Below are 57,671 nucleotides of genomic sequence, written 5' to 3' on the forward strand. Positions count from 1 at the left end.
CTAAAGACGAAGGTGGCCGTCATACTCCATTCCTTAACGGTTACCGTCCACAGTTCTACTTCCGTACAACTGACGTAACTGGTGCGATCTCGCTTAAAGAAGGCGTTGAAATGGTTATGCCTGGTGATAACGTAGAAATGTCAGTAGAATTAATCCACCCAATCGCAATGGATGCTGGCTTACGCTTCGCGATCCGTGAAGGTGGCCGTACAGTTGGTGCGGGTGTTGTTTCTAAAGTAACTGCATAATATAATACAGTTATCTTTGTACAGATCGAGAGTTTCGACTCTCGATTTGCTCTGCAGGTCAGTAGTTCAATTGGTAGAGCGTCGGTCTCCAAAACCGAATGTTGGGGGTTCGAGTCCCTCCTGGCCTGCCAAATTTTTTTAAAAAGAAGCTTGATGCTGGCTCAACTGGTCATATAATAAGTCGCGAATCCTACGACGAGTACAAAAATGTCGAATGATAAATCGCGTGACGCATTAAGCGACGCGCCAATTCCTCAAAGAAATAATCCTGCTGAAGTTGTTAATTCTGGTTCCCCTTTAGACTATGTTCTGTGGGTTATCGCGTTGATTTTACTCGGTAGTTCTATGATGGTGAATCAACATTTGCCAGCATACTGGGCACTAGCGAATGATGTTTGGGTCCGTGTTGGGGTAATTTTGGCTTGTATCATCGTGGCTTTAGGTTTATTATACGCCACCCATCAAGGCAAAGGCTTTGTTCGATTGTTGAAAGATGCTCGAATTGAGTTGCGTCGAGTGACTTGGCCAACCAAGCAAGAGACCATGACCACATCTTGGCAGGTACTTGCGGTAGTCTTAGTGGCATCTATTTTATTATGGTGCTTTGACTATGCTTTGAGCTGGTTAATGAAGTTTATTATCGGGTAAGAGAGCTATGAAACGTTGGTACATTATTCATGCCTATTCTGGTTATGAAAAACAAGTGTTACGCTCACTTAATGATCGAATCCAGCGTAGCGCTGTAGCCGATAGCTTTGGTGAAGTCCTTGTCCCTACTGAAGAGGTAGTGGAAATGAAGGATGGTAAGAAACGTAAATCTGAGCGTAAATTCTTTCCCGGCTATGTGTTAGTCGAGATGGAAATGAATGATGAAACTTGGCACATTGTTAAAGAATGTCCAAAAGTATTAGGTTTCATCGGTGGTACTGCAGAAAAGCCTGCACCAATTACGCAAAAAGAAGCTGATGCGATTCTTGCACGTGTACGCAATACTGGCGAAGCACCTCGTCCTAAGACGATGTTTGAACCAGGTGAAGAATTACTCGTAATTGACGGTCCATTCACCGATTTTAAAGGCGTGGTGGAAGAAGTTCTATACGATAAGTCACGTTTGACGTTGACGATTAATGTATTTAATCGACCAACTCAGGTTGAGCTGGAATTTCGCCAAGTCGAAAAATCGGTTTAATTTAACTTGGTTGATAAACGCCCGATTTATGATGAGTCGGGCATTGTTGTTGTAACGGTATCGTTACTTATATGTATGGGGAGCCTAGCGGCGTTAGTACCCAGAGGTAATTGAAATGGCTAAGAAGATTGACGGCTATATCAAGCTGCAAGTTCCAGCTGGTAAAGCAAATCCATCTCCACCGATTGGTCCTGCACTAGGTCAACGTGGTGTTAACATCATGGCATTCTGTAAAGAATTCAATGCTGCGACACAAAAAGTTGAAGCTGGTCTTCCAATTCCAGTAGTGATCACTGTGTACAACGACAAGTCGTTCACATTCATCATGAAAACTCCTCCTGCTGCGATTCTTCTTAAGAAAGCTGCGGGCATCCAAAAGGGTTCAGCTGTACCTAACAAAACTAAAGTTGGTAAGTTGACTCGCGCTCAATTAGAAGAAATTGCGACTACTAAAGAACCAGATCTTACTGGTGCTGATTTAGACGCACGTGTACGTACCATTGCTGGTTCTGCGCGTTCTATGGGCTTGGAAGTGGAGCTATAAGACATGGCTAAATTAACTAAACGTCAAAAAGCCATTGTTGCTGCTGTTGAAGCTAACAAAGTTTACACTTTGGAAGAAGCAGTTGCAGTTCTTAACGGCCTTCCAGCAGTAAAATTCAAAGAATCTTTGGATGTTGCTGTAAACCTAGGTGTTGATCCTCGTAAATCTGACCAAGTTGTTCGTGGCGCGACTACACTTCCTGCAGGTACTGGTAAAACTGTACGTGTAGCTGTGTTTGCTCAAGGCGCTGCTGCTGAAGCTGCTAAAGCTGAAGGTGCGGACGTTGTTGGTTTTGATGATCTTGCTGAAAGCATCCAAGCGGGTAACCTTGACTTTGACGTAGTAATTGCAGCTCCGGATGCAATGCGCGTTGTTGGTAAGTTAGGTACGATTCTTGGTCCACGTGGCTTAATGCCAAACCCTAAAGTGGGTACTGTAACTCCTGACGTAGCTTCTGCTGTTAAAAATGCGAAAGCTGGTCAAGCACGTTACCGTGTAGACAAAGCGGGTATCATCCACGCTGCGATCGGTCAAGTAGGTTTCACTGCTGAAGCTGTTCGTTCAAACGTTGAAGCTCTTGTAGCTGACCTTAAGAAAGCAAAACCTGCTACTTCTAAAGGTGTTTACATCCAAAAGATCACTCTAAGCTCTACTATGGGTCCTGGTCTTGTTGTTGATGTGGCAAACGTTTCTAAATAAGTTTCGACTTATTACAGAATTTTAAAGCCCTGAGTAATATTTGAAGCACCGCTTTAAATATTACGCAAGAAACGCTCCGTCGTATATTGCGTGATTCAGGCAAACTTTGAATTGATAAATTTAGATTTATCAGCGTCAAAGACCTCAGGCGAGGGGAGTTTTATGCTTTCTTCTTAATAGCCCAGCCTGAGTAGACGCGGTGGTGTGATTTGTTCCTCCTCCGCGTGTTGGTTCAGTGATGAGCTAACGAATTGGGAGTGCATCTGTATAGGTGCATAAATCACCGTTAGGAGGTTTTACAATGGCTCTTCTTATCGAAGGCAAAAAACAGATCGTAGCTGAAGTAACTGAAGTTGCCTCTACTGCGTATGCTGCTGTTGTTGCTGACTATCAAGGTTTAACTGTTGAGCAATTAACTGCTCTACGTGTTGAAGCTCGTAAACTAGGTGTTGCTACTCGTGTAGTTCGTAACACTTTGGCTAAACGTGCTCTTCAAGATACTCAATTCAATATCTTGAGCGACAACCTTGTTGGCCCAACAATCTTAGCTTTCTCAACTTCTGAAGACGACATGGGCGCAGCTGCTCGTTTGTTCGAAGAATTTGCTAAAACTAATAAAGCATTTGAACTTAAAGCTGCTGCATTTGACGGTAAGGTTTATCAAGGTGCTGAAGTTAGCGTTATCGCGAACCTTCCAAACCAAGAGAAAGCGCTTACTATGCTTGCAAACGTTCTTCAAGCTCCTATTTCGAAATTGGGTCGCCTTATTACTGCGCTCAAAGAGAAAAACGAGTCAGAAGCTGCTTAAGCTTAAATCAATTTACACACCATTCAATACCCATTTGGAGTTACTCTCATGGCTTTAACAAACGAAGAAATCTTAAACGCAGTTGCTGAAAAAACTGTTCTTGAACTTGTTGAACTTATTTCTGCTTTCGAAGAAAAATTCAACGTATCTGCTGCTGCTGTAGCAGTTGCTGCTGCTCCTGGCGCTGCTGGTGCTGCTGCTGAAGAACAATCAGAATTCAACGTTGAGTTGACTTCTTTCGGTGCTAACAAAGTTGCTGTAATTAAAGCAGTTCGTGAAGCTACTGGCCTTGGTCTTAAAGAAGCTAAAGATCTTGTTGAAAGCGCTCCTTCAGTTCTTAAAGAAGGCGTTTCTAAAGAAGAAGGCGAAGAACTTAAGAAAAAACTTGAAGAAGCTGGTGCTACAGTTACACTTAAGTAATCTTAAGGGGAGTCGATTTTTTTATAATCGGCTCCAAAAAATGGCTGGTGGCCCTTGGGTCATCAGCCTTTTTGCGTTACAATAATCGGCTCGATTTTTGTTTGCATGATATAAAAATCATACAAATTAAAAATAATTGATAAAACCAAACGCTTACCAATATTTTTCAGTAAAAAAATATTGTTAAGCGTTTTAATACCACTAAAAATTGCAGCATTTGTGAAAGTGGTGGCCATATCGGCCTGCGTAATTCCTTCTAAGTTCGTTCTGCAGGCGGACTTAGTTTACTTTCCGAGGACTCCAGATGGCATACTCATATACCGAAAAGAAACGGATCCGTAAGAATTTTGGTAAATTGCCCAAGGTAATGGATGTTCCGTACTTGCTCGCGATTCAAGTCGACTCGTACCGAACTTTCCTTCAAGACGGCAAAACTCCAAAAAACCGCGAAGATATCGGTCTCCAAGCCGCATTTCGTTCAGTTTTTCCTATTGAAAGTTATTCTGGCAATGCTGCTTTAGAATTTGTTGAGTATAGTCTTGGTAAGCCTGAATTTGATGTGCGCGAATGTATTCTTCGTGGCTCAACTTATGCGGCGCCAATGCGTGTAAAAATTCGTCTGATCATTAAAGATCGCGAAACTAAAACAATCAAAGATGTGCGTGAGCAAGAAGTCTACATGGGTGAAATGCCACTTATGACAGACAACGGTACCTTTGTGATCAATGGTACTGAGCGTGTAATCGTATCTCAATTACACCGTTCACCAGGTGTATTCTTTGACCACGATAAAGGCAAAACTCACTCTAGCGGTAAAGTTCTTTACTCTGCTCGTATCATTCCTTACCGTGGTTCATGGTTAGACTTTGAATTCGATGCAAAAGATCTTGTATATGTTCGTATTGACCGTCGTCGTAAATTACTTGCGACTGTTGTGCTTCGTGCCTTGGGTTATAACAACGAACAAATCCTAGACATGTTCTACGAAAAAGTACCTGTATATCTTGATATGGGTAGCTATCAAATTGACTTGGTTCCAGAACGTCTACGTGGCGAAATGGCACAGTTTGATATCGTGGGTACAGACGGTAAAACAATTGTTGAACAAGGTAAACGTATTAACGCGCGCCATGTTCGTCAAATGGAAGCAGCAGGTCTTGAAAAACTTTCTGTTCCTGATGAATACCTATATGAACGTATTGTTGCTGAAGATGTAACGTTACGTGATGGCGAAGTAATTGCTGCAAATACAGTACTAAGCCATGAAATTATGGTGAAATTGGCTGAAGGCGGCGTTAAACAATTCAACGTACTTTATACCAATGACATCGACCGTGGCCCATTCATTGCGGACTCTTTACGTGCAGATACTACAACTGGTCGTGAAGAAGCACTTGTAGAAATCTACAAAGTGATGCGTCCGGGTGAGCCACCAACAAAAGAAGCTGCTGAAAACTTATTCAACAATTTATTCTTCTCTTCTGAACGTTATGACTTATCACCAGTAGGTCGTATGAAGTTCAACCGTCGTTTGGGTCGTCCTTACGAAGTGGGTACGGATCAGAAGTCTCGTGAAGTTGAAGGTATTCTTTCGAACGAAGACATCACTGATGTATTGAAAACATTAGTTGAAATCCGTAACGGTAAAGGTGAAGTCGATGATATCGATCACTTGGGTAACCGTCGTGTTCGTTCTGTTGGTGAAATGACAGAAAACCAATTCCGTGTTGGTCTAGTTCGTGTTGAACGTGCTGTTAAAGAACGTTTATCTCAAGCTGAAACTGATAACTTGTCTCCGCAAGATTTAATCAATGCGAAACCAGTTGCTGCTGCAATCAAAGAATTCTTTGGTTCAAGCCAGTTGTCTCAGTTCATGGATCAAAACAACCCGTTGTCTGAGATTACACACAAACGTCGTGTATCAGCATTGGGCCCAGGTGGTTTGACTCGTGAGCGTGCGGGCTTTGAAGTACGTGACGTACATCAAACTCATTATGGTCGTGTATGTCCAATTGAGACTCCTGAGGGTCCAAACATTGGTTTGATCAACTCACTTTCTGTTTATGCGAAAGCGAATGATTTTGGTTTCTTAGAAACGCCTTACCGTAAAGTTGTTGATGGTCGTGTAACGGATGACGTTGAATACCTTTCTGCGATTGAAGAAGTAGGTACTGTGATTGCACAGGCCGATTCAGGTGTAGATAAAGACGGTAATTTAACAGAAGAATTTGTTTCTGTACGTCACCAAGGTGATTTCGTACGTATGCCTCCTGAAAAAGTGACGCATATGGACGTATCTGCACAGCAGGTTGTATCTGTTGCTGCATCACTTATTCCATTCCTTGAACACGATGATGCCAACCGTGCATTGATGGGTTCAAACATGCAACGTCAGGCAGTACCTACGTTGATCGCTGACAAGCCGCTTGTTGGTACAGGTATGGAAGCAAACGTAGCGCACGACTCAGGTGTATGTGTTCTTGCGAAACGTGGTGGTCGTATTGAATTCGTCGACGCGTCTCGTGTTGTTATTCGTGTAAACGAAGACGAAATGATCGCGGGTGAAGCAGGTGTAGATATCTACAACCTGATCAAATATACACGTTCTAACCAAAACACTTGTATTAACCAAAAAGTGCTTGTAAGCCTTGGTGATCAAGTGGGTCGTGGTGACGTATTAGCTGATGGTCCATCTACAGATGGCGGTGAATTGGCATTGGGTCAAAACATGCGCGTAGCATTCATGACTTGGAACGGTTACAACTATGAAGACTCGATCTTATTATCTGAGCGTGTGCTTCAAGAAGATCGTTTAACATCAATCCACATTCAAGAATTGTCATGTGTAGCACGTGATACTAAATTGGGTGCGGAAGAAATTACTGCCGATATCCCAAACGTGGGTGAAGCAGCACTTTCTAAACTTGATGAGTCAGGTATTGTTTACATCGGTGCAGAAGTAACAGCGGGCGATATCCTTGTAGGTAAAGTAACACCTAAGGGTGAAACTCAACTTACTCCGGAAGAAAAACTTCTTCGTGCAATCTTCGGCGAAAAAGCGGCTGACGTTAAAGATTCATCTTTACGTGTATCTTCTGGTGTTAAAGGTACTGTTATTGACGTTCAAGTGTTTACACGTGATGGTCTTGAAAAAGACGAACGTGCTCAAGCAATTGAAAAAGCTCAATTAGATGCTTACCGTAAAGATTTGAAAGAAGAATTCAAAATCTTTGAAGAAGCAGCTCGTGAACGTATTGTTCGTTTGTTGAAAGGTCAAGAATCGAATGGTGGCGGTACAACTAAACGCGGTGACAAATTAACTGAAGAGTTATTGTCTGGTCTTGAGTTGGTTGATCTTATTGAAATCCAACCAGTTGACGAAGCGATTGCTGAACGTTTAACTCAAATTCAAGTGTTCTTGAAAGAGAAGAGCCTTGAAATTGACGAGAAATTTGCAGAGAAAAAACGTAAATTGTCTACAGGCGATGAACTGACAACTGGCGTATTGAAAGTTGTTAAAGTTTACTTGGCTGTAAAACGTCGCATCCAACCGGGTGATAAAATGGCGGGTCGTCACGGTAACAAAGGTGTTGTATCAAACATCCTACCTGTAGAAGACATGCCACACGATGCAAACGGTGTTCCAGTTGATGTTGTACTTAACCCACTGGGTGTACCATCACGTATGAACGTGGGTCAGATTCTTGAAACTCACTTAGGTATGGCGGCTAAAGGTCTTGGCGATCAAATCGACAAGATGATGAAAGAGCAACGTACTGTACTTGAGCTTCGTGATTTCTTAGACAAGATTTACAATAAAGTTGGTGGCGAGCAAGAAGATCTTGATAGCTTGACTGATGAAGAAATCTTGGTGCTTTCAGGTAACTTGCGTAAAGGTGTTCCTTTAGCAACACCGGTATTTGATGGTGCTGAAGAATCACAAATCAAAGAATTGTTAGAACTTGGTGGCATTTCACGTACTGGTCAAACAGTATTGTATGATGGTCGTACAGGTGAACGTTTTGACCGTCCAGTAACTGTGGGTTACATGTACATGTTGAAACTGAACCACTTGGTTGACGACAAGATGCATGCGCGTTCTACTGGTTCTTACTCTCTAGTAACTCAACAGCCGCTTGGTGGTAAAGCACAATTCGGTGGTCAGCGTTTCGGTGAGATGGAAGTATGGGCACTCGAAGCTTACGGTGCAGCATACACACTTCAAGAAATGCTTACTGTGAAGTCGGATGACGTTGAAGGTCGTACCCGTATCTATAAGAACATTGTAGATGGTAACCATTACATGGACCCAGGTATGCCTGAATCGTTCAACGTATTGACCAAAGAGATCCGTTCTTTAGGTATCAACATTGAACTGAAAAATGGTGACTAATTAGCTCCATTGAATCTCCCTTGTGAAGCAGTGCTTCTCACCTCTTTAATCAAGAGGGGCAAGGGGGATTTCTCAGTTAAAAAAACAATATTTGTGACCCAGTTGTGAAGTGAAAATCTCCACAACACACGGAGAAAAAAATTGAAAGACTTGCTCGATATCATGCGCAAAAAGACGGATTCAGACGGTCATGCTCCTGTAGAGTTTGATCGCATCCGTATTGGTCTTGCGTCACCAGAAATGATTAAGTCGTGGTCTCATGGTGAAGTTAAAAAGCCTGAAACCATTAACTACCGTACGTTCAAACCTGAACGTGATGGTTTATTCTGTGCCAAAATCTTTGGTCCAGTAAAAGATTACGAATGCTTGTGTGGTAAATACAAGCGTATGAAATACAAAGGCGTCATTTGTGAAAAATGTGGCGTTGAAGTAACAACTGCAAAAGTACGTCGTGAGCGTATGGGTCATATTGACCTTGCTTCTCCAGTTGCACATATTTGGTTCTTAAAATCACTTCCTAGCCGTATCGGTCTGCTTTTAGACATGACTTTACGTGATATCGAACGTGTATTGTATTTCGAATCATACGTTGTAACTGACCCAGGTATGACTCCACTTGAGAAATACCAACTTCTAAACGATGAAGAATACTTCACTGCTTTAGAAGAACACGGTGATGAATTCACTGCGAAAATGGGTGCAGAAGCAGTTCAAGATTTGTTGAAAGACATCGATCTTGAAGCTGAAATTTCACGTCTTCGTGAAGAAATTCCAAATACAACTTCAGAAACGAAGCTTAAAAAAGCTTCTAAACGTCTGAAATTGATGGAAGCGTTCAAAGAGTCGAACAACAAACCAGAATGGATGGTGATGAATGTACTTCCAGTACTTCCACCTGATCTTCGTCCGTTGGTTCCTCTAGAAGGTGGTCGTTTTGCGACTTCTGACTTAAACGATCTTTACCGTCGTGTAATTAACCGTAACAACCGTTTAAAACGTCTACTAGACCTTGCAGCACCAGACATTATCGTACGTAACGAAAAACGTATGTTACAAGAGTCTGTTGATGCATTGCTTGATAACGGTCGTCGTGGTCGTGCAATTACTGGTTCGAATAAACGTCCTCTTAAATCTTTGGCAGACATGATCAAAGGTAAACAAGGTCGTTTCCGTCAAAACTTATTGGGTAAACGTGTCGATTACTCTGGTCGTTCGGTAATTACCGTAGGTCCGACTTTACGTCTTCACCAATGTGGTCTTCCGAAAAAAATGGCGCTTGAATTATTCAAACCATTCATTTTTGCGAAACTACAAGCATCTGGCCAAGCGACAACCATTAAAGCTGCGAAGAAAATGGTTGAGCGTGAAACTCCAGAAGTTTGGGACGTACTTGCTCACGTAATTCGTCAACATCCAGTGATGTTGAACCGTGCGCCTACACTTCACCGTTTGGGTCTTCAAGCATTTGAACCAACCCTGATTGAAGGTAAAGCGATCCGTCTTCACCCGTTAGTTTGTGCGGCATTTAACGCCGACTTCGACGGTGACCAAATGGCGGTACACGTACCATTAACACTTGAAGCTCAGTTAGAAGCTCGTGCGTTAATGATGTCAACAAACAACATTCTTTCTCCTGCGAACGGTGAGCCAATCATCGTACCTTCTCAGGACGTTGTCTTAGGCTTGTACTACATCACTCGTGATGCGATCAATGCCAAAGGTGAAGGCATGGTGTTTGCGGATACTGACGAAGTAAACCGTGCACTTGCAACAGGTCAAGTTGATTTACACGCTCGCGTAAAAGCACGTGTACACCAAACTGTCATTGACGAAAATGGTAACCGTGAACAACAAACCATTGTTGTAGACACAACTCCAGGTCGTTGTTTACTTTGGGAAGTTGTACCTGAAGGTATGGATTTCCAACAAATCAACGTTGAGATGACTAAAAAGAACATCTCTAAATTGATCAACTCTTGCTACCGTAAATTAGGTCTTAAAGATACTGTTATCTTCGCTGACCAATTGATGTATTTGGGCTTCCGTCAAGCGACTCACTCAGGTGTGTCTGTTGGTATGGAAGACATGTTAATTCCGCCACAAAAACAAGCAATTATCGAAAAAGCTGAAGTTGAAGTTCGTGAAATTGAACAACAATTCGAGCAAGGTTTCGTAACTGCCGGCGAACGTTATAACAAAGTTGTCGATATTTGGGCGCGTACAAACGACCAAGTAGCGAAAGCGATGATGGACAACTTGTCTTTCACAACTGTTAAAAACAAACAGGGTGAAGACGAGAAACAAAAATCATTCAACTCGATCTACATGATGTCTGACTCAGGTGCCCGTGGTTCGGCAGCTCAGATTCGTCAGTTAGCGGGTATGCGTGGTTTGATGGCGAAACCAGATGGTTCGATCATTGAAACACCAATTAAAGCGAACTTCCGTGAAGGTTTGACCGTACTTCAGTACTTCATTTCAACACACGGTGCACGTAAAGGTTTGGCCGATACTGCATTGAAAACTGCGAACTCAGGTTACTTGACTCGTCGTTTGGTTGACGTTGCACAAGACTTGGTAATTACTGAGCCAGATTGTGGTACTTTCGACGGTCTTGTAATGACTCCGTTCATTCAAGGTGGCGATGTCATCGAGAACTTAGGTACTCGAGTATTGGGTCGTGTACTTGCTGAAGATGCGAAGAAACCAGGTTCGGATGATGTGATTCTTCCACGTAATACTTTAATCGACGAAAAACTTGCAAACTACTTAGAAGAGCAAGGTGTCGATGAAGTGAAAGTACGTTCAGTTGTAAACTGTGAATCTACTTTCGGTGTATGTGCGAAATGTTACGGTCGTGACCTTGCTCGCGGTCACTTGGTGAATCCAGGTGAATCTGTGGGTGTAATGGCTGCTCAATCAATTGGTGAGCCAGGTACACAGTTAACAATGCGTACGTTCCACGTAGGTGGTGCTGCGAGCCGAACTTCTGCTGCTAACAGCGTACAAGTTCGTAACAAAGGTACAGTACGTTTCCACAATGTGAAAACAGTACAACACGCTAAAGGTCACTTGGTATCAACTTCACGTTCAGGTGAAATCGGTATCGCAGATGACATCGGTCGTGAACGCGAACGTTACAAAATTCCATACGGTGCTTCAATCATCATTAAAGATGGAGAAGCTGTGGAAGCTGGCGGTATCGTAGCGACTTGGGATCCGCATACACATCCATTGGTTACCGAAGTTGCAGGTAAAGTGCGTTTCAGCCAAATCGCTGATGGCGTAACTGTGACATCGAAAACTGATGATGCAACAGGTATGACGACTATTGAGGTACTTCCAGTAACTTCACGTCCAGCATCTGGTAAAGATATGCGTCCAGCTGTTGTATTGGATACAACAGATGGCGGCGAACAGTTCTACTTCCTACCACAAAACACGATTCTGACTGTGCGCGACGGCGAAACAATTGGTGTCGGTGACGTTATTGGTCGTGTACCACAAGAATCTTCACGTACACGTGATATTACCGGTGGTCTACCGCGTGTAGCTGACTTGTTCGAAGCACGTAAACCGAAAGAACATGCGATCCTTGCTGAAATTTCAGGTATCGTAAGCTTCGGTAAAGAGACCAAAGGTAAGAACCGTCTTGTGATTACTCCGGATGATGGCTCTGAGATTTACGAAGAGCTAATTCCGAAATGGCGTACGATTAACGTGTTCGAAGGCGAGCATGTGAACCGTGGTGAAACCATTTCTGATGGTCCGCAAAACCCACACGACATCTTACGTTTGAAAGGCGAAGTTGCACTGACAAACTACATCGTGAACGAAGTTCAGGACGTATACCGTCTGCAAGGTGTAAAAATTAACGACAAGCACATTGAAGTGATCGTACGTCAAATGCTTCGTAAAGTTGAAATCACTGACGGTGGTGATACAAGCTTCATCAAAGGCGAGCAAGTGGAATACATCCGCGTTGTTCAAGAAAACCAAGCTGTGGCAGCTCAGAACAAGTTCCCAGCGAAGTTTGAACGTCAATTGATGGGTATTACCAAAGCGTCGCTTTCTACTGACTCGTTCATTTCTGCTGCATCGTTCCAGGAAACAACTCGTGTGTTAACTGAGGCTGCTGTAACAGGTAAAGAAGATGAATTACGTGGTCTGAAAGAAAACGTAGTTGTAGGTCGTCTGATCCCAGCGGGTACAGGTTTGGCTTACCACTTAGAACGTCGTCGTCAAGAGTCTGAAGCTGCAGAGCTTGAGCTTCACAATGACTTCTCTGATGTTGATCAAGCATTAAGCCAAGCATTTAGCGATGAATTTAACGGTCTTTAATTAGCCCTTAAATCATTCAAAAAAGCCACCTTTGGGTGGCTTTTTTTATGCGGACGAATTGAAAATTAAAGCTTTCCTAATGTTGATTTATTTCCTATAGTAAAAATAGAACATAACAAATCTCTTGATTTTTAAACTTAAACATAACGGGGTCTTTTTGATGAAATTCACACAGCAAGTATTCGCAGTTTCTGCATTATTCAGCTCATTGACAGCGATTGCTGCACCTATGCCCAATTCAATTGTGGTAAAAGATAAAGCTGTAGTTCCGGTATTAAAAACAGAAGTGATTCGCCGTGTTGCAGGTCAAGAACCTGTACGTCAAGTGACTGCAACAGTGTTAGAAATGACCAATAAAGGTCAGGATGTCGTGGCACGTGAAATTGAACTTTCAGACAACCAAAGTGACTTTTCTGAAAAGAAATTATCGATTCCTGTACTACAGCGTGGTGGTGTCATCGTCCCGACTTCTAAAATTGAAACCAAGACTACGGTGAAGCAGGACGGTCAGATTATTCGTCAAAACACCAATATTGATGCAGAAGGCGTAGAGTTTAAGAAAGGGCAAGACCCGATTAAACGCACGCTAAAACTAGATCAGGCAACTGATCCAGATACCAAAGCCAAACTCTCTCATGCTGTGCTGACTGAAAATGGTGAAACCACAAAAGATTTGATGATTTTGGATGAAAACCCTGAGTGATTCGTGAGCGATTAGGTGTCGTTTTTTACAAAATGCAGCATTTATGCTCCAAGCCGTAACAAGCTATGTTTAATTGTTTCATACAATGGTTTTAGAATCATAGGTATTGAAGAAGACAAGGAACATCACAATGAAAAAAGTAATGAGCGTATGCGCAGTCGCGATGATGTCGACCCTAATGCTTGCTGGTTGTGAAAGCATGTCGCCAAATGAACAACGTATTGGTGCTGCAGCTTTAGGTGGTGCCATAGGTGGTGGTGTGGGTAATAATGTCGGTGGTGGTGTAGGTGCAGCCGTTGGTGGTGGTGCTGGTGCAGCTGTCGGTAGTAAAACTCAAAACGGTTCAAACCGAAATGCCACATATAGTGGTGTAGGTGGTGCGATTGGTTCTGCAGTCGGTAAAAGTATCTTTGGTGGTAACACTGGTGCTGCGATTGGTGGTGCAATCGGTGGTGGCGCAGGTGCTGCAATTGAGCAAAATCGCTAATCCAATCCGATAAATTTGAATGAAAAGGCGCTTAAAGATAAGCGCCTTTTTTATTTGCGTGGACGGGGTTGCTTGCGACGAATGTATAGGGTTTTTTGAACTTCAGCGATACGTAAGCCTGCTTCATCAAAAATATTTAAGCTATAGTTCCGTAGTACAGGTGCGTGGTTATCTGCTAAGTTTTTAATATGATTGATTTCATTTGGGTCGAGCTGGATGTCAGCGTATACCGTTCCACGCCCGGGGGATAAAAATTGGATATTTGCAGCTTTGTCCCACACGATATAACGTGAGCCAAGGTGATGCATCAAAATCAACATATAAAATGGGTCAACCATTGAATAAAGACTACCGCCAAAATGTACACCGACGATATTTTGATTTTTACGAGTTAATGGCATTTTGACGCGAATGTGATAATTGGCGAGATCAATTTTATCAATCGAAATGCCAGCACCTTTATAAGGGGCATAATGATTGAGTAAGAATTTAGAGACAATAGGCATTGTCATTATTTTCTGGATTATGCTCATACTGGGTCAATTTTTTTTTATGCTGAACTTTGCATACTAAATGAGTTTCCAAACTGTGGCATTGATCACATTGCCCATGTTCACAAATAAAACGTCAATTCGATGGAATCGATAAAAGGACAAGAAGAATGCAACCACTAAATACGCAATGGGTGAATACCACAGATCAACAACGGCTCTATGTGAAGACATGGGGTGATGAAACAAAGCCAGCATTGGTTTTGGTTCATGGTTATCCTGATAATCAGGAAGTATGGGAACCGGTTATTGAACATCTTGGTTCTAAATTTTATATTGTGAGCTATGACGTGCGAGGTGCAGGGCAGTCATCTGTGCCCCGTAAAGTACGAGATTATCGTTTGGAGCAATTATCACTTGATTTGGATAGTGTAACGCAAGCGGTATTAGGCGAACGTAGTTTTCATTTGGCCGCGCATGATTGGGGCTCTATCCAATCTTGGGAATCGGTGACTGAGCCAAAATTTCGCTCACGTATTTTGTCTTATTCAACTATTTCTGGGCCATGTTTGGATCATGCGGCATTTTTGCTCAGAAATAGCTTTAAGCATCAGCAGAAAAAATTACTCAAATTATTAAGTAAGTCATGGTACATCGGGGTATTCCAATTACCATTTTTGGCACCGACCGCGTGGCATTTTTTGAATGCTGAACGTTGGGGAAAAATTGTGAATGATTTAGAACGTACTCAAGAATTGCCTTTGAATCATAATATTCAGCATGATGGTAAACACGGTATTGCGCTTTACCGTGCTAATTTTATTACCCGCTTAACTCAGCCTAGACAACGTCATGCCGTCTGTCCTGTACAAGCGATTGTGTTGAAACATGATAATTTTGTCAGTCCAGATTACATTAAAGAATTACCTAATTGGGTTGAAGATTTATCTGTAGTTGAAGTCAATGCCAATCATTGGGCTGTGCTGAGCCAACCCGAAAAAATTGCAGGTTACATCGCTCAATTTGCGCAATCACAGCAGCTTTAAGTAAATCTTTCAATAGTGTCAGTTTCATCGATAGGGGGCTAAATAGCGAGCAAATTCTGATAAAATATGGTTTTTTGTCAGACTCCCTTTTTTCTTATGTTTGCTATTCTTGCCGCAATTACAGTCATGTTTGGACTGTCGCTGGCACGCGTGCCTGTTGTATTTGCACTGATCATTGGTGCAGTAACAGGTGGCTTGTTAGCTGGCCTTGGTATTCATGGCACCATCGAAGCGTTTAATAGTGGCTTAGGCAACGGTGCTCAAATCGCACTTGCTTATGGCGTGTTGGGGGCATTTGCTTTGGCACTTGCGCGTTCAGGTTTGCCAGATTTACTGGCTTATCAACTCATTACTAAACTCAAAGGTAACAGTAATGTGAAAGCCCAGAATCGCGTGAAATACGTAATTTTCGCTACTATCGCTTTAGCCGCCGTATGTTCACAAAACGTGATTCCAGTGCACATTGCGTTTATTCCAGTATTAATTCCACCATTACTCAGCGTATTTAATCATTTAAAACTTGACCGTCGTTTGATTGCTTGTGTTCTGACTTTTGGTCTTGTGGCGACTTATATGCTGGTACCTTTTGGTTTTGGTGCTATTTTCCTTAATGATATTTTAGGTCAAAACATCAATACCTTTGGTAAGCCATACGGTTTCAACATCAGCTATGATCAAATTCCAACTGCTATGGCAATTCCAGTATTTGGGATGTTTGTTGGCTTATTAATTGCTGTTTTTTATAGCTACCGTAAACCACGAGAGTATGCTGACGTTCAGGTTAAGGAATCACAGCACACCATCTCATCTGATGTAAAAGCAGATGAAAATGGTAAACCACAAGTCGCTAAATTTACTTTGATTATGGCTGCGGTTGCAGTGGTTGCTACGCTTTCTGTTCAAGTCATATCTGAGTCGATGATTTTGGCCGGTCTCGTTGGTGTTGCGATCTTAAGCTGTGCAGGTATCTTTAAGTGGAAAGAAGCCGACGATGTCATTATCAGTGGTATGCGCATGATGGCACTGGTGGGTTTCATTATGATTTCTGCGCAAGGCTTTGCATCTGTGATTGAGGCTACGAATCAAGTACCAACACTGGTACAAGCTTCAGTTGAATGGATTGGAAACAGCCAAGGTTTAGCGGCATTTTGGATGTTATTAATTGGGTTATTAATTACCTTAGGTATTGGTTCTTCATTCTCAACAATCCCAATTTTGGCCATTATTTATGTACCACTGTGTATTCAATTTGGTTTTAGCCCAGCGGCAACGATTGCCATTATTGGTACAGCAGCAGCTTTGGGAGATGCAGGTTCTCCAGCATCAGACTCAACTTTAGGGCCAACATCAGGTCTTAATATGGATGGTCAGCATGACCACATGAAAGATAGTGTGGTACCGACCTTCATTCACTACAATATTCCATTAATGATCTTTGGTTGGATTGCCGCAATGGTACTCTAAAAAATTTTCAAAGATAAATAAAAAGGCGATTATATAATCGCCTTTTTTATTATTTAAACCTGATGAATTTAGTTGGTTTAAAATCATTAATTTGATTAATTCTGATTAAAATGGTTGGTATATTTTAAATAATAAGTTAATTATAATGGTTGATAAATAAAACCAACCTTTGTACTATGATTAAAATAAATATAGTTAATTAATAATAACTTATATAATAGTGTAATAAATTATTAAATAATGTTATTGCATAATTTTAATACTAATGTTTAATATTAATTATTCATTCTAGAAGGTTGCTTAAAAATGTTAAAACAAGCTGCTCTTATTGCATTATTGGGTATGTCTGCTTCAGCGATGGCTGGTCAATGGCAGGTTAAAGTTGGTGGTTCTGTAATTTCTCCAACAGGTGACACTGAAACCGCATTAGGTACAGTAAAAGCGGATGATGAGTTAGCATTTACACCATCGGTTGAATATTTCTTTAATGACAACATTTCAGCTGAATTACTTTTAGCTACTCCAATTGGTCATGATGTACTTTTGGATGGTGATAAAGCTGCTAAAATTAAGCATCTTCCACCGACAATTACTGCAAAATATAACTTTAAAAATTCAACACGCTTTACACCATATATTGGTGTAGGTGGTACAGCATTTGTTGCTTGGGATGAATCTGGCGCGGCTAAAAATGTAAAAGAAGATTTTGGTTTTGCAGGTCAAGTCGGCTTTAATTACCAACCAGCTGATGCGAAAAACTGGGGTGTATACTTCGATGCTCGCTATGCTCAATTAAGCCCTGAAGTGACTTTAATTGATGAATTAGGTGGCGGTAAATTCGATTTAGATATCGATCCTATGGTGTATACAATTGGTTATAGCTACAAATTCTAAGCTTTAACTGATCTTAAAACCCTGCCATTAGGCAGGGTTTTTTTTATGCAGCATATTCCATTCATCAGTTGATCGAATTGAACAAATAGGCAATAGAAAATTTAGGTGGAACTGTTAGAGTCGAAATAAATCAGCAAGTTGGAAGAAGAGAAAAGACGATGAAAAAAATTATTCAGGGTATGCTGGTCTTGGGCAGTGCTTATTTTATTTCGACAAGTTATGCCGCAAGTTTTGATTGTAAAAAGGCGAAAACCATTACCGAACATGCGGTTTGTGATAACCGGAGTATTAATGATGCCGATGTCAAAATGGCCACGACCTATACGATTATTCGTCATTTAGTTCCCATGGGGACACGTGGTGCAATTCAAGATCAACAAATAAAATGGCTACAACTACGCGATCAGTGCCGTGACAATGTCAGTTGTTTAAGTGATGTATATAAAATGCGGCAGCAAAAACTGGATCTCTACATGGACCGCGTTTATAAACAAGGACCTTTTTAAACCTTAAAATTTAGTGCGACAGAATAAAAATTTTCCATTCACACTATTGAAAAATAGTGAAGTCCCTCCATTCATATAGGCAATTGATAATTTTACTCAGTATGAACGGAGAGACTGATGAGCGAACAACAATCTCAAAAACACAGCTTCCAAGCGGAAGTGGCTCAGTTACTGCATTTAGTAACACATTCTTTATATTCAAATCCTGAAATTTTCCTTCGTGAGTTAGTATCAAACGCATCTGATGCCTGCGATAAATTACGTTTTGAAGGCATTAACCATCCTGAATATTATGAAAATGATCCAGATTTACATGTGCGTATTCATTTAAATAAAGAGCAGAAGACAATTACCATTTCGGATAATGGTATTGGTATGACACAACAAGAAGCGATTGATCATTTGGGTACGATTGCTAAGTCTGGCACTAAAGATTTTATGTCGAAGCTTACGGGTGATCAAAAGTCAGATGCACAATTGATTGGTCAATTTGGTGTGGGCTTCTATTCAGGTTTTATTGTTGCTGAAAAAATTACAGTGGAATCACGTCGTGCTGGGGTAAATGCCGCTGAAGGGGTACGTTGGGTTAGTAATGGTACAGGTGAGTTTGATGTAGAGCCAATTAATAAGGCTTCACGTGGAACCGACATCATTTTGCATTTACGCGAGGATGCTTTAGATTATTTAGATCGTTACAAAGTTAAGCAGATTATTAATAAATACTCTGATCATATTAGTTTGCCAATTGAGATGCAGAAAGAAGTTTGGCAACAAGAGGAAGCTGCCGAAGGCGAAGAAGCAAAACCTGGTCAATATGTACTGACGGATGAGTGGGAAGCGATTAACTCAGCAAGTGCATTATGGACGCGTAATAAAAATGAGATCAGTGAAGAACAATATACTGAGTTTTATAAAAACCTGAGCCATGATTTTGAAGCCCCGCTTGCGTGGACACATAACCGTGTAGAGGGAAGTACGGAATATACACAGTTACTTTATATTCCATCTCGCGCACCAAGCAATATTTTCACACGTGAAGCTAAAGCAGGAATTAAGCTGTATGTGAAACGTGTATTTATCATGGATGATGCGGATAATTTGATTCCAAATTATTTACGTTTTGTTCAAGGTGTGGTGGATAGCGCAGACTTACCACTTAATGTAAGCCGTGAATTATTACAAGAAAGTCGCGACGTTAAAACGATTCGTGAAGGTAACGCCCGCCGTATTTTAACGGTGCTAGATGGTTTGGCGAAATCTGAAGATGTTGCTGATCAAGAGAAGTTTGCAAAATTCTACGCTGAGTTTGGTTCAGTCTTAAAAGAAGGCTTAGGCGAAGACATGGCGAATCGTGAGCGTATTCTAAAATTATTACGCTTTGCTTCGTCAAATAATGATGAAGTGAAAACATCATTTGCAGACTATAAAGCCAATATGAAAGAAGGCCAAAAGGCAATTTACTATGTGACTGCTGATAGTTTAAATGCTGCGAAAAACTCACCACAACTTGAATTGTTCAAGAAAAAAGGTATCGAAGTGCTGCTCATGACTGAACGAGTGGATGAGTGGGCGATGGAATTTGTTTTTGAGTTTGATGGAACACCATTACAGAATGTATCAAAAGGTGCAGTTGATTTGGGTGATCTACAAGATGCTGAAGAGAAGAAAGCACTTGAGGAAGCTGCTGAGCAGTTTAAACCTGTTGTTGAAAAACTGTCGGATGCGTTAAAAGATAAGACCTCTGAAGTGCGTGTAACAACACGTTTAGTGGACTCTCCTGCGTGTTTGGTGGTGGCTGAGGGTGAGTTATCACCGCAACTGGTCCGTATGCTAAAACAAGCAGGACAAGCGGTTCCCGAGTCAAAACCAGTCTTGGAAATCAATCCATCCCATCCGTTGGTACAAAAATTAGAAGGTTCAGCGCAATTTGATGATTTGGCGAATGTGATCTTCGATCAAGCGTTGATTGCTGAAGGCGGTTTACCCGAAGATCCTGCCCAATACATCAAACGGATTAACAGCTTATTGCTGAAGTAACGGTAGATATGAAATGAACCTCCTTCGGGAGGTTTTTTATTTGGTTTTTCGATAGAGCACATGAATAAAAACGTCCATGTTTTAATCTTTAAAACAAATTAAAAATAAATAATTAATCTGTAATAGCGATCGTTAAGTATTGGGAATCTTAAGATGAAAATTTTAGTGATCGCTGTAATGGGCTCGCTGCTCTCTATGGGCCTCATGCAATCTGCTCAGGCAGACAGCGCTAAGCAAAAAATGGTGCGTAATGACCGTGTGCAGGTTTCAAAGCAGATCGCACAATACGATATCAACCCTTTTGTTGATAGTCGCCGTGTGATGCGAAATGATCGTGTTCAGTATAGTTTTCCTAAAGTGAAAAAAGTCGCTGAAAAACAGCCAAGTATTGTACGTAATGATCGTGTACGTGTGATTAAGAAAAATTGAAGCTGAGTTATTTAAAAAAAGCCCATCCTGTTGAAATGGGCTTTTTATTCGCTGTGAAATAGCGGGTTCTAGAACAAGGCTTCAAGGCGCACTAAAGCGCCCACAAAGTGGCTTTTATCGTCACGATGGTTGTTGAGGTAGTTGAGATCACCTTGGATATAAAACCATTCGCGCAGAAAGGGCTGTCGCCATGATACATAGGGTCCCCAACTGTTTAAACGCAGTTGATCGTTATTGTAAAAACCACCTGTATATAGGCCGTAGTTGAATCGGTTACCTTTAAAAAATTGGTGTTGGCGGTAACTGAAGTTATCCCATTTCAGATCATCATCCTGTGCATCTGCATAGGTCAGGTTGAATTGGTTTGAGATAAAGGGTTGGCCTGGACGAGCATGGGTTAATTCTAAATTGGTTCTTAGATAATTTTCACTATCGATACCATAACGATAAATTTGTTCGGCTAAAAAACTGTAATCATTGTCGAGTTGCCATTTTTTAGCTGCTTTTAAGCGGACATATAGGTCATCACCAGAACGTAAACCTAGATCAACGTCAGTTTCGAAGGGCAGTCGATCTGAAATTTCTGACCAACGTAACGCGAGCGAACTGTTATCTTCACGGGTTTGCTTATTGTCATAATTTTTATCACTACGCCCCGCAGGGTTTTCATTGGTAATTGCAGCATTATTTTCTAATTCATTATCAAGTGAGTCATCACCAAAGACCACACTCAATTTTTTTTCTAAAGTGGGAAGCTTAATTTTACCGCGAATACGTGGCTTAATTTCGTATTCATCGTGCTTATTCCAACTGTTGTCTAAAATCACCCTAAGGGTAGCATTGGCTGGTTTATCAGGCTCACTTTGCCCAAACCAGTTATCCATGCGAACGGCCGTTCGATCTGCCCAATTTCGGACTTTCTTCTGTTGTCGATCGGTCCAGCTATTATTTTCCGTTTGTTCTGTTGTCGGAACAATGGGGTGATCTGATTGTTCAGGTAAGAAGGTCGGTGTTGCATCAATCCAACGTGGAATTTGATCTAAAAAATCATAGGTCTTTGGCATGATATACGGTGAACTTTGCTCGGTTGCAGGCACATCCTGCGAATGTTCACCCTCAGTTTCATTGACGACAGCATCAGTTTCATTGGCCCAAGCAACTTGATACATCAAGCTCATTGATGCGGAAAAAAGCAAAGTCCGAATAAAGTACTGTTGTTTTTTATGCATATGTTTTGGCTCTATTTAATTATCATCTGAGTATCCTGCATCTGTAGTTTTGTTATTTTTATCGGATAAATGCAAGCCAAACTACAAAATAAATGCAATTAATCTTCGGTCATTTGCTTAAGTGCTTGATAAAGCGAAATCACATCAATGGGTTGAGGCAATTGTTGGATCACATTTTGGATACTTTGCCAATTTAAACCTTGCTGTCGATGGAGGATCAAATAGGGAAGGGCTTGTTCGGTACGCAAGAGTGCCATGCGTTTTTGACCGTGGATTAACCGTATTTTTTGACGTTCTTGTAATAATAACAACGGGGTATGTAGTGTCGGTTCAGGTTCATCAAAATGAATGAATTTTTGCGTATGAATTAACTGTGCCGGAATAAATGGATAATAGTCGTTTTGCGACCATATCATTTCAGCCTGCTGAGACTGTTGATAGAGCTGATCAGGTGCAGCACAGAGTTGCTCTAGATTGTCCCATGATAAGACTTTAATCGCAGCAAGTTCATGTTGATGTTGTTGGCAAAACAGCTGAGAGAGTCGAATGGCTTCCATTTGCGTTTGAGCACCAAACAACAAGAGATATTTGATGAAGCGACCTTCGGTATTGATTTGCTCTGCTAAATACAGTGGCTGGTTTTTCCAATCTGTACCATCTGTCGTATGCAATAGAACATCAAGTTGCGTTGTGAGTTCAGGCTGATCTATAAACTGCAATTCATACAAGGCCAATTGTGCATCGATGTTTTGCAGCTTTTGAATGCGAGCAGTGTATTGAGCGATTTGAACCTGTTCAGGAAGTTCAACGCTTGCCATTGTCGAGTTGAGATGTTCCTCTGATGGCGCATGTGTTGGCTGCTCAATTAGAACAAGAGGAGCGGTATCAGGTGAAGAAGGCTCCGGCTTATCCGTATTTGAGTTATCAAGCAACAGATCCACTTCATTGATTTGCTTATCGCGATGATCTAGATCGACAGATCCGTCTTTATTTATCGCTTCAATTGGCAGTAGGACATCCACACTTGCTGCAACACAGCTTGGTGCTGTGCTGACTTCGTCCTTTAGGCGTACGGCATGTAGACGTAGATCGATATCACTGATTAAACATTTATATAGCTGTTGTTGCTCAATTAACCAATCATAGCATTCACTGAAATTGCCCCATTCACTGAGTAACGCCGTGCGCTGTTTGGCTGGAATCATCCAAACTTGCCAACCTAACTCATGGTCATGCAGCAAGGCCCAACCCATCTCTGGATATTGATATAAAGCACTTTCGAGTGCAGCGTCATGGTTAAAATAGCCACGAAATAACCATGAATATGGCGTTTGTTTGGCAAATTCAGTGGCAGCCATCTGTGGTTCAGTTAATGCGCGATAACTTAATATTTGCTTTTGAAAAATTGGTTCATCGCATAAGGCAAAAATTTCATGAATCCGACGTTTAGAAAGCGCCGTTTCATAAAAACTTAAAGCACGATGTTCAAGTTGATGGGTGAGTACATGGATTTCTTTTATTAATTGTACTTTCTCTTGTAAATTCATTTGTCCGCTTCCTAAAGGACTTTTTGTGCTTTTTCTAAATATTTAGCCAATACAATATTGGTTGCAAGTTCTACTAATTTATATTCAGCCGAATTCGGGTTTCGATATGTATTGGCCAATTCAATCAGGCGTTCAATATCGATAACCTGCGGTGAAATTTTTCCTTGTATCAGTGCCTGAAGTTCTTGCATAGGACAATGTAAATTTAAAAATAAAGAAGTCGATTAGTTCATTTGATTATAGAGATTTCATTAAAAAAAACATGGAAATAAATGTCAGCTTCTACAAATTAAGCGTTAAATATGACAATTAATGCGCATTTTGTTTAAAAATAATACCAAATCATTAGCTTAAAGATAGGTTTTGCAAAAGATATAGCGGTATGGTTTGATCAATTTTTTTGAAGTCATCATCAGCGATCGAGCGCTTTTAGATGTTCATTTTTAATGTTAAGTAAAGAATAAAGCCCAAAGTAAAGGCACATAAAATAAAAAACCGATGGTGGGAGCCATCGGTTTTTTTTTGGAAAAATCAGCTAAAAATTAAGCTTTTTTTTCTGTGTTTGTTATAACTTCAGTTGTATCAGCAGCTGGAGCTTGGCTCTCTGCATTGGCAGTTTCAGCAGTCACAGCTTTTTTTACTGGAAAATCTGGTACATAAACGATTTGTGCAGAAACAGTTGCAGAAAGCGCCATCACAGCAACAGCCATAGCATATTTGATTGCGTTCATTTGTGTATTCCTATCAATCATTAGTGACTCAAAATTGAGTCAGGGAGAAAATTAATCACTTGAATTTATGTGAAAATAATATCAAAAAATAATCAATTAAAAATGATCGATTCGGCAACGCAAGATAAACGGTATGAATTTTTATTTATATAAAACAGTCTATTAGAGTTATTGCTCTAGAGCTTTTAGGGGCTGAGTGACAGCGTTGTATCACTCAGATATAGATGAAAAATCTATGAATGTTTGGCACATTTCTTTTCATAGACTTTGCCTGCGATACCCCCAATAATGGCACCGCTAATCGTACCAAAAACAGGCAAAATACTGCCTGCAACAGCACCGATCGCAGCACCTTTGACGGTCGGAGAAAAACGTGAGAGAAAGCTATTCTTCCCTGTTTGGGACTTGTTGGTGGTTGTTTGAGGGGTTGTATTGGTAGATAGTTCGGTTTCAGCAGAAGTTGCTTGAGGTTCAATAGTCATGACATTACTCCCGAGCATGATCGTTAGAAGAATGAAGCTTTTAGCCTAATCGGTAGTGGCCTTGGCTTACACAGAAAGCATGTAATAAATGATGGTCAGTTTGTAATCCACCGAAGTGGAATTCACTCCTGTGTAAGACATGTAATATTTTGCTGTTTTGATGTTTAAAAAAAAACCAAAATAAGTGACTTAATCATATGATGAAGATTCAAAATCATAACAATGAGGATAAATACAATGTCTGTTGCTAAAGTCGTTGAAGTAAATGCAAGTAGCACAAAAAGTTTTGAAGATGCGATCCAAACGGGAATTAATAAAGTCACTGAAACCGTAAAGAACGTTCAGGGTGCATGGATTAATGAACAAAAAGTTGTGGTGAAAGACAATAAAATTGCGGAATATCGAGTGAACTTAAAAATCAGCTTCTTGGTTGAATAAGTTTAGTTTTATTGAAGTTAAAAACTGATCAAAAAAATCCCCGAAGTTCGGGGATTTTTGTTTGAATACGCTGAATTATTTTTCATGCGTTTCACAGCTTTCATCATTACACACAGGTGTAGGAGCAAGCTCAGGAAGTTCCGCAGCTTTGTCCATCACTTGTTTAAACACGTCTTTCGGTTGAGCGCCTGCTAAAGCAATGCGTTGCTCAAATACAAAGAACGGTACACCCGTAACTTTAAGTTGATCGCGTGCTACTTCTTCGTCGTATTTGACGAAATCAGCAAATTCATCTGAGTCTAATAAGTCATCGACTTCAACAGGGTTTAGACCAATACGAGATGCAACGTCTTCTAAGGTTTCACGTTCACCAATGGCCAAGCCTTGCGTCATATAGCTATAGAAGAAAGCTTCTTTGGCTTCACTGCCGAGACCTTTGCTTTGTGCAAGATGAATCAAGCGGTGCGCGTTGAAAGTATTGCCTGAATTGGCTTTTTGCCAGTTAAATTCAATACCTTCAGCTTTCGCCATTTCGGCAATATTGCGCTGCATTTCTTCAACTTCTTCAATAGTGCGGCCATATTTTTGAGCTAGACGTTCAGTATTAGAAATTTCTAGACGAGCGGGCGCATCTGCATCAAGTTGATAGCTATGCCAAAACACTTCAAGCTCTACACCCGATTCTTCGGCAGCAGCTTCAAGGCGTTTTTTCGCAATATAACAAAATGGGCAAACCACGTCTGACCAGATATCTACACGCATGGGAAATCTCTTTTCTATGTTCTGGGAAAATGATGGGGGCAAATCCTAAAATTTAAAGCCAAGCAATGCAATCCATTTTTGTTTCGATGGCGCAATGTCGGTTTTTTTTGATTTTGTTACAAGGATTGAATGAAGATTTGTCGAACGATTAATCCGTGATTAAACGTTTACCCAAACAAATCACTTCAACCTCTTCATAGCCCAATTGTTCATAAAAATTTTGTACGTCAATGTTGTCTTGGCGAATCAGTAATTGAAGTTTTGGGCAGCCTAAAGCAATTAAGCGTTTTTCTAATTGCTGAATGAGGGCAGTAGCAACACCATTACGTTGAAAATGTGGATGCACGGCAAGATAATTGACCCAGCCTCGGTGTCCATCATAACCACCCATCACAGTTGCAATCAGTTGATCATCTTTGACTGCCAACAAGAACAATTGGTCGCGTTGCGCTAGTTTTCGAAATATATCAATTTCAGGATTATTCCATGGACGGGTCAGATCACACAGTTCCCAAAGTGCAATCACATCGTCTAAATCAGATTCGAGATAGGGGCGGATAATAAACATAATTTTTGTTTTAGCATGTAATTTGACCAATTTAGATTAGTCGAGTTTTGCAGACTTGATAAGTCATATTAAAAAATAAAAGCCATAAAAAAACGCTCCGAAGAGCGTTTTTTTAGTTCACTGTCAATTAAGCAGTTTTCACTTCAGGCTGAGCAGCTAACATATGGCCGTTCTCTTCGAAGTTGATGTGCCAAGACAATGCTTCACGTAGAAGGTGAGGTGTTTGACCACCTTTCGCACAAGCACGGTCGAAGTAATCATTTAATGCTGCACGGTAGCTTGGGTGTGCACAGTTGTCGATTACAGCACGAGCACGTTCACGTGGAGCAAGACCACGTAAGTCAGCAAGACCTTGTTCAGTAACCAAGATGTCAACGTCGTGTTCTGCATGGTCAACGTGAGAAGCAAATGGAACAACAGAAGAAATGTCGCCACCTTTTGCAATTGATTTAGTCACGAAGATCGCCAAGTGCGCATTACGTGCGAAGTCACCTGAACCACCAATACCGTTCATCATTTTTGTACCGCAAACGTGAGTTGAGTTCACATTACCGTAAATGTCAAACTCAAGTGCTGTGTTGATACCGATGATACCTAAACGACGTACAAGTTCTGGGTGGTTAGAAATTTCTTGTGGACGTAATACAAGTTTGTCTTTGTATTGTTCAAGGTTATTAAATACTTTTTCGCCATATTTCGCAGAAAGCGTAATAGAAGAACCTGAAGCAAATTTCATTTTGCCTGCGTCGATCAATTCAAATGTACAGTCTTGAAGTACTTCAGAGTACATGATCAAGTCTTCAAAGTTTGAATCTTTAAGACCAGTCAATACTGCGTTTGCAATTGAACCAATACCTGCTTGTAATGGACCTAGGTTTTTCGGTAAACGACCTTCAGCGACTTCTTTTTCAAAGAAAGCGATAAGGTGGTTTGCAATACCTTGAGTTTCATCATCAGGGGCAGTCACTGTAGATGGAGAGTCATGCAATTCGTTGTTAAATACGATACCTACGATTTTTGAAGGATCGATGTTGATTGCATGTGTACCAATACGTTCGTCAACATGAGTCAATGGAATAGCTTGACGTGTTGGACGATATGTTGGGATATAAATATCGTGTAAGCCTTCAAATGCTGGGCTTAAGTTGGTGTTGATTTCAACAATTACTTTTTCAGCAAAAATTGCGAAGCTTGCAGAGTTACCTACAGAAGTTGTAGGGATGATGCCACCATCTTCAGTGATCGCAACAGCTTCAATGATTGCTACATCAGGCTTTTTAAGCTGAAGGTTACGCATTTGTTCAACTGTTTCAGACAAATGCTGATCGATGAACATTACTTCGCCTTTGTTGATCGCTTTACGTAATGTATTGTCTACTTGGAACGGTAAACGACGAGCAAGAACACCTGCTTCAGTCAATTTTTTGTCCAAATCGTTACCCAAGCTCGCGCCAGTAATTAGGGTAATTTTAAGAGGATTAGCATGAGCCTGTTGAACCAACGCTAAAGGTACAGCTTTCGCTTCACCTGCGCGTGTGAAACCACTCATACCTACCGTCATACCATCCTGAATGAATTCAGCAGCTTTTTCTGCGCTGATAACTTTGTCGTGAAGGGCAGCTAAACGGATGCGATCTAAAGACATCATATACTCTCGTGAAATTCTCAAAACTGATACGGATTGTACCGATCAAAAAAGCCATTTTGCATCCCTGTTAGGCTAAGGTCTAATTTTTTGAAAAAATGTGGGTATAAGATTTTATTATGATTTCTAAGTTGATGAATAATAAAGTTAAAAATACCAATGATTAAGGATTGAACAAAACTGTTCGTTGCTTTTTTGAACGCTTGTTAAAAGCGTTCAGTTAAACTTTGCTTAATTTTTTCCAATGGGCTGTTGTTTAATATTTCATCATTTTCGAGTTTTTGCAGTGGTAAAGAAATGATCGCTTCGAGTCCACCTTCTGCTCGATTGTGAATTGAAAGTTGACCTTCGTGAATATCCACAATACGTTTTACAATGGCTAAACCGAGTCCACTGCCTTGAATGGTACGTGCATCATTACCACGTACAAAAGGTTGCATCAGGTCTTCAATTTGGTCTTCAGGAATCCCTTCGCCATTATCGGCAACGCGAATTTGAATATGGTCACCTTCATATTCGGTAGACAGTTCAATCGGCTCGGCACCATAGCGTTTTGAGTTATTGATTAAGTTGCCTATTAGTCGTTTTAAGGACAGGCTACGTGCTTGAATAATCGGTAAGTCTTGAGGTTCAAAGCGAATATCTAAAGGTTTAAATTGAATCACTAATTCCTGCAATAGCGCATTTAAATCAGTATCTTGCGGAACTTCATCAGAGCCATCTCGCATATACGAAATGAACTGATTCAGAATCGCATCCATATCTTCAACATCGTAAATCAGACCTTCTTTTAGGAAGTCATCATCAGGCATCATTTCTGCGCTGAGTCGAATACGGGTCAGCGGAGTACGCAAATCGTGGGAAATACCGGCCAACATGATGCGACGATCACGTTCAGTTTGTTCCAGCGTGTAGACCATGTGGTTAAAGGCTTGGTTTACTTCACGGATTTCTTGTGGCCCATGGTTGGTTTCTAAATAAGGAGCAGTGCCTTGTTTACTATAGTTGTTTGCCGCATCTTGTAAACGTTTTAGTGGACGGTTGAGCTGACGAACCAAGGTTAAGATAATGATGCCAGCAATCAGCGGAATACCCAATAACCAACCTAAAATCAGCTCTGCGCTATAGTTGGCATAGGTTTTTAAAGGCTCGCGAACCCAGTTGCCATTCATTTCTGGAGTTTGAATCCAGATGCGTGGGTCAGGTTTAAATTGGAAATACACGGTCGCATTATCAATGCGCATTTCTTTGGCCAGTTTCTTTTCAATTTGATTGGTAAAGAACTCTGCAATGACTTTGTCTTTGACATTGGGGAATTCTTTCGGATCGGTCACATATTCGATCCCGACACGGTTGCGCATCCAGTCGTCGACATCTACTTCGGCATTGTTATGAAAAATCCGTAAATCAGGATTGTTAATGATTTCAAGTTCGACCGCGAGGTAACGAGCATGTTGTTGAATTTCGGGTAAATAGAGTGTGCGCCAAAAGAACCATAAGGACATAAACAGGCTAAAAAACACCACAAATAAGACCAATACGGTGGTCCGCATGGCTGCAGAGCGGGGTTTGATTTTATCGAGGAAGCGTTCCCAAGGTGTCCGTTTTTTTTCGGAGTAGGTAACGTAGTCGGTAAATTCCTGTGGATCGATGGGTTCGAGTTTCACGCAGAATCCTTTAAGCAAATTTTTTGAAAGGCAGTTTTTATTCTTTGCGATGGAATCTTACTGCTGGAACGTTCTTCGGGAGGAGTTCGTTATGTTACTTTTTAAAAAAGTAACCAAAATTTTTGCCATTCGCTGAACTCGCGCACATTACTTTTATTCATTCAATTTCAAGTGGCTCGGACAGCAGCGAATGGCATTTCCGGACATGAGGTACGGTGACTCGATTCTCAGGTCTTATTTTATGACTTATTCAGCACCATCTGGAACAAAGACATAACCTACGCCCCAAACGGTTTGAATATAGCGCGCACGTGCCGGGTTTTCTTCAACCAAACGACGTAGGCGAGAAACTTGAACGTCAATTGAACGCTCCATAGCACCCCATTCACGACCACGAGCAAGATTCATTAACTTGTCGCGTGTCAGTGGTTCACGAGGGTGTTGAACTAATGCTTTGAGTACGGCAAATTCACCCGTTGTTAATGTGACGACTTGACCTTCACGGGTTAATGTACGAGTAGACAGGTCGAGTGACCACGGACCAAAAGACACCACTTCCATTTGTTGGCTTGGTGCGCCCGGAACTTCACGCACTTGGCGACGTAGGACCGCACGAATACGAGCTAATAGCTCATTCGGGTTAAATGGTTTTGGTAAATAGTCATCTGCACCGGCTTCAAGTCCTGCAATACGGTCTGAATCGCTACCACGAGCGGTCAGCATAATGATCGGGGTATCGATGCTAGATTGGCGCAGACGGCGGCAAATACTCAAGCCATCTTCAACAGGCAACATAAAGTCGAGCACAATCAGGGAAAAGAGTTCCCGCTGCAACAGACGATCCATCTGAGTCGCATCATGTGCGGTTTTGACCACAAAACCTTTATCTTCTAGGAAGCGTTGTAAGAGGGTGCGTAGACGCACATCATCATCGACAACCAGAATGCGTTCGACTCGGTCGGTTTCGGCTTGTACGGCATCTGTTTTTTCAGCTGGTACAACTAAACTCATGACGTGCTCCTTATTCTTTATTGTCATCGTAAACAAAAAGTCGATTTCACTTGAGTATACGATTCATTTATATAAATTTACTATGCTCTAAAGCAACAAATATTGCAGTTAAAATCAAGACATAGATACCAAATGTATACATGTTGTTCGAATCAGTTTGCTTGTCTAAGTCTCGCTAATTTGCTGTTTCATAGTCAGTTTCGTAAAAAAATGTGTATTTGAGATGAATTGGCATTAAAAACCACGAATAAATTTATAAAAACAATTGTGGATTTTATGGTCTTGGTCTTTATAATCATGGCTTTTAGAACTTATCCTTGCAGGGATCTAATACGATGACTGACTTAGTTCAGCAGTTGGCAAAAGAAATTGCCGTACGTCCAAATCAAATTGAAGCTGCCATCAAGCTCATTGATGAAGGTGCCAGTGTTCCATTTATCGCACGTTACCGTAAAGAAGTGACGCAAGGTCTGGACGATACTCAATTACGTCAGCTCGATACACGTCTGACTTACCTGCGTGATTTATTTGAGCGCCGTGAAAAGGTAATCGAATCTCTAAAAGAACAAAACAAGTTATCTGATGACTTACTTGCTCGCGTGAATGCAGCAGAAACTAAAAATGCTTTAGAAGAGATTTACGCGCCGTACCGTCCAAAACGTACCAGTAAATCATTTAAAGCCAAAGAAGCGGGTTTAGGCCCAATCGCTGAAAAAATCTTTAATGAAGCGGTTGATCCAACCGAAGCTTTAGCTGGTTTTAGTCATGAAGATTATGCTGATGTTGAAAGCCAATTAGACGCGATTCAACACATTTTAATTGATGACTGGGCACAAAATATTGCATTAACCACTGAGCTAAAAGCGACATTTGCGAAAACTGCAGTGTTGAAAAGTTTAGTTGCAAGTGATGAGAAAAAGGAAGTCGGTAAAAAATTCCGTGATTACTTCGATTTTTCTGAAAGCTTAAACAAAGTCCCTTCACACCGTTTACTGGCGATGCTCCGTGGCCGTCAAGAAAATGTCTTGGGCTTAAAAGTCGATGGTGAAGATGAAGCACCATTGGTTCGTATTGAAACTGAATACAATATAGAAACAGCTCAGCCACAAGCGCGTGCAGATTTTTTAAAACAAACTGCAAAATTGTTCTGGCTCGGTAAAGTTCGTCCTGCGATTGAACATTCATTATTGACTGAAAAACGTTTGGCTGCTGAAGCTGAAGCGATGGATGTCTTTGCTGAAAATCTACGTCATTTATTACTTTCTGCTCCTGCAGGCGCGCGTACCACTCTGGGTGTTGACCCTGGTATCCGTACGGGTGTGAAATTGGCTGTTGTCAATGCATCAGGTGATGTACTTGCACACAGTACTATTTACCCGTTTGCCCCGAAAGAAGATAAAGCTGGTTCAGTTGCTGAACTTGCGCGCCTTTGCCGCGAATTCAATGTTGAATTAATTGCGATTGGTAATGGTACTGCAAGCCGTGAAACTGAAGCGGTTGTGGCCGAAATGATGGCTGCGAATACGGATTTGAATTTGATTCGTGTGTCTGTCTCTGAAGCGGGTGCATCTGTTTATTCAGCATCTGAATTGGCATCTCAAGAATTGCCAGAGCTAGATGTATCTATTCGCGGTGCAGTGTCGATTGCTCGTCGTTTACAAGATCCATTGGCGGAGCTTGTGAAAATTGATCCGAAATCGATTGGTGTAGGTCAATACCAACATGACGTGAACCAAACAGGTTTAGCAAAAACACTAGAAGCAGTAGTTGAAGACTGCGTGAACTCAGTTGGTGTAGATGTGAACACAGCATCATCTGCAATCTTGGGTTATATCGCGGGTTTGAATAAATCAATTGCACAGCAAATTGTGGATTACCGTAAAGAAAATGGTCGTTTTGACAACCGCCAAAGTTTGAAAAAAGTTCCTCGTTTAGGCGAGCGGACCTTTGAACAAGCAGCAGGTTTCTTACGTATTCAAGATGGTTCTGAACCATTGGATGCTTCTGCTGTTCACCCTGAATCTTATGGTTTAGTAGAAAAAATTGTGGCAGCGAAAGCAACCACAGTCAAAGATATTATTGGTAATACTGAAATTATTCGCCAAGTAAACGCCGAAGAATTTGTGAATGACCAATTTGGTCTACCGACAATTCAAGACGTTTTATCTGAACTTGAAAAACCAGGCCGTGACCCACGTCCAGAGTTCCGCACGGCTAAATTCCGTGAAGACATCACAGAAGTGGCGCAGTTGACTGAAGGTTTACAGCTTGAAGGTGTGGTTACTAATGTAACCAACTTCGGTGCATTTGTTGATGTAGGTGTTCACCAAGACGGTTTAGTTCATATTTCAGAGCTTGCAAATGAATTTGTGGCAGATCCACATAAAGTGGTGAAACCAGGTCAAATTGTTCAAGTTCGTGTACTAAATGTCGATGTTGAACGTAACCGTGTCAACTTGTCTATGCGTGCAGAAGGTGCTGCTGCAGCGAAACCACAACGTCAACCACGTCGTGACAATGCGCAGCAAGAACAACGTGGTGAGCGTAAGCCACATGCGAAACGTCCACAGCATGCTCGTCCGCAAGGCGACCGCCCACAAGGTCATAAAAAACCTCAAGCAGCGAAACCACAAGAAAATAAAATTGGTGGTTTAGGTGCGTTGTTATTACAAGCAGGGATTAAAGGTTCGAAGTAATCTTTAAGTTCTAAAAAAACCTCCCTAATGGGAGGTTTTTTATCTTTGATATTTTAATGTCACAATGAATGGGGCAAACCAAATATCCTGAAATATAAATTTAGAGCTTTTATCACTTTTTATATCGATTTCAATGTTATGACTATCACAAATCAGTTTGACAAAAAAAAGTCCATATCCGCCACCTTCACTATTAAAAGTTGATGCATTAAGTCCTCTATACTTTTTGATATATATTTTCTCAAGCTCTTCTTGTGTAACAAGAGGTCCAACAGAGTTAATTACAACTTCTGTCCAAAAGTTCGTTTTTTCAGTAAAAGTAACTTCCACTTCAGAATCTCTTGGAGAATATTTAATAGCATTTTCTAGAAGTAAGTAGGGTAAAAAATCAAATACTTGATCTGCGTTTAAAGTTAAATGAGATGCACCTTTTTTATTGATTTTAATTTTTTTTTCACGGGCGTAGCTAGCTAGGCATTTTATAGCTTTATCGAACTTTTTATATATGCCAATTTGATTTCTTGGTCTGTTTCTTATTAGATCTGGATTTTTTTCAATATCAAATATATTTAACCTAGTAGAAATAAGAGAACTACATGCAAATATATTTTGAAATTTATCTTGTAAATCGAATTTAGCTGAATCGTTTAAGAATAGTTCCTCACATATACGTTTTATTTGTTGATTAAATTTACGAATTTCATGTATCGAAAAATCGACTAAATCAGAGTCCTTATCATTAAGGAATGACTGATTAAGGTCAATTCGATTTAATTTAGTAATTGATTCTAAAAAATAACTTTCTGGAATTGTAGGGACATATCCATCTATTTTCTTAGGATGATAATTATTTTGTACTCTGATTCCACTATAAATTTTATTAGTTAATGGGTCTACGTAAGTTGTAAAGCTATATGGGCAAGAATGAAACCCTTTAATATTTTTAATTCCTTCATAAAATTTTTTACATGTTTTTTTCCCAGAATTAATATTACAAAAACGTGTTTTTTTAAAAAATATACCATCATGTAACACTTGTTGTTCAATTTCCCATTCAGGAAAAGGGGATAAAGATATTTCATCCATAAAAACTTTCCTTATGTGAGTAATAAAAATATTGAGCTTGCCGTTAAACTTTGTAAAATTGCCCTAACATCACTATTAACATTAATTTCAGAGATAAAATTACTAAAATTAATTTTATCTTTATTAACAATTGCTTTGATAAATTCTTGCTCTATTTGGGCTATTGTAAATGCATCTAGGTTATTGTTATTAAGATATTTTTTTGTGCTTTGCCACACACGCTCAGGATAGGCTAGATCCTGAATTAAGGTATCTAATACATCAACCCAAGTTTCTAACTCTGTATCTTTATTTAGAGATTTATCACTTAAGGTAAAATATTTATTGAATTCGGGGTTAAATTGACTCCCTGAAAAGGCGATTACTTTTTTAAATGGATAGCGTTTTTTTATTTCACTTATTATATGCCCACCTTCAAATTTTGAACCAAATGCTTTACCTACCCCAATAATGTCACAGACGATAAGGTCATACGCTTCCACAGCATTTATATCTTCAATATCAGAAACTACTTTTAAATTAAAATCATGATTTTTGAGTAAGTGCTCATATTGAAAACCTTGATCGTCAATACATAAAATTTTGAATTTATTTCTATCTATAGTTTCAATTGAACCAACTCTTAAGTCAGAAATATCAAATTTTTTTTGAATTTTCACATTTCTTTTAAAGAATCCAAACATATTTAAAAATTCTAATTTTCAATTTCTTAATTATATGTTTAATCAAATTTTATGCAATAAAAACCTCCCAATTGGGAGGTTTTTTATTGCTGAATATCAGCAGTAAATGACTTAGCGAATCATTGGAACAATCCAACTGGTAATAATCAGCAAAATACCAAAATGTCCCATCTTACGGGTCACATAAACCAATTTAGATGGTGGTTGTTCCAGTTGTTTCGCATAATCTTCAATACTAATGCCTTGTTTCGCATTAGAAGTGAAGAGAAACACCGCTAAATCAATACAGATTAGAATTGTACCTACATCGGCAACGACTTCCATTAAATCGTATTGACCACTGATGAGAGCTGTAGAAACTTGATAGCCAAGGAAGAGTGCAAAAGCGACGCAGGCATACTGCAAAACAATTAAAAATATTCGCATAAATCTTAACTAACATACTGACCTAAATAATCTAACGGTATTATAACGCCCATTTGTACAGAATACTGTAACGCTTAAAGTGCTTGCATAAACGCAGGGAAATTCTGCTTTTCAACCAACTCCAAAAACTCATCGCCCATACGCTGACTTTCAGCCACACATTGATTCCACATGTTAATGCGTTGTTGGTTGTCTAAGCCTTTGAGGGTAAAGTCTTTACGATCAGGCAGTCGGCCAAGCGGCAAGCTTGCAAGGTACTCTTGTGAAGGTGATAGTAACAGGGTACGCGCTTGATTGTCTGGATTAGCCTGACGTTTAAATAATTTATCAAACCAACCGGGGGTGATGCTATCTGTGAAATGTGGATATAGTACGATGCCTTGACTTTGGAATGGCAGGTCAATGTGATAGTCGATTAGGCCGCCATCGCGGTAACTGCCTTGTGGTGCATCAGGGATATCACGGATCGCGGCCATAACACCAGGAATAGATGCAGATGCCATAAGCCACGGCATGACACTATTTTGAGTCAATGCATGATAATGCGTGGTAAAGCCATCATCCGCCACGGTAAATTGATGACCTGACACAGGCTGACTAATCACACGCTGCATGAAATAACGACTGTGTTTACGTGCAAGCGCTGTCGTTCCCACGATCCCTGCGACAGAAGCTAACAGCGGCAGGGCTTTATCACTTTGGAAAATATGCTGAGCTTTGACTGAAAGCACAGTGAGGTGATAATCAGGATGATTAACCAGTGCAGCTTCTTGACCTTGAATCAAATCGATCAGCATGCCACGACACACATCGCTGACTTCTTGACGGCTCATCTTTTTATGAAAGCTCAGATTGGTATACAGCTCAGAGAGGCGTTTCGTGCCTTCGATAGCTCCCCAAGCAGCAATACTGGCAAAGCGCCAACTGCCAATCGATGAACCAATTAAAGTACGCTTTTGTTGCGCACGTGGCAAAAAGTCAGCAAAAATCGCCTGATCTAAACCTTGAATACCAATGCCTTTCGGGCCACCAGCAGCACCGGGCAGGATATCCACTTGAGCGGCGTTTAAACCTTCTTGTTCAATCAGTTGGCGTGCTAAATGGCCAGCACGGATATTGAGCGCAGGCGGTTTTTTTTGCAAAATTTGAGTCATGGCAGTCGCTTAAAGTACAGTCGTAGAATTATTCTAGTGCGTTTTTGCACAGACCCAATGGCTGAAACTTACGACAAATGACTTCTCAGTCATATCAGGGCACCGCTCACGAATGCTGTAATAATTGTTCATTATGCCGATGCAATTGAAACAAACTGAGGCAGACGATTGCCCATGTCGCCATTGGAAAGACCGCCCAAGCAAATAGGTTAATGATAAAAATCACGGCCCCAGCTAATAACCAATAATTTAACCCGGCCATCAGTTTTTGCTGTGGCAAACAAAGCAGGAATATACAGGGAAGTGCATTAAAGAGAATGATCCACCAAAATGCAGCGCTATGCTGCATCCGATACATGGTGGTGTTGGCTGTCGGTTGCCAGTTCAGAAAAGATAAGTGCAAATTCAATTGAACCAACACATCGAGCAGGGTCGAAAAACTATACAGCAAGGCTGTTGCACATGCTCGGAGTAGATTTCGACCATACAGTACCCCTAAATAACTGTATGACATGGCGTTCAGCCTTATTTAATTTTTTGAATTTTTTGTTTTTATAGCTTTAAGCCCTTTATTGTCAAAGGGCTTAAACGAGCTATGGATACAACATATTATTTAAATACAAAGATTATTTAAACACACGCCAAATGGCAAGTAAGCTTGAAAGTGCAATTAATACGATGGAAACGTACCATGGCGCAATTATCGCAATGGAGAGGAAGATGGCCATAACACTGCCAAAGACCCAACTACGCTTTTGCTGATGTTCCATTTGCAAGCGCATGCTTTGCAGTTCATTCAGTTGTTTGGCATGCCAAGCCGACTGATTTTTTAAACCATTCAGACTGTCGATCATCAGCGTTGGTAAATCTTGCGCACCTAAAAGTAAGTCTGGAATTTTTTGTCCGAGTTCTTTTAAGTTTTTCTGAGGATTCATTTGCGCTTTAATCCAATCGGTGAGGATTGGTTTTGCTAAACTCCAAATATCCAATTCAGGATAGAGATCAGTTCCTAAGCCTTCGACATGGACCAAGGTTTTGAGCAGCAACATCAGTTGTGGCGGAATCTCTAAATGGAAACGACGCGCAATATCCATCACTTGAATCAGAATGCCGGCGAAGTCCAATTCATGCATTGGTTTAGAGACCATTGGGCCAACTGTGCGACGCATTTCACGTGCTAAGGCATCTTGATCTGTACCCGGTGGAATCCAACCCGCTTGATGCACGATTTGAATCAGCTGCATAAAGTCGCTGTTCATAACCGCAAGTAGCATGCGTGCTACGGTCATTTGGTCGTGCTTTGAAAGCTCACCCATAATCGCGCAGTCCAAGGCAATAAAGCGTGGATTGCTAGGATTGATGGTTTCGACGAAGACATTCCCCGGATGCATATCGGCATGGAAGAAGTTGTCGCGGAACACTTGGGTAAAGAAAATGGTGAGCCCTTTTTCGGCTAAATCTTTACGATCCATGCCTAAACGGTCAAAAGTCGCAATATCTGAAATAGGCACACCGGTAATACGTTCTTCGACCATGACATCACGGCTGTCCATATAGACTTCAGGCACGTACATCATGCTTGAACCAGTGAAGTAATGACGCATACGACGGGTGTTATCCGCTTCTAAAGTCAAATCCAACTCATTGAGAATAATTTGACGGTAGTCCTGAATAATTTCAGATAAATGCAGGGCACGAGCGGCTTCTAGACGTTTTTCAAGGAACTGACCAAGCCACTCTAATATTTCAAAATCTTCCAGAATTTGATTGCGAATATTTGGGCGAGTCACTTTTACCACGACTTCACGGCCATCATGCAGGGCTGCAGTATGCACTTGTGCAATAGATGCTGCTGCTAAAGGCTGCTCGTCAAAGCGTGCAAATAAGGTATTCACATCCGCTTTGAGTGATTCCTGAATACGCATTTTGGCAACGTCATTCGAAAAAGGTTTTACACGGTCTTGTAGTAGTACCAATTGCTGTAAAACTTCAGGTGGAATCAAGTCACGACGGGTAGACAGTAATTGCCCCATTTTAATGGCCAGCGGGCCCATCTCTTCCATGGCTTCTTTGAGCTTGAGCGGATTTTTACGCTCGCGGCTTGACCATGCCGCAGGGTGCATGCGAATGAGAGAAAGAATATGACGGGCTTTTTCCGGTAATTCTTCCGCAGGAAACAACGTGTCGAGTCTATAGTGCGCAGCGATGCGCCAAAGGTCGAGTAAACGTGAAACGTGCGGAATCATATGTGCAATTACCTAGTCTTAAGTGTTGTCTTGTAATGAGTCAATTTGGCTATGCAGTTGCTGAATTTTTGCTTCTGCACGGTCCAGATTTTGATTCAAAATTCGTGTGTCTTGATTCAGGTCATCCATCTGCCAACGTGGGGCAAACAAGCCAGAATCTTCTTTTAACGCGTCTTCAGCAAAGAACAAATGGCTTTGTAAAGTACGTTTGAGATATTTGGGGGCAAGTTGCAACTTACCAATTTCATGCGCAAGGCTTGGACCTATCCAAGGGCTTAAATGCGAAGCTAAATCGGGCTCAGCTTGCTGCATAATGCGTTGGATATCCTGCAATAAATGATAATCACCTTGCAATGGGATATTGCCGACATCTTCAGCCAACAGCAGTTTAAGGAGCTCGACGACCGTTTTGACATGCAAGGTCGCTGTTGCTTCGGTCGTACTTGACTGCTGCTCGTAAGGGCGTTGCTCAAAGATAGATGCGGTTTCAGAGTGTCCTGTTGGCGTCGGTTCTAAGCGAACTTTCTGATTGTCAAAAAACACATCCACCGACAACTGTGGTGAGTCGATCACCACACGAAGCATTTTGCCTTGCAATTCATTCAGTTGGATGCGAGTAATAGCATCCAGATCAATGAAATGATGAATTAAGCGTTCAACTGCACCAAGTGCGAGAATCGACCACATAGTTCAGCCTGCAGTATTAAAGTTTGAAACCACGATGTACGGCTACGATACCACCCGTTAAGTTGTGATAATCACAGTTTTGGAAGCCTGCATTTTCCATCATACCTTTAAGAGTACGTTGGTCTGGGTGCATACGAATTGATTCTGCAAGGTATTTATAACTTTCAGAGTCATTTGCTACGATTTTTCCCATAATTGGTAATGCAGTGAATGAGTACAAGTCATACAGTTTTGAGAATGGTTCAAATACAGGTTTAGAGAATTCTAAAATCAGTAAACGACCACCTGGCTTAAGAACGCGGTACATTGCAGCAAGAGCAGCATCTTTGTCAGTCACGTTACGTAGACCAAATGAAATGGTCAATAGGTCAAAACTGTTGTCTGCAAAAGGTTCTAAAGTTTCAGCATTAGCCAAAACGAAATCGACATTGGTACAACCAGCATCAATGAGGCGGTCACGACCGACATTGAGCATCGATTCGTTAATGTCTGAAAGCACCACATGACCTGTCGGACCAACTTCACGACTGAACACTTTAGCAAGGTCACCTGTACCGCCTGCAATATCCAGTACGTGCTGACCGCGACGAACACCTGACATGTTAATGGCAAAACGTTTCCATAGACGGTGAATACCAAATGACATTAAATCATTCATGATGTCGTATTTTGCAGCCACTGAGTGGAAAACTTCCGCGACTTTTTGCGCTTTGTCTTCGCTGCTCACGGTCTGATAACCAAAGTGTGTGGTTGGCCCAACATTACCTGTGTTCGCGCCACGTGGCAGATTATATTTGGGTACTGAACCTGTCACAGGTGTGTCGGTCAGACGTTGTTCTAAAGATTGTTGCTGACCTTGCGCTGTCCCTTGTGGTAAAGGTTCAGTTAAGAATGGACTCGCTTTGTCTGTATTTTGTGCCGACTCAGGTGTAGGGACAGGCGTTTGATTCTCGTTAGACATTAGAGTCACTCCTAACTTATAAATAGGGTTAATGTTGCTTTGCAAGCATGATGACAGATTCTCTGTTGTTATACAGCAGTCATTTGCATTTGTTGTGAATAATATACAGAAAAAATAAGGGGCTGCTGTAATTGCTTTGCAAAACCCCTATAAAAAATCTGAATTCAGCCTTGAACGCCCTGTTTGTTTTATATCAAATGTGGGCTGAATGGGGATGATAATTTTGTTAGGCCGCAGGCTGAAACGGGTTAGGGTCTCCAGCATGTACACGGTCAATGATTTGACGTTCTACAGTGGTAAATTCACGCACAAATTTTTCTGCTGACTTAAGTGGTTTCATTGCGAGAAAGCCATCTTGCATAAAGTCATACATCACTTCGAAGTTATATTTTATTGCTGCACCTTTGCACATCTTAAAGGCGGTATAGACCATAAATGAGCGCATATATTTATCTAGATTACGACCTAAATCGTCCAATAGTTGCAGCTGTAACATACGGTCCTTGCCCTGATCGAGCTTAAGATAAGTCTGGCGCATCATTTCATCGGTTAAGGTCAGATTGGATGGATAATCTTCTAATAATTGCATGGCCACTTGTTCATCAAGCTGTACGGCTAAAATGGCAAGTTGTACGCCCGAAGTACCAGTCTTTATAGCATTGTCTGGAATCAATTTTTCAGCTTTGTGTGCATAGCGCGTGAGACGAGCAATTTGTGCTGCTAATGCATCAAAATCAGGACCGCCATATAAACGATTAATAAAATATTCAGACATCAGCACATTGTGTTTTTCAGCAAATTGTACGGCATGAGTGCGTTGCATACGCTGTTTTTGCCACTGCTGGACATCTTGTAAACGCTGTAAAATTTCTGGCTTTTTGTGGTAGTTCAACTGGTAATACAGCTCAAGTAAATCATCTAATACTGCAAGTTTGGACATTGAGTGTCTCAATTATTTTTTAGATGTTTGAATCTTAGTGGGTGTTGTAGCTTAGGGCTATGACAAAGTGACGAAATTATAGGTTAATCTGAGTCAGTTTGTTGCAGAAATGGTCATATTTTGCATTTCAGCATATACATGAAAGCATTGTTGTGTGATGAACGGCATGGTTATACTCAAAACAGAATAAAACCAAGGGTCCGCCATGAGCTTAAAAGAAACAGAATTTCAATTGATGGATGAAGAACAACTCTCGGTTGAGCTAATTGAAGCGCAATATCAACTGAAAAATACCAGCCGTCAGCCTAATGCCAAAAGCGTGTTGATTTTAGTCAGCGGAATAGAGCTTGCGGGTAAGGGGGAGGCCGTCAAACAGCTCCGTGAATGGGTCGATCCACGTTACTTAAGGGTGAAAGCGGATGCCCCGATCATATTTAATCCAAAACAAACCTTTTGGCAGTCTTATGCACGGTTTATTCCTGCCGAAGGGCAAATTATGGTGATGTTTGGAAACTGGTACAGTGACCTACTCAGTACCGCCATGCATGTGTCAAAACCTTTGGATGAAACCTTATTTGATGAATATGTCGAGAACATGCGGGCTTATGAACGAGACCTAAAAAATAATCATGTCGATGTGATTAAGGTCTGGTTCGATTTATCTTGGAAATCTTTACAAAAACGTTTGGATGAAATGGACCCAAGTGAAGCGCGTTGGCATAAATCGCATGGTTTAGATTGGCGCAATAAAAAACAATATGACAACTTGCAACGTTTACGTCAGCGTTTTAGTCATGACTGGATCATTATCGACTGTGAAGATGAGCAAGTCCGTGATCAGCAATTTGCACAGTATATTTTACGCACTTTAAAACATTGTCCAACACATGAAACTAAAGCGGTAGGGCGTTGGAAACAAGCCAAAACACCACAGGCTTTATTGGAGCCAAGTACAACCGTCGCTGATGAAGCCGATTATAAAAAAGAATTAAAAAAATTAAGCCGTAAGGTGGCTGAAGCTTTACGTTTTGATTCACGCAACGTGGTGATCGTGTTTGAAGGGATGGATGCCGCAGGGAAAGGCGGAGCAATTAAACGTATTGTTAAAAAGTTAGACCCACGCGAATATGAAATTCATACCATAGCAGCACCTGAAAAATATGAACTACGCCGTCCTTACTTATGGCGCTTTTGGAATAAAATTGTCCCTGAAGAGAAAATCACGATTTTTGATCGCAGTTGGTATGGTCGTGTTTTGGTTGAGCGGATTGAAGGATTTGCTAATACCGTTGAATGGCAGAGGGCATACGATGAAATTAATCGCTTTGAAAAGGATCTATATAACAGTCAAACGGTTGTCATCAAGTTCTGGTTAGCCATAGATAAGGATGAGCAAGCTGCAAGGTTTAAAGCTCGAGAAGAAACCGCACATAAGCGTTTTAAAATTACTCCAGATGACTGGCGGAATCGTGACCGTTGGGATGACTATCTCAAAGCTGCTGCAGATATGTTGCAACGCACGAATACAGAATATGCGCCGTGGCATGTGATTGCGACCAATGATAAGCATAGTGCTCGTTTACAAGTGCTAAAAACGATTTTAGCGCAGTTGAAAGCAGATTGATTTTATGAAAAAAGCCACGCAATTCGTGGCTTTTTTCTTCATTTTCAAAACTCGCTCATTTTCAGATTTACTTCATCTTTAGATCTATGGTCTAAATCACTTTGATTCTTAAATCTTGTTGATGCGCTAGACATCGTTTCGTTAACCATTGTTAGGCGTTGGGACAGGTTGGTTCGGAAATTTCTGTTGAATACGCTTCGCCAATTGGTAGCTTTCTTCTACATGGGTTTCAGCGACTTTTTTCATCACAATATAACCCAAACTGGCTGCCACCAATTGTCCACCTAATGGAATAAATTTAGTGACTTGTTTGGTAATATATTTTGCTGCAATGTTATTTAGCGATTTTTTCATGGCGGTTCGTGCAACCACTAAACCAGAAAATTCGACACCACGTTTACGCAGTTCAGTCCAATGAATTTGTTTGGTTTTTGGATCATACACACTAATTTGATCTGGCGCTAAACCAAAACGCGCATTAATTTCTGGAATGAGCTGTGACAAAATTCCGACATCAATCACCACATCCAAAAATGGCACAGGAATAATGGCTGCACCTGCTGAAAAATAAGCACGTTTTTTGACGAGCTCTAAGCATTCAGCGCGAATAATGTCCAGATTTAAGTTAGGGTCGATGGAATCAGGAATGTTATCAATTTTCATAAGCAGATACCCTTGATACTGGATTGGTTTTTTTCTCATAAAGTATCATTAAGATACTTGTTTAAAAGCATTTTTTGCAATCTATTCTCTTGTCAAAGTCGCATAGACAGCCCAAGATGTATAGTAAATAATCATTGTTGTTTTGTAGTAGTTGGTCACTCAGGCTGTAAAGGTAATCCATGGCAATACATGTAATTCAGAGTCAAAGAATCGAAGTTTTGGTGGATTGTCTAATCAAAAAATTGAAATCAAATCAGTCGACTAATGCATTATCTGTCTTGCAGGAACGGCATATCGTGGTACCCGATCAAGCCATTGCAGCATGGTTAGAAAAACAAGTTGCTGAAAAAATCAGTATTAGTGCCAATATTAAGCATCATCGTAAAATTTTAGGGTTGCAGTGGAAAGCCTACGATTGGGCCTTGCCGAACAAACAAGACCGTGAGCGAATTAAAGGTATCAACATGCCGCCATTGATTATGCAATGGCGTATTTATAATGCTCTAGCCGGTTTTATTGCCGCTGATAAGTTTGATGCTGCTCAGATTCCGACAGACGTGCAGCCCTTAGTTCAGCGTATTTTTGACAGCACAGCACAACTCTCAGATCGAAAAAAAAGTGAGCAAAAGCGCCAAGAAATGTTGTACTGGATCGCTGCTCAAGTCACCCGGCTTTTTACCAACTACATGGCCTTTCGTGGCAGTTGTATTCATACCCCTGATGAAGGTGTTGAGCAATGGATTTGTCCACATTGCGATACCGACTGGCTAAAAGCGTGGAGTCATAACCAGCCATTAAATATTATGCAACTCACAGGTCTGAAACCTGAACAAGCTGATGAATATTTACCGACGCAGGCTCGACAACTAGAGCAGTGGCAGCGTTGGCTGTGGCATCAAGTATTCAAAAAAGATTTTAATGACCGTCAGGAAATAGACAATAAATTTTGGTTTGCCTTGGCGCATGCTGAGCAAAATCGGCAGCAGCAGTTTGATTTGGATGCTGAGGATGATGAACGCGATGATGATGAGCGTCATCAAACCTATAACGGTTTACCTGAACAGATTTTCGTCTTTACCACCTTAGAACTACCACCTGCACAACTCAAATTTTTATATCGTTTGGCGGCGTATACCGAAGTACATTTGTTATATTTCAACCCATCGCGTGAGTATTGGGCAGACATGGTCGATCCTGTTTGGAAAGATCGTTATAACCTAAAATTGCAACAGCGTTATATTGAACGAAATCCCAATGTCAGCACAGCGCAAATTCAGGCCTATCTGAGTACGACCAATGCGGAATTTCGTGAATCACAGCATTCATTATTGACTCGTTTAGGCAAACGTGCGCGGGATAACTTTGCATTATTGGTGAATATGTCTGGTGGCGAAGGCTGGGAAGATATTTTTCCAGATACCGAGCCGACAACGCTGCTCGCTCAAATTCAATATGACATCATGACTCTAGAAGAGCCCGAACAGCATCAATATGCACTCGCGGGTTCAGATGAGTCGATTCAATTTCATGTCTGTCATTCTAGCCTGCGTCAGTTAGAAGTTTTACGTGAGCAGTTGGTACATTGGTTGGCCGAAGGCTCGGAACAAGAGCCACGCCATCCGAGTGATATCTTGGTATTGGTGCCAAATTTAAAAGAACTGGAACCGCATATTCGGACGGTCTTTTCGACGACTCGAGGCATGGGTCGCAGTGCTGTGGATTTACCTTATATCCCAGTAAAAATTGCAGGAGTGGTTAGTCAAGATATTCAAAATGCATGGAAAGCCTTTGTTGGACGCATTGAAATTAGCCAAGGTCGTTTTACCGCAGAAGATTTTCACGATTGGTTGAATTTGAATGCGGTGCAAGAACTGTATCAGCTCGACCATGTACAAATGGAACGTATGATGGAACTGCTAATTCAAGCCGGTTTCCGTCGTGGTTTAGATGAACAGCACATGTTGGCTTATTTGTCTGAGCAAGACCGAGATTATCGTTATACCTTTAAATTTGCTTTAGACCGTTTGGCGTTAGGGATTGCGATTCCACAGCATGCCGTATTTGAGAATACTTTAAGTTTCGCAGGGGTGCAGAGTAGTGATTTTGAGTTGGTGCAAACCTTAATTCAGATCTATCAAGATATCAGTGCGCGTCGAGATTGGCTTAATCCTAACCTCAGTGCACAGACGGTCAAAGTGTGGTTGCAACAGCTAGATGCAGATTTAAAACCTTTTGTTGAAGCCAGTGGTCGAGCATTTGAAACCATACGCGGTGTGATGCGTGCAATGACACAACGACTGAAAAATGCCCAAAGTGAAAAAGTTGAGTCGCTACCAAATAGCTTTAATTTACCGCTATCTTTATTGCTCAAGGAGATACAACAAGGCATCGATGGTTCTGTCGATCAGATCGAACCAACTGGTTCAGTGACCTTTGCAGACATGGGTAAAATCCGTCAAGTCCCATTTTCACTGGTGGTGTTGTTGAACATGGATAGTGGAAAATTCCCACGTCGTGATCAGAAAGTACCTTTTGATTTAATGGATGTGTTTAAGCCAGTATTGGGTGATCGCTCACGTTTGGAAGATGATAAAGGTGCATTTTTAGATGCCTTGTTATTTGCCCGAAAGTCCTTATGGATTTTCTATAATGGCTTTGATGTCAATGGAGGTGAAAGTCGTGAACCATCATCTGTCATTTATGAGTTTAGCCAATTCCTCGCTCGAATGATTCAACCCCAGCAGTTAGATCAGCCACATGATGCCATGTTGGATTTGGATGGGTTACGAATTCCAGAGCAACTCGAACCGCTCTATCATATCTATCCGTTGCAGCCATTTGACCCGACAGGATTTCAGCAGTCGAAAAACGTACGATATAAAGATCAATGGTTTGCTGTGGCGGAACATATTTTAAATCAGTCTGGACAACGCCAACCCTGGATTAACCTTGATTATCCAGTGCATGATACACAAGAAGTAAGGGTGTTAGATGGTCAGGAATGGATTAAAGATGTGGTATTCCCAGCTCGGGCATATTTGAAAACGCTTGGTGTGGCCAGTGTGTATACCAGTGATCAGTTACCACAGAAAGAGCCTTTATTACTTGACCATTTACAGCAATACCATGTCCGTGAATTATTGCAAAAGCATTATGTGCAGCCTGCATCTCGTGTCAATCAAGCTGAGGATCAGAACTCTACGACTCCAACTGAACCAGATATAGCATTATTCCAAGATGTACTGCCTGTAGGACATAGCCAAATAGCAACGTGGAAGCTCAGTTTGCAAGAGCAGACACAATTGTTAGCGCGTTTAGATGGACGTTGTGTAACTGCGACCACTTTACAAAACTTACAGCTTGAACCGCATTTGATACTGAGCATCACCGTGCCTGAAGACCGTCAGAGTATGCATTGGTTAAGCTGTATGGCGTCAGGGGCAAAGCCTAAACGTCAGACGCAAACGTGGCTCGAATATCTTCTGTGGTTGAGCTATTTAGACTTAGGTGATGAGGGGGCTGCATATCGTCGTGAAGTAATTTGTAATGATAAAAGTATAGTTTGTTGTGGTTTAAGCTCCGCACAAGCCAAGCTACAGCTCAGTGAATGGCTGGCGATGTGGAAACATGCACAAAAACGTCCTGTGGTGCTGCCTGCTGCCTTAATTCGCCAAGAAAAATGCACTTGGGTGGAAAATGAAACAGGCCAACTCATGCCAGATAATTTTGCAAAACTTCAAGAGGAATGGTTGAAAAATCATAGTTTTGGTGGTGTGGAGTTGGAGTCGAATGAAGCCAATAGCCACCATCGTGATTGGAGCTTTATTTTACAGCAACAAGCGGCAGATGAGCTTTTGGCATTGTCCTGTCGTTATTATGCAGAACGTTTATATCATGTGATGGATACCGAGGCGGATGACGGCCTAAAAAAACTCAATATCATCAAGCCTGAGGTGAAAAAATGAATATGCCACAGCAAACGATGAATATGTCCACCAACCCGATTGCAGACATGAGCTTTACGGGACTGCATTGGATAGAGGCTTCTGCGGGTACAGGGAAAACCTATACGCTTTCCAGTCTGATGGTGCGGATTTTTCTCGATCGTTATATGCCGAATCAGGTCATTGCCACTACCTTTACACGTAAGGCTACAGCGGAACTCAAAGCGCGGGTTCGACTGCGGATTGAAGAAACCCGTGACTTTATTTATAGCCTGTTAGCGGCACCTCAAGATGAGTTGGCCGAACTTCAGCAGAGTTTGAGTGACCCTTTGTATCAGCAGGTGTTGAAAGATCATGGGCATCATTTAGATTATGCCTACAATCGGCTGAACGTGGTCTTACAACAATATGAAGAACTCTTTGTCGGAACTTTAGACAGCTTTAGTCAAAAGTTATTACGTGAATTTGCCTTTGAAAGTGGTCGTATTGAACAGGTGCAAATCAGTGAAGATGAAGATCTACATATTGAACGTATTATTCATGATTTATTAAGAGATTGGATTCAGCAGCAGCCTGCGCATTTGATTGAATATTTGCTGTTGAATCATCAGTTGAAAGGCCCTGAATACTATCTGGGCGTGGTAAAGGAAAGTCTAAACTTCCCATCGGTGGATTTACGTGTCCCTGAATTACCCGAAAATGCTTTGGCACATTTTGAGGCGATGTGTCATCAGCTTGCGCAGATGCTGCCTGCCGCTCGTGTAGAGCTTGCAGCGTGTTTTGATGCCGAAAGTCATTATAAGAACCTTGTCGACGCTCGACGTTTTAATAAAGGGGCATTCTTTGTCACTTTTAATACACGCATTCCCGAGTTTTTACAGCACTTTGAAGATTCGGGTAGCCAAGGGGTATTGACTCAGTCCGACGTGTTACAACCCACGATGAAAGCCATTCGTTCATTGTTTTATGATCCGAATAAAACTGAATTCAAGCCACGTGTCTTTAAAGACAAAGTCGTTGAAGAGCAGCCAGATGTCTCAAAAGAATTTTATCAACATACTTTTGTTCAACAACTCCGAGCAGTACTCAGCGCTTATGAACATATCAATCAAGCAGAGCAATTTCTAAACTTTTATTTGGCACAGGAAGTTAAAAAGCGTTTGCCTCAAGTGTTGTCCCACGCTGGGGAAACTACCTTTTCACAGCAAATTAGGACTTTATCGGAAGCCTTGCAGCAAAGTTCATCAGCAGGGAAAGATAGTTTTGCCGCTCATGTTTTAGCACGATATCCGCTGATTTTAGTCGATGAATTTCAAGACACCAACCAAGATCAAGATGACATGCTTTCTAGCATTTGGCGGGTCAAGGAGCGCTTACATCAGGGCTGTATGATTATGGTCGGCGACCCCAAACAGGCGATTTATGGGTTCCGTGGCGGTGACATGCTGACCTATCGTAAAGCGCGTCATGATATTCAAGCCAAGGGTGGGCGTTGTTATACCTTGAACAAAAACCATCGTTCAGTCAAAAACTTGGTTGAAGTGGTGGATGCCTTGTTTCATCGGCAAATGGACTTTGGTGAGCAAGTTGAATACACACCGATTCAAGCAGGTGAGCGTGAGCATCCACCGTTGATTGATCATGATCAAGTCAATCCACAACCGCTGCGGTGGTTGGCTTTGGATGAAACGCTGAATGAAGCAGAGCAAGTGGCTTGGCAGATTCAGTCATTGCTCAACCAAGCTCAGCAAGGACATTTATATTTTCAAGACAACAATACCCAGCGAGCACTGACAGCAAACGATATTGCGGTCTTGGGGCAAAACCATTTCGACTTAGAGCAAGTGCAACAATGTTTATTGCAGCTGGGCGTTCCTTGTTATAAAGCATCACGGGACAGCGTCTATAAAAGTTCCGTCGCACAAGACGTTGCCGCTTTGCTGACCGCAATTTTAAATCCTTATCAAGAAGCCAAGGTGAAACGTGCGCTGCTGAGCCGTTTATTGGGTTTTGATCTGAAACAACTGGTCGCACTCGAACAGCAGGCAGATGGACTGAGCGAAATTATCGAAAAACTCGAACAGATCCGACAAATTTGGAATGAGCAAGGATTCCGCAGCGCGTGGAATAGCTGCATGACGGTCTTTCAGGTGTGGACGCGTTTGGTGGCTGGGCAAAGTCGAGATAATGAACGCACAGTGGTGAATTTACGCCATATCGCAGAATTATTAAGTCAGCAAAGCGAACACTACACCGGTGCGCATAAGCTCTATCAATGGTTTATTCGCCAAATCAATTTAGGCATCAATAATGAAAGCACCCAAGAGCGAAAATTGACTGGGCAATTGGGGGTGCAATTGATGACGATCCATGCATCCAAAGGCTTAGAGTTTGGTTGTGTATTTTTATTGGGAGCAAATGCCGGCTTAACTGAAAAAGGCAATTTGAATTTTTCCCTTAAAGACAATCAGCAAAAAAGCCTTGGGTTAGAACGTGTGATTGCTGTGAAGTCTTCGGACTTACCCGAAGATGATATTCAACAAAATGAAGCACGCAATGAAGCAGAGCACCATCGTTTGTGGTACGTGGCGTTGACCCGTGCCAGTTATCGTGTCTATGCCGTGTTGCGTCATCATGAAGTAGAAAAGAAACAAATGGCAGAAGCGCGTTCAGGACTGACTTTTTGGCGTGGAAGCGCACCAGATCTGTTCCAACACGCAGATAGTGTGGATGCTGATGTTTTGCGTGCAGCACCACCGATTTTGACCCAGACTCAGGTTGAAGCTGTTGTATTAGACGCGGCAGAAATTCCCAACAGCCATTTTTATCCACGGGAAACCACCAGCTTTACCGCGCTCACGCGCACGGCGCATAAGGCACATATACAACGTGACCAACTGGCAGCGGTCATGACCGAGCCAGAAGACAGTGCTGCCGATGAAGTTGAACAAATTGAAATCATTGAAGCAGAAACTGCAGAGAAAATTAGCTGGATCAAACGGCACTTTCCAAAGGGAACCAAGCCCGGAAGTTTCTTGCACAAGTTGATGGAAAAAGTTCGATTTAGCACCCCAGAAGATAAGTTGGCCAAAGCCATCGCATCGCGTTTTCATAGTGATGTTGAGTTTGATTCGCCGCAAATATTGCAAAATTTGATTAAACAGTTTGGGCAAACGGCGAACCCTGAACAAGACGAAGCTGAACTGATTGAAGAAATGCAGGAATGGTACAGTCAAATCATTCATACACCGTTGCATGATGGTTTTAGCCTGCATCAGTTAAACGATGGCGAATACCGTTCAGAAATGGACTTTTATTTAAGTATGGCAGATCGTGCATTGGCGATACGTAAAATACGCATGCTATTTGAAAGCCTGAATGAGCCAGATTTACAGATACAAGATTTGAATGATGTGTTTACGGCACGCTATCTGACGGGGTCGATTGACTTGGTATATTATGATGGTCAGCGTTATCACATTGCCGATTATAAAAGTAATTTCTTAGGCGATCAGACCGCACATTATAATCATGCCTATATTCGAGAAAGTATGAGTCATTCTAGTTACTGGTTGCAGGCGGCATTATATTTGGTGGCCCTACATCGTTATTTGAAAGCCGTGATGAAAGACTATGACATGAAGCAGCATTTGGGTGGGGCGAGTTATTTGTATCTTCGCGGTATGGATGGACAGTCCGATCGTGGGGTATATCACTGGAAGCCGGCGGATACATTCATTCAAAACCTCGATGCAATATTGAGCGAAAAGGTTGTGGCTAAAACGTGAATAAGCACGAAAAAGATAAAAATATTCACGCTGAAACAATAAGTTACATTGTGGATAAGTTTGAGGATAACTGTGTGGAAAATGATCAAAAAGCCTTATCAGCACAGCCTTTGCACGCGGGACAAGAAAATACTGTAGAAACGCAGGTTTTAGTTCCCCAAAATACCCAAGAAAAAGCTGATTTAGATGCGGTTTTGCCGGATTGGATTGACTATTTAATCCAACATTATTTACCCGATCAGGCCAGTCATCCTGCTGCAAATCAGTTAATTCAACAATTGATGCAAGCCGTGGAAAAAGGCGATAGTTGTATTTTGGCCGAAGATGCGCAGATTCAATGTTTGGCTCAGATGGTTCAGCACGAGCAAGCTGAAAAAACACCTGTTGCGCCTTTTATTTTTGATTCACAGCGACTTTATCTTTATCGCTATTGGGCACTAGAAAATGCTTTAGCCAAGCAAGTTGCACGTTTAAAACAGCAAACAGAGCAAAATCTCAATCAAACGCAGATGCTGAATATTGAAAAGGATTTACTGACCGATCCACATCAGATTCAAGCACTGCACATGGTGTGTCAGCACAATTTTAATATCATTACCGGTGGGCCTGGGACAGGTAAAACCTATACCTTGGCACGGATTATTGCCGTGTTGAATGAGCAAAATCCAAATATAAGAATTGCGATGGCAGCGCCGACAGGAAAAGCGGCGCAGCGAATGGAGGAAGCCTTACAAGCAGCGTTTAAAGATCCTGCATTGCAGCATTATTCGATTATTCATAAACAACTGAAACCTATAACTTTGCATCGTCTATTGGGATTAGGGACGCGCGCTATCCCGCGGTTTAATGAACGTCAACGCTTACCCTATGACGTCATTGTGGTCGATGAAGCCTCTATGTTGGACTTAAGTTTGGCGCAGATGCTATTCGCGGCAATCCCTCAACACAGTAAGCTGATTCTATTGGGGGATGCAGAACAGTTGGCTTCGGTCGATGTTGGTGCAGTTTTGGCTAATCTTCAGGATGTCGATGCCTTACAAGCCAACCGTACCCATTTACAGACCAGCCGTCGTTTTGTACAGGGTGCAGCCATTGGTGAGTTTGCTCGTTTTATTCAACAACAAGAACAGCAGCAAACAACCACAGAAGTTCTGGCGAAATTCGAACATCAGGTGGTATCTGCATCCGAACTTCAGCCGATTCAACTGACACCGAATATGAGCGATGTGATTCAGTTGCAATATCTCCCCGAAGCCACGAACAGTGCGGCACATTGGGCAAAATATTATGATCAACTGATGTATGGTTTTCAGCCCTATGTGGCATGGTTAAAACAATGGCCAGAGCAACCCGCTGAATATGCAGATTGGTTAGCCCAATTGATTCGTTATTTTGATGATTATCGAATTCTATCGGCCATTCGACATGGAAAATTAGGCTTACATGAGCTCAATCAGCAGATTGAACTTCGGGTCTTAAATGCCTTGGGTGTGTTGAAACAAGGGAATTGGTATGTTGGTCGTCCAGTTATGATGACCTATAACGATTATCAACTTGGACTATCAAATGGTGATATTGGGATTTGCTTAAAACGACCGATGACGGAAAAGTCGCAGTTTGAGGTTTATTTTCCAAGTTTGGATAAATGGGTTGTGGCAACACGGTTACCTAAAAGTATAGAAACTGCCTACGCATTGACCATACATAAGTCTCAAGGTTCTGAATTTACCCATACGGCGGTAGTTTTGGAAAATCATGCAACCGAAATGATGAGTAAAGAGCTGATTTATACCGCTATCACACGTGCAAAAAAAGTGGTGAGTTTACTTGTTGCAAAAGATGCATTGGCAAAAGCGCTTATAAAAAGAACAGCACGAGTTAGTGGTTTGTTAGAAAAAATTAACAATCACCTGTCTTTGTAAAGCCTGGGCTAAATGTGCCGTATTTTGTAAGAAATAGCTTACATTGATTCAGGAGATTTGCGCATAGAGCTTCTTAGAGCTTTTTGAGAAGATGACTTCACAGAAAAAGAACTCAACACGGATGGTTGAGTAAAATCGCAAAAGTATAAGAATAACGTCAAAAGACAGCGAACTTACAGTGAAGTAAGGAAATAGGAAACTTACAGCCGCTAAGCCTTGTAGTTTTGGGAGAGACTACAAGGCTTTTTTATGTATAGAAAATAAGAAATGCCTATATGCTGTAACAGAAAAGAAATAGAGCTTAACCGATGTACGAAAAAGCTTACATATAGATACGAAAAATACGACTTTTATCTAACAGCCGTTGTGGCAAAATCTACCACATAAGGAAGTGCAAGTTAAAACATGGAATGTTTAACATAAGGACGCGGAAAAGCGCCACATAAAACAATAAATAATAAAACAATAACTAAAAAAGAAGAAACTACAGCGCAAAAAAGCCCGAGCCCAGCTCGGGCTTTTTTTTAATCATTCCAGTTTAAGTTTTGTATCCTAAACATCGAGTGGCAAAATGTATTAAAAATAAGTTTAAAATTCATTCAATAATATGGAATTCAATGTGTTGGAAATATGCAGTTTTGTGTCGTATAGAGTCTCGAAGCATATAAAAAATTTATAATGGAATCGAGAGGAAAAATAAGGCGTTATTGTCATTAAGATAACCTGACGAAGTCGGCTATCTCTTTTTGCAATTAAGACGATTTTCCCTTAATATAATGCACTTGCTGTAGTGATGCACGGCAGTCAGCTGATTTATCGGTTGATTCGTATCAAAAGTTAACTTTATAAGCATCTCGGAGAAATCGAATGGCTTTAACAAACGCAGATCGCGCAGAGATCATTGCAAAATTCGCTCGCGCTGAAAACGACACTGGTTCACCAGAAGTTCAAGTAGCTCTTTTAACTGCTCAAATCAATGATTTACAAGGTCACTTCAAAGAGCACAAACACGACCACCATAGCCGTCGCGGTCTTATTCGTATGGTTAACCAACGTCGTAAGCTTCTTGACTACCTTAAAGGTAAAGACGCTACTCGTTACAGCGCATTGATTGCTGCTTTAGGCTTACGTCGTTAATTCGATTTAAACTTTTATTTTCGGACTATTGCATGCTAAGTGCCGTATTACTGAAAACTAAAGTCTATCCAACCTTGGTTGGATAATGGGGAAGGGGCGATGATTCGCTCCTTCTTTGTGTCTTAAATTAGTATTTTAAATTAATGTTTTTAATCTCTAGTGAGGTCGGCTTCTAAGCTTTGTCATTTATGTTACAGCGTTTGGGGCGTTGAATGAATGCCAAACCTTAGGGGTCTCCACTAGAATAAAATCAGGAAAAAATAAAACATGTCGATGTTTAATATTATTCGTAAAGAATTCCAATATGGTCAGCATCAAGTTGTCCTAGAAACAGGTCGTATTGCGCGTCAAGCGAATACTGTGATCATCACTATGGGTGGTGTACAAGTTCTTGTTGCTGTTGTTGCTCAGCCAACAGCGAAAGCAGGTCAAGACTTCTTCCCATTGACTGTTAACTACCAAGAAAAACAATATGCTGCAGGTCGTATTCCGGGTGGTTATGGTAAACGTGAAGGCCGTGCGTCTGAAGCTGAAACTCTTATTTCACGCTTAATTGACCGTCCAATTCGTCCATTGTTCCCAGAAGGTTACTATAACGAAATCCAAGTGACTGCGACTGTTATTTCTTCTGATAAGACAATGGAAGCTGACATTGCTGCAATGTTAGGTACTTCAGCTGCACTTGCAATTGCGGGTACACCTTTCCGTGGTCCAATCGGTGGTGCACGCGTTGGTTTAATTAACGGTGAATACATCCTAAACCCGAACCACGAACAGCTAAAAGAATCTGACCTTGACCTTGTGGTTGCAGGTACAGAATCTGCGGTATTGATGGTTGAATCAGAAGCGAAAGAGCTTTCTGAAGACCAAATGCTTGGCGCTGTATTGTTCGGTCATGACGAAATGCAAATCGCGATCCAAGCGATTAAAGAATTTGCTGCAGCTGCTGGTGCAACAGAGTCTACTTGGACTGCACCTGCGAAAAACGAAGAGCTTCGTGCGAAATTAAAAGAAGCGTTTGAAGCGAAAATCTCTGAAGCATACACAATCGCGGTTAAACACGATCGTTATGCAGCACTTGATGCGCTTCAAGCTGAAGCTGTTGCTCAATTCGTTCCAGAAGAAGACGTTGATGGTATCGCTGACGACTTAGCTGAATTATTCGAAGACCTTAAATACCGTACAGTACGTGACAATATCTTGTCAGGTAAGCCACGTATTGATGGCCGTGATACCAAAACAGTTCGTGCGCTTGACGTACAAGTTGGTGTATTAGACCGTGCTCACGGTTCTGCATTATTTACACGTGGTGAAACTCAGGCGTTGGTAACAACAACTTTGGGTAATACACGTGATGCGTTAATGGTGGATACATTAGCAGGTACGAAAACTGACAACTTCATGTTGCACTACAACTTCCCTGCATACTCTGTAGGTGAAACTGGTCGTGAATCTGGTCCTAAACGTCGTGAAATCGGTCATGGTCGTCTAGCGCGTCGTGGTGTACAAGCTGTTCTTCCTGCAGCTGACCGCTTCCCGTACGTGATTCGTATCGTATCTGATATTACTGAATCAAACGGTTCATCTTCAATGGCGTCTGTATGTGGTGCTTCTTTATCACTTATGGATGCTGGTGTGCCAATTAAAGCGCCAGTTGCTGGTATTGCGATGGGTCTTGTGAAAGAAGGCGAACGTTTCGCAGTGCTTTCTGACATCTTGGGTGATGAAGACCACCTTGGTGATATGGACTTTAAAGTAGCCGGTTCTGCAAACGGTATTACTGCACTTCAAATGGATATCAAAATCGAAGGTATCACTGAAGAAATCATGGAAGTTGCATTAAACCAAGCGTATGCAGGTCGTATGCACATCTTAAATGCAATGAACCAAGTGATTTCACGTGCTCGTCCTGAAATTTCAATGCATGCACCTACATTCCAAGTGATCAACATCAACCCTGATAAGATCCGTGACGTGATTGGTAAAGGCGGTGCAACAATCCGTCAAATCACTGAAGAAACCAAAGCGGCAATTGATATCGAAGACAACGGTACAGTTCGCGTATTTGGTGAAACTAAAGCGGCTGCATCTGCTGCTGTTGCGAAAATCCAAGCGCTTACTGCTGAAATCGAACCAGGTACAATCTACACTGGTAAAGTGATTCGTATCGTTGAATTTGGTGCGTTTGTAAACATCCTTCCAGGTACTGATGGTTTACTTCACATCTCTCAAATTTCTAACGAACGCATTGCGAACGTTTCAGACGTATTGTCTGAAGGTCAAGAGATCAAAGTACAAGTTGCCGATGTCGACAACCGTGGTCGTATCAAACTTACGATGAAAGACATCGAACAAGCTTAATGGTTTGTTGATTCACATGGTTACGGCTCTGTGAATGGATTCTAAAAAGCCTTGAGTGTAGTCAGAGTATGAACTTTGACTTGCTCAAGGCTTTTTTTATGGCATCATGCAAAAAGTAAACACAATAATAAATGAGATATGCAAACCTATTATTTTTTTCAGCATCCAACAGCCGCGCATATCTATGTGCAAGACCAAGCGCAATGTGAGCATCATCCTGAACTTGAGCCTGAGTTTATTTGGATTGATTGTACCCGTGAAGATGTCGTCAACCGTCCAGAGCAGTGGCAGAGTGATATTTTTCAGGCATCAGACTTGCGGGTCAATGAATACCATCTGCGGGATATTTTAAATTTAGAGCATCCGTGTGCTTTTGACACACTTGATGATTACGATTTATTAATTTTTAGAAAAATGGTTACACCCGATGACCAAATTGCTGCCGGCGCCGATGCGCTTGAAAAGCATGAGCGGGTCTTTGGTTTGGCGACCACCCCGATCAGTTTTTTGCTCACGCCCCAAGTGCTGATCACGGTGCGCGAAAAAGGCAACAAAGCCATTGAAAGTTATATCC

At 41.4% G+C, this 57,671-nt stretch carries 46 protein-coding genes, 1 tRNA gene and 1 pseudogene (1 of these 48 running past the window's edge); 27 read left to right on the plus strand and 21 right to left on the minus strand.

Annotation, left to right across the window (positions count from 1 at the left end):
• The 12 genes and pseudogenes from tuf to FTV50_RS13710 form a co-directional block, all read left to right on the plus strand.
• Positions 1 to 248, plus strand: a pseudogene (gene tuf / locus FTV50_RS13655) (elongation factor Tu); the annotation flags it as partial.
• Positions 249 to 303: 55 nt separating this feature from the next.
• Positions 304 to 379, plus strand: a tRNA-Trp gene (locus FTV50_RS13660).
• A 76-nt stretch (positions 380 to 455) separates the two neighbouring features.
• Entirely contained in the window at positions 456 to 896 is a 441-nt protein-coding gene (gene secE / locus FTV50_RS13665; RefSeq protein WP_180024735.1) for a preprotein translocase subunit SecE, read from the plus strand.
• A 7-nt stretch (positions 897 to 903) separates the two neighbouring features.
• Positions 904 to 1,437, plus strand: a complete 534-nt coding sequence (gene nusG, locus FTV50_RS13670) for a transcription termination/antitermination protein NusG (RefSeq protein WP_078189831.1) — start codon at positions 904 to 906, stop codon at positions 1,435 to 1,437.
• 115 nt (positions 1,438 to 1,552) lie between these two features.
• Positions 1,553 to 1,981, plus strand: a complete 429-nt coding sequence (gene rplK / locus FTV50_RS13675; protein ID WP_004868049.1) for a 50S ribosomal protein L11 — start codon at positions 1,553 to 1,555, stop codon at positions 1,979 to 1,981.
• 3 nt (positions 1,982 to 1,984) lie between these two features.
• The gene (gene rplA / locus FTV50_RS13680) at positions 1,985 to 2,680 is read left to right on the plus strand and encodes a 50S ribosomal protein L1 (protein ID WP_078189830.1); all 696 of its coding nucleotides are present in this window, start codon (positions 1,985 to 1,987) and stop codon (positions 2,678 to 2,680) included.
• 301 nt (positions 2,681 to 2,981) lie between these two features.
• Positions 2,982 to 3,488, plus strand: coding sequence for a 50S ribosomal protein L10 (rplJ, locus tag FTV50_RS13685; RefSeq protein ID WP_111885844.1), 507 nt, complete (start codon positions 2,982 to 2,984; stop codon positions 3,486 to 3,488).
• A gap of 48 nt (positions 3,489 to 3,536) precedes the next feature.
• Positions 3,537 to 3,908 (plus strand): 50S ribosomal protein L7/L12, encoded by a 372-nt coding sequence (rplL, locus tag FTV50_RS13690; RefSeq protein ID WP_078189828.1) that lies wholly within the window; start codon positions 3,537 to 3,539, stop codon positions 3,906 to 3,908.
• A 304-nt stretch (positions 3,909 to 4,212) separates the two neighbouring features.
• Positions 4,213 to 8,301: a DNA-directed RNA polymerase subunit beta gene (gene rpoB / locus FTV50_RS13695; RefSeq protein ID WP_180024736.1), complete on the plus strand. Its 4,089-nt coding sequence runs from the start codon at positions 4,213 to 4,215 to the stop codon at positions 8,299 to 8,301.
• A gap of 141 nt (positions 8,302 to 8,442) precedes the next feature.
• Positions 8,443 to 12,642 carry a DNA-directed RNA polymerase subunit beta' gene (gene rpoC, locus FTV50_RS13700; RefSeq protein WP_078192842.1) on the plus strand — a complete coding sequence of 1,400 codons (4,200 nt, stop codon included), beginning with the start codon at positions 8,443 to 8,445 and terminating at the stop codon, positions 12,640 to 12,642.
• 160 nt (positions 12,643 to 12,802) lie between these two features.
• On the plus strand, positions 12,803 to 13,345 hold the full coding sequence (locus FTV50_RS13705; protein WP_180024737.1) for a hypothetical protein: 543 nt from the start codon (positions 12,803 to 12,805) through the stop codon (positions 13,343 to 13,345).
• Positions 13,346 to 13,475: 130 nt separating this feature from the next.
• On the plus strand, positions 13,476 to 13,832 hold the full coding sequence (locus tag FTV50_RS13710; protein ID WP_078192840.1) for a DNA transfer protein p32: 357 nt from the start codon (positions 13,476 to 13,478) through the stop codon (positions 13,830 to 13,832).
• 50 nt (positions 13,833 to 13,882) lie between these two features.
• On the opposite strand, the gene FTV50_RS13715 is transcribed toward FTV50_RS13710, so the two are convergent.
• The gene (locus tag FTV50_RS13715) at positions 13,883 to 14,365 is read right to left on the minus strand and encodes a DUF4442 domain-containing protein (protein WP_078189823.1); all 483 of its coding nucleotides are present in this window, start codon (positions 14,363 to 14,365) and stop codon (positions 13,883 to 13,885) included.
• Positions 14,366 to 14,493: 128 nt separating this feature from the next.
• On the opposite strand from FTV50_RS13715, the gene FTV50_RS13720 reads away from it, so the two are divergent.
• The 6 genes from FTV50_RS13720 to FTV50_RS13745 all read left to right on the plus strand — a co-directional run bounded on the left by FTV50_RS13720 (position 14,494) and on the right by FTV50_RS13745 (position 20,699).
• Positions 14,494 to 15,369, plus strand: a complete 876-nt coding sequence (locus tag FTV50_RS13720) for an alpha/beta fold hydrolase (protein ID WP_180024738.1) — start codon at positions 14,494 to 14,496, stop codon at positions 15,367 to 15,369.
• Positions 15,370 to 15,465: 96 nt separating this feature from the next.
• Positions 15,466 to 16,833 (plus strand): Na+/H+ antiporter family protein, encoded by a 1,368-nt coding sequence (locus FTV50_RS13725; RefSeq protein ID WP_078192837.1) that lies wholly within the window; start codon positions 15,466 to 15,468, stop codon positions 16,831 to 16,833.
• A 306-nt stretch (positions 16,834 to 17,139) separates the two neighbouring features.
• A complete protein-coding gene (locus FTV50_RS13730; protein ID WP_180024739.1) occupies positions 17,140 to 17,727 on the plus strand; it encodes an OmpW family protein in 588 nt (195 codons plus the stop codon).
• Between the two features lie 158 nt (positions 17,728 to 17,885).
• Positions 17,886 to 18,233 (plus strand): lysozyme inhibitor LprI family protein, encoded by a 348-nt coding sequence (locus FTV50_RS13735; RefSeq protein ID WP_078189819.1) that lies wholly within the window; start codon positions 17,886 to 17,888, stop codon positions 18,231 to 18,233.
• Positions 18,234 to 18,350: 117 nt separating this feature from the next.
• Positions 18,351 to 20,270 (plus strand): molecular chaperone HtpG, encoded by a 1,920-nt coding sequence (gene htpG, locus FTV50_RS13740; RefSeq protein ID WP_180024740.1) that lies wholly within the window; start codon positions 18,351 to 18,353, stop codon positions 20,268 to 20,270.
• A gap of 153 nt (positions 20,271 to 20,423) precedes the next feature.
• Positions 20,424 to 20,699, plus strand: a complete 276-nt coding sequence (locus FTV50_RS13745) for a hypothetical protein (RefSeq protein WP_078192833.1) — start codon at positions 20,424 to 20,426, stop codon at positions 20,697 to 20,699.
• A 68-nt stretch (positions 20,700 to 20,767) separates the two neighbouring features.
• On the opposite strand, the gene FTV50_RS13750 is transcribed toward FTV50_RS13745, so the two are convergent.
• The 5 genes from FTV50_RS13750 to FTV50_RS13770 all read right to left on the minus strand — a co-directional run bounded on the left by FTV50_RS13750 (position 20,768) and on the right by FTV50_RS13770 (position 24,688).
• On the minus strand, positions 20,768 to 21,928 hold the full coding sequence (locus FTV50_RS13750) for a hypothetical protein (RefSeq protein WP_180024741.1): 1,161 nt from the start codon (positions 21,926 to 21,928) through the stop codon (positions 20,768 to 20,770).
• A gap of 98 nt (positions 21,929 to 22,026) precedes the next feature.
• Complete coding sequence (locus FTV50_RS13755) at positions 22,027 to 23,475, minus strand: hypothetical protein (RefSeq protein WP_180024742.1); 1,449 nt, start codon at positions 23,473 to 23,475, stop codon at positions 22,027 to 22,029.
• Between the two features lie 11 nt (positions 23,476 to 23,486).
• Entirely contained in the window at positions 23,487 to 23,666 is a 180-nt protein-coding gene (locus tag FTV50_RS13760) for a hypothetical protein (RefSeq protein WP_078189814.1), read from the minus strand.
• Positions 23,667 to 24,017: 351 nt separating this feature from the next.
• Positions 24,018 to 24,206, minus strand: a complete 189-nt coding sequence (locus FTV50_RS13765) for a hypothetical protein (RefSeq protein WP_111885834.1) — start codon at positions 24,204 to 24,206, stop codon at positions 24,018 to 24,020.
• Between the two features lie 233 nt (positions 24,207 to 24,439).
• Positions 24,440 to 24,688, minus strand: coding sequence for a glycine zipper domain-containing protein (locus FTV50_RS13770; protein ID WP_218950747.1), 249 nt, complete (start codon positions 24,686 to 24,688; stop codon positions 24,440 to 24,442).
• 237 nt (positions 24,689 to 24,925) lie between these two features.
• Between FTV50_RS13770 and FTV50_RS13775 the strand changes: the two genes are divergently transcribed.
• A complete protein-coding gene (locus FTV50_RS13775; RefSeq protein WP_067761311.1) occupies positions 24,926 to 25,126 on the plus strand; it encodes a dodecin family protein in 201 nt (66 codons plus the stop codon).
• Between the two features lie 75 nt (positions 25,127 to 25,201).
• On the opposite strand, the gene FTV50_RS13780 is transcribed toward FTV50_RS13775, so the two are convergent.
• From FTV50_RS13780 to ompR, 5 genes are all read right to left on the minus strand, one after another.
• Positions 25,202 to 25,888, minus strand: a complete 687-nt coding sequence (locus tag FTV50_RS13780; protein ID WP_180024743.1) for a DsbA family protein — start codon at positions 25,886 to 25,888, stop codon at positions 25,202 to 25,204.
• 148 nt (positions 25,889 to 26,036) lie between these two features.
• Positions 26,037 to 26,456 carry a GNAT family acetyltransferase gene (locus FTV50_RS13785; protein ID WP_078189811.1) on the minus strand — a complete coding sequence of 140 codons (420 nt, stop codon included), beginning with the start codon at positions 26,454 to 26,456 and terminating at the stop codon, positions 26,037 to 26,039.
• 127 nt (positions 26,457 to 26,583) lie between these two features.
• Positions 26,584 to 28,101 (minus strand): acetyl-CoA hydrolase/transferase family protein, encoded by a 1,518-nt coding sequence (locus tag FTV50_RS13790; RefSeq protein ID WP_078192882.1) that lies wholly within the window; start codon positions 28,099 to 28,101, stop codon positions 26,584 to 26,586.
• A 206-nt stretch (positions 28,102 to 28,307) separates the two neighbouring features.
• A complete protein-coding gene (locus FTV50_RS13795; protein ID WP_180024744.1) occupies positions 28,308 to 29,768 on the minus strand; it encodes an ATP-binding protein in 1,461 nt (486 codons plus the stop codon).
• Positions 29,769 to 30,014: 246 nt separating this feature from the next.
• Positions 30,015 to 30,779: a two-component system response regulator OmpR gene (gene ompR, locus FTV50_RS13800; RefSeq protein WP_078189809.1), complete on the minus strand. Its 765-nt coding sequence runs from the start codon at positions 30,777 to 30,779 to the stop codon at positions 30,015 to 30,017.
• A 335-nt stretch (positions 30,780 to 31,114) separates the two neighbouring features.
• Here ompR and FTV50_RS13805 point away from each other — a divergent pair, with 335 nt between their 5' ends.
• Positions 31,115 to 33,475: a Tex family protein gene (locus FTV50_RS13805; RefSeq protein ID WP_180024745.1), complete on the plus strand. Its 2,361-nt coding sequence runs from the start codon at positions 31,115 to 31,117 to the stop codon at positions 33,473 to 33,475.
• A 39-nt stretch (positions 33,476 to 33,514) separates the two neighbouring features.
• Here the strand turns inward: FTV50_RS13805 and FTV50_RS13810 are convergent, their stop codons facing one another.
• The 9 genes from FTV50_RS13810 to FTV50_RS13850 all read right to left on the minus strand — a co-directional run bounded on the left by FTV50_RS13810 (position 33,515) and on the right by FTV50_RS13850 (position 41,658).
• Positions 33,515 to 34,561, minus strand: coding sequence for a sensor histidine kinase KdpD (locus FTV50_RS13810; protein WP_180024746.1), 1,047 nt, complete (start codon positions 34,559 to 34,561; stop codon positions 33,515 to 33,517).
• Between the two features lie 11 nt (positions 34,562 to 34,572).
• Positions 34,573 to 35,220 carry a hypothetical protein gene (locus tag FTV50_RS13815; RefSeq protein WP_180024747.1) on the minus strand — a complete coding sequence of 216 codons (648 nt, stop codon included), beginning with the start codon at positions 35,218 to 35,220 and terminating at the stop codon, positions 34,573 to 34,575.
• Positions 35,221 to 35,355: 135 nt separating this feature from the next.
• The gene (locus tag FTV50_RS13820; RefSeq protein ID WP_180024748.1) at positions 35,356 to 35,670 is read right to left on the minus strand and encodes a hypothetical protein; all 315 of its coding nucleotides are present in this window, start codon (positions 35,668 to 35,670) and stop codon (positions 35,356 to 35,358) included.
• 74 nt (positions 35,671 to 35,744) lie between these two features.
• Positions 35,745 to 36,824, minus strand: a complete 1,080-nt coding sequence (locus tag FTV50_RS13825; protein ID WP_180024749.1) for a patatin-like phospholipase family protein — start codon at positions 36,822 to 36,824, stop codon at positions 35,745 to 35,747.
• A 106-nt stretch (positions 36,825 to 36,930) separates the two neighbouring features.
• On the minus strand, positions 36,931 to 37,338 hold the full coding sequence (locus tag FTV50_RS13830) for a hypothetical protein (RefSeq protein WP_180024750.1): 408 nt from the start codon (positions 37,336 to 37,338) through the stop codon (positions 36,931 to 36,933).
• 112 nt (positions 37,339 to 37,450) lie between these two features.
• The gene (locus FTV50_RS13835; RefSeq protein ID WP_111885633.1) at positions 37,451 to 39,070 is read right to left on the minus strand and encodes an AarF/ABC1/UbiB kinase family protein; all 1,620 of its coding nucleotides are present in this window, start codon (positions 39,068 to 39,070) and stop codon (positions 37,451 to 37,453) included.
• A gap of 18 nt (positions 39,071 to 39,088) precedes the next feature.
• Entirely contained in the window at positions 39,089 to 39,757 is a 669-nt protein-coding gene (locus FTV50_RS13840) for an SCP2 domain-containing protein (RefSeq protein ID WP_180024751.1), read from the minus strand.
• Positions 39,758 to 39,773: 16 nt separating this feature from the next.
• Entirely contained in the window at positions 39,774 to 40,718 is a 945-nt protein-coding gene (gene ubiE, locus FTV50_RS13845; protein ID WP_078192823.1) for a bifunctional demethylmenaquinone methyltransferase/2-methoxy-6-polyprenyl-1,4-benzoquinol methylase UbiE, read from the minus strand.
• Between the two features lie 226 nt (positions 40,719 to 40,944).
• Entirely contained in the window at positions 40,945 to 41,658 is a 714-nt protein-coding gene (locus FTV50_RS13850; RefSeq protein ID WP_180024752.1) for a hypothetical protein, read from the minus strand.
• Positions 41,659 to 41,863: 205 nt separating this feature from the next.
• On the opposite strand from FTV50_RS13850, the gene FTV50_RS13855 reads away from it, so the two are divergent.
• Positions 41,864 to 43,282 carry a phosphate--AMP phosphotransferase gene (locus FTV50_RS13855; RefSeq protein WP_180024753.1) on the plus strand — a complete coding sequence of 473 codons (1,419 nt, stop codon included), beginning with the start codon at positions 41,864 to 41,866 and terminating at the stop codon, positions 43,280 to 43,282.
• 141 nt (positions 43,283 to 43,423) lie between these two features.
• Here the strand turns inward: FTV50_RS13855 and FTV50_RS13860 are convergent, their stop codons facing one another.
• Positions 43,424 to 43,945, minus strand: coding sequence for a hypothetical protein (locus tag FTV50_RS13860; protein WP_180024754.1), 522 nt, complete (start codon positions 43,943 to 43,945; stop codon positions 43,424 to 43,426).
• A 179-nt stretch (positions 43,946 to 44,124) separates the two neighbouring features.
• Between FTV50_RS13860 and FTV50_RS13865 the strand changes: the two genes are divergently transcribed.
• The 6 genes from FTV50_RS13865 to FTV50_RS13890 all read left to right on the plus strand — a co-directional run.
• Positions 44,125 to 47,910, plus strand: a complete 3,786-nt coding sequence (locus tag FTV50_RS13865; protein WP_180024755.1) for an exodeoxyribonuclease V subunit gamma — start codon at positions 44,125 to 44,127, stop codon at positions 47,908 to 47,910.
• Positions 47,907 to 51,677, plus strand: coding sequence for a UvrD-helicase domain-containing protein (locus tag FTV50_RS13870; protein WP_257223922.1), 3,771 nt, complete (start codon positions 47,907 to 47,909; stop codon positions 51,675 to 51,677). Before FTV50_RS13865 ends, FTV50_RS13870 begins: the two co-directional genes overlap by 4 nt.
• A gap of 194 nt (positions 51,678 to 51,871) precedes the next feature.
• Positions 51,872 to 53,599 (plus strand): exodeoxyribonuclease V subunit alpha, encoded by a 1,728-nt coding sequence (recD, locus tag FTV50_RS13875; protein WP_257223923.1) that lies wholly within the window; start codon positions 51,872 to 51,874, stop codon positions 53,597 to 53,599.
• A gap of 867 nt (positions 53,600 to 54,466) precedes the next feature.
• Positions 54,467 to 54,736 (plus strand): 30S ribosomal protein S15, encoded by a 270-nt coding sequence (gene rpsO / locus FTV50_RS13880; RefSeq protein ID WP_067761248.1) that lies wholly within the window; start codon positions 54,467 to 54,469, stop codon positions 54,734 to 54,736.
• 273 nt (positions 54,737 to 55,009) lie between these two features.
• On the plus strand, positions 55,010 to 57,097 hold the full coding sequence (gene pnp, locus FTV50_RS13885; protein WP_111885640.1) for a polyribonucleotide nucleotidyltransferase: 2,088 nt from the start codon (positions 55,010 to 55,012) through the stop codon (positions 57,095 to 57,097).
• Between the two features lie 138 nt (positions 57,098 to 57,235).
• Positions 57,236 to 57,671, plus strand: the beginning of a protein-coding gene (locus tag FTV50_RS13890) for a magnesium transporter CorA family protein (protein ID WP_180007078.1). 833 nt of this gene lie beyond the right edge of the window; the window shows 436 of its 1,269 coding nt (coding positions 1-436); the start codon lies at positions 57,236 to 57,238; the stop codon falls past the right edge of the window.

The organism is Acinetobacter sp. YH1901134 (genome assembly GCF_013416965.1).
Taxonomy (GTDB): Bacteria; Pseudomonadota; Gammaproteobacteria; order Pseudomonadales; family Moraxellaceae; genus Acinetobacter; species Acinetobacter amyesii.

What these genes read in the sequence shown, in the direction of transcription:
- FTV50_RS13780 (WP_180024743.1), bottom strand. Translation starts at nt 25,888, where the DNA reads ATGCGTGTAGATATCTGGTCAGACGTGGTTTGCCCATTTTGTTATATT.
- FTV50_RS13715 (WP_078189823.1), bottom strand. Translation starts at nt 14,365, where the DNA reads ATGAGCATAATCCAGAAAATAATGACAATGCCTATTGTCTCTAAATTC.
- rplK (WP_004868049.1), top strand. Translation starts at nt 1,553, where the DNA reads ATGGCTAAGAAGATTGACGGCTATATCAAGCTGCAAGTTCCAGCTGGT.
- FTV50_RS13805 (WP_180024745.1), top strand. Translation starts at nt 31,115, where the DNA reads ATGACTGACTTAGTTCAGCAGTTGGCAAAAGAAATTGCCGTACGTCCA.
- FTV50_RS13870 (WP_257223922.1), top strand. Translation starts at nt 47,907, where the DNA reads ATGAATATGCCACAGCAAACGATGAATATGTCCACCAACCCGATTGCA.
- FTV50_RS13720 (WP_180024738.1), top strand. Translation starts at nt 14,494, where the DNA reads ATGCAACCACTAAATACGCAATGGGTGAATACCACAGATCAACAACGG.
- FTV50_RS13770 (WP_218950747.1), bottom strand. Translation starts at nt 24,688, where the DNA reads ATGACTATTGAACCTCAAGCAACTTCTGCTGAAACCGAACTATCTACC.
- FTV50_RS13775 (WP_067761311.1), top strand. Translation starts at nt 24,926, where the DNA reads ATGTCTGTTGCTAAAGTCGTTGAAGTAAATGCAAGTAGCACAAAAAGT.
- FTV50_RS13860 (WP_180024754.1), bottom strand. Translation starts at nt 43,945, where the DNA reads ATGAAAATTGATAACATTCCTGATTCCATCGACCCTAACTTAAATCTG.
- FTV50_RS13735 (WP_078189819.1), top strand. Translation starts at nt 17,886, where the DNA reads ATGAAAAAAATTATTCAGGGTATGCTGGTCTTGGGCAGTGCTTATTTT.
- FTV50_RS13855 (WP_180024753.1), top strand. Translation starts at nt 41,864, where the DNA reads ATGAGCTTAAAAGAAACAGAATTTCAATTGATGGATGAAGAACAACTC.
- FTV50_RS13750 (WP_180024741.1), bottom strand. Translation starts at nt 21,928, where the DNA reads ATGCATAAAAAACAACAGTACTTTATTCGGACTTTGCTTTTTTCCGCA.
- rplJ (WP_111885844.1), top strand. Translation starts at nt 2,982, where the DNA reads ATGGCTCTTCTTATCGAAGGCAAAAAACAGATCGTAGCTGAAGTAACT.
- FTV50_RS13835 (WP_111885633.1), bottom strand. Translation starts at nt 39,070, where the DNA reads ATGATTCCGCACGTTTCACGTTTACTCGACCTTTGGCGCATCGCTGCG.
- FTV50_RS13745 (WP_078192833.1), top strand. Translation starts at nt 20,424, where the DNA reads ATGAAAATTTTAGTGATCGCTGTAATGGGCTCGCTGCTCTCTATGGGC.
- FTV50_RS13810 (WP_180024746.1), bottom strand. Translation starts at nt 34,561, where the DNA reads ATGGATGAAATATCTTTATCCCCTTTTCCTGAATGGGAAATTGAACAA.
- secE (WP_180024735.1), top strand. Translation starts at nt 456, where the DNA reads ATGTCGAATGATAAATCGCGTGACGCATTAAGCGACGCGCCAATTCCT.
- ompR (WP_078189809.1), bottom strand. Translation starts at nt 30,779, where the DNA reads ATGAGTTTAGTTGTACCAGCTGAAAAAACAGATGCCGTACAAGCCGAA.
- ubiE (WP_078192823.1), bottom strand. Translation starts at nt 40,718, where the DNA reads ATGTCTAACGAGAATCAAACGCCTGTCCCTACACCTGAGTCGGCACAA.
- FTV50_RS13790 (WP_078192882.1), bottom strand. Translation starts at nt 28,101, where the DNA reads ATGTCTTTAGATCGCATCCGTTTAGCTGCCCTTCACGACAAAGTTATC.
- FTV50_RS13725 (WP_078192837.1), top strand. Translation starts at nt 15,466, where the DNA reads ATGTTTGCTATTCTTGCCGCAATTACAGTCATGTTTGGACTGTCGCTG.
- FTV50_RS13730 (WP_180024739.1), top strand. Translation starts at nt 17,140, where the DNA reads ATGTTAAAACAAGCTGCTCTTATTGCATTATTGGGTATGTCTGCTTCA.
- FTV50_RS13865 (WP_180024755.1), top strand. Translation starts at nt 44,125, where the DNA reads ATGGCAATACATGTAATTCAGAGTCAAAGAATCGAAGTTTTGGTGGAT.
- rpsO (WP_067761248.1), top strand. Translation starts at nt 54,467, where the DNA reads ATGGCTTTAACAAACGCAGATCGCGCAGAGATCATTGCAAAATTCGCT.
- FTV50_RS13850 (WP_180024752.1), bottom strand. Translation starts at nt 41,658, where the DNA reads ATGTCCAAACTTGCAGTATTAGATGATTTACTTGAGCTGTATTACCAG.
- rplL (WP_078189828.1), top strand. Translation starts at nt 3,537, where the DNA reads ATGGCTTTAACAAACGAAGAAATCTTAAACGCAGTTGCTGAAAAAACT.
- nusG (WP_078189831.1), top strand. Translation starts at nt 904, where the DNA reads ATGAAACGTTGGTACATTATTCATGCCTATTCTGGTTATGAAAAACAA.
- pnp (WP_111885640.1), top strand. Translation starts at nt 55,010, where the DNA reads ATGTTTAATATTATTCGTAAAGAATTCCAATATGGTCAGCATCAAGTT.
- FTV50_RS13840 (WP_180024751.1), bottom strand. Translation starts at nt 39,757, where the DNA reads ATGTGGTCGATTCTCGCACTTGGTGCAGTTGAACGCTTAATTCATCAT.
- FTV50_RS13710 (WP_078192840.1), top strand. Translation starts at nt 13,476, where the DNA reads ATGAAAAAAGTAATGAGCGTATGCGCAGTCGCGATGATGTCGACCCTA.
- htpG (WP_180024740.1), top strand. Translation starts at nt 18,351, where the DNA reads ATGAGCGAACAACAATCTCAAAAACACAGCTTCCAAGCGGAAGTGGCT.
- FTV50_RS13785 (WP_078189811.1), bottom strand. Translation starts at nt 26,456, where the DNA reads ATGTTTATTATCCGCCCCTATCTCGAATCTGATTTAGACGATGTGATT.
- FTV50_RS13765 (WP_111885834.1), bottom strand. Translation starts at nt 24,206, where the DNA reads ATGAACGCAATCAAATATGCTATGGCTGTTGCTGTGATGGCGCTTTCT.
- FTV50_RS13820 (WP_180024748.1), bottom strand. Translation starts at nt 35,670, where the DNA reads ATGCGAATATTTTTAATTGTTTTGCAGTATGCCTGCGTCGCTTTTGCA.
- FTV50_RS13830 (WP_180024750.1), bottom strand. Translation starts at nt 37,338, where the DNA reads ATGTCATACAGTTATTTAGGGGTACTGTATGGTCGAAATCTACTCCGA.
- FTV50_RS13705 (WP_180024737.1), top strand. Translation starts at nt 12,803, where the DNA reads ATGAAATTCACACAGCAAGTATTCGCAGTTTCTGCATTATTCAGCTCA.
- rplA (WP_078189830.1), top strand. Translation starts at nt 1,985, where the DNA reads ATGGCTAAATTAACTAAACGTCAAAAAGCCATTGTTGCTGCTGTTGAA.
- FTV50_RS13825 (WP_180024749.1), bottom strand. Translation starts at nt 36,824, where the DNA reads ATGACTCAAATTTTGCAAAAAAAACCGCCTGCGCTCAATATCCGTGCT.
- FTV50_RS13755 (WP_180024742.1), bottom strand. Translation starts at nt 23,475, where the DNA reads ATGAATTTACAAGAGAAAGTACAATTAATAAAAGAAATCCATGTACTC.
- rpoB (WP_180024736.1), top strand. Translation starts at nt 4,213, where the DNA reads ATGGCATACTCATATACCGAAAAGAAACGGATCCGTAAGAATTTTGGT.
- FTV50_RS13760 (WP_078189814.1), bottom strand. Translation starts at nt 23,666, where the DNA reads ATGCAAGAACTTCAGGCACTGATACAAGGAAAAATTTCACCGCAGGTT.